At 72.2% G+C, this 57,671-nt stretch carries 38 protein-coding genes and 3 tRNA genes (2 of these 41 only partly in view); 27 read left to right on the forward strand and 14 right to left on the reverse strand.

The genetic code is table 11. The features are described 5' to 3' along the window. The 3 genes from ACFYYF_RS26840 to ACFYYF_RS26850 all read left to right on the forward strand — a co-directional run. A protein-coding gene (locus ACFYYF_RS26840; protein WP_388780032.1) for an aminotransferase class I/II-fold pyridoxal phosphate-dependent enzyme crosses the window boundary here: on the forward strand, positions 1-351 show its final stretch. Its footprint begins 1,356 nt before the window's first position; 351 of the gene's 1,707 nt are visible here — the last part of the coding sequence; its start codon lies off the left edge, out of view; it ends in the stop codon at positions 349-351. Positions 352-795: 444 nt separating this feature from the next. Further along, positions 796-1,566 (forward strand): intradiol ring-cleavage dioxygenase, encoded by a 771-nt coding sequence (locus ACFYYF_RS26845; protein ID WP_388780034.1) that lies wholly within the window; start codon positions 796-798, stop codon positions 1,564-1,566. 229 nt (positions 1,567-1,795) lie between these two features. After that, on the forward strand, positions 1,796-4,777 hold the full coding sequence (locus ACFYYF_RS26850) for a beta-galactosidase (RefSeq protein WP_388780035.1): 2,982 nt from the start codon (positions 1,796-1,798) through the stop codon (positions 4,775-4,777). 33 nt (positions 4,778-4,810) lie between these two features. On the opposite strand, the gene ACFYYF_RS26855 is transcribed toward ACFYYF_RS26850, so the two are convergent. From ACFYYF_RS26855 to ACFYYF_RS26865, 3 genes are all read right to left on the reverse strand, one after another. Next, complete coding sequence (locus tag ACFYYF_RS26855) at positions 4,811-6,313, reverse strand: alpha-N-arabinofuranosidase (RefSeq protein ID WP_388780037.1); 1,503 nt, start codon at positions 6,311-6,313, stop codon at positions 4,811-4,813. Between the two features lie 166 nt (positions 6,314-6,479). Next, positions 6,480-7,331, reverse strand: coding sequence for an SMP-30/gluconolactonase/LRE family protein (locus tag ACFYYF_RS26860; protein WP_388780039.1), 852 nt, complete (start codon positions 7,329-7,331; stop codon positions 6,480-6,482). Next, complete coding sequence (locus ACFYYF_RS26865) at positions 7,328-8,101, reverse strand: IclR family transcriptional regulator (RefSeq protein ID WP_355775284.1); 774 nt, start codon at positions 8,099-8,101, stop codon at positions 7,328-7,330. Before ACFYYF_RS26865 ends, ACFYYF_RS26860 begins: the two co-directional genes overlap by 4 nt. A gap of 111 nt (positions 8,102-8,212) precedes the next feature. Between ACFYYF_RS26865 and ACFYYF_RS26870 the strand changes: the two genes are divergently transcribed. Further along, on the forward strand, positions 8,213-8,842 hold the full coding sequence (locus ACFYYF_RS26870) for a hypothetical protein (protein WP_361677727.1): 630 nt from the start codon (positions 8,213-8,215) through the stop codon (positions 8,840-8,842). 81 nt (positions 8,843-8,923) lie between these two features. Here ACFYYF_RS26870 and ACFYYF_RS26875 read toward each other — a convergent pair whose 3' ends face one another. Next, the gene (locus ACFYYF_RS26875; RefSeq protein ID WP_388780041.1) at positions 8,924-9,799 is read right to left on the reverse strand and encodes a RimK family alpha-L-glutamate ligase; all 876 of its coding nucleotides are present in this window, start codon (positions 9,797-9,799) and stop codon (positions 8,924-8,926) included. A 268-nt stretch (positions 9,800-10,067) separates the two neighbouring features. Here ACFYYF_RS26875 and ACFYYF_RS26880 point away from each other — a divergent pair, with 268 nt between their 5' ends. Further along, the gene (locus tag ACFYYF_RS26880) at positions 10,068-11,159 is read left to right on the forward strand and encodes a MerR family transcriptional regulator (RefSeq protein WP_388780344.1); all 1,092 of its coding nucleotides are present in this window, start codon (positions 10,068-10,070) and stop codon (positions 11,157-11,159) included. A gap of 63 nt (positions 11,160-11,222) precedes the next feature. Here ACFYYF_RS26880 and ACFYYF_RS26885 read toward each other — a convergent pair whose 3' ends face one another. Further along, entirely contained in the window at positions 11,223-11,870 is a 648-nt protein-coding gene (locus ACFYYF_RS26885; RefSeq protein ID WP_388780043.1) for a toxin-antitoxin system, toxin component, read from the reverse strand. Between the two features lie 298 nt (positions 11,871-12,168). Here ACFYYF_RS26885 and ACFYYF_RS26890 point away from each other — a divergent pair, with 298 nt between their 5' ends. Beyond that, positions 12,169-13,734, forward strand: coding sequence for an acyl-CoA synthetase (locus ACFYYF_RS26890; RefSeq protein ID WP_388780045.1), 1,566 nt, complete (start codon positions 12,169-12,171; stop codon positions 13,732-13,734). Next, a complete protein-coding gene (locus ACFYYF_RS26895; RefSeq protein WP_388780047.1) occupies positions 13,727-15,112 on the forward strand; it encodes a carboxyl transferase domain-containing protein in 1,386 nt (461 codons plus the stop codon). The genes ACFYYF_RS26890 and ACFYYF_RS26895 overlap by 8 nt, the downstream gene beginning before the upstream one ends. Positions 15,113-15,328: 216 nt before the next feature. Here ACFYYF_RS26895 and ACFYYF_RS26900 read toward each other — a convergent pair whose 3' ends face one another. After that, positions 15,329-18,964 carry a S8 family serine peptidase gene (locus ACFYYF_RS26900; protein WP_388780049.1) on the reverse strand — a complete coding sequence of 1,212 codons (3,636 nt, stop codon included), beginning with the start codon at positions 18,962-18,964 and terminating at the stop codon, positions 15,329-15,331. 230 nt (positions 18,965-19,194) lie between these two features. Between ACFYYF_RS26900 and ACFYYF_RS26905 the strand changes: the two genes are divergently transcribed. The 9 genes from ACFYYF_RS26905 to fxsT all read left to right on the forward strand — a co-directional run bounded on the left by ACFYYF_RS26905 (position 19,195) and on the right by fxsT (position 37,655). Next, complete coding sequence (locus ACFYYF_RS26905; RefSeq protein WP_388780051.1) at positions 19,195-19,704, forward strand: CU044_2847 family protein; 510 nt, start codon at positions 19,195-19,197, stop codon at positions 19,702-19,704. Then, positions 19,701-21,470: a trypsin-like peptidase domain-containing protein gene (locus ACFYYF_RS26910; RefSeq protein WP_388780053.1), complete on the forward strand. Its 1,770-nt coding sequence runs from the start codon at positions 19,701-19,703 to the stop codon at positions 21,468-21,470. Before ACFYYF_RS26905 ends, ACFYYF_RS26910 begins: the two co-directional genes overlap by 4 nt. A 73-nt stretch (positions 21,471-21,543) precedes the next feature. Beyond that, positions 21,544-22,575: an AAA family ATPase gene (locus tag ACFYYF_RS26915; protein ID WP_388780055.1), complete on the forward strand. Its 1,032-nt coding sequence runs from the start codon at positions 21,544-21,546 to the stop codon at positions 22,573-22,575. Next, positions 22,565-26,638: an SAV_2336 N-terminal domain-related protein gene (locus ACFYYF_RS26920; protein WP_388780057.1), complete on the forward strand. Its 4,074-nt coding sequence runs from the start codon at positions 22,565-22,567 to the stop codon at positions 26,636-26,638. Before ACFYYF_RS26915 ends, ACFYYF_RS26920 begins: the two co-directional genes overlap by 11 nt. Positions 26,639-26,852: 214 nt before the next feature. After that, on the forward strand, positions 26,853-27,890 hold the full coding sequence (locus ACFYYF_RS26925) for a rod shape-determining protein (RefSeq protein WP_361677703.1): 1,038 nt from the start codon (positions 26,853-26,855) through the stop codon (positions 27,888-27,890). Positions 27,891-27,931: 41 nt separating this feature from the next. Beyond that, on the forward strand, positions 27,932-29,599 hold the full coding sequence (locus tag ACFYYF_RS26930; protein ID WP_388780058.1) for a GAF domain-containing protein: 1,668 nt from the start codon (positions 27,932-27,934) through the stop codon (positions 29,597-29,599). 518 nt (positions 29,600-30,117) lie between these two features. Continuing rightward, entirely contained in the window at positions 30,118-32,271 is a 2,154-nt protein-coding gene (gene fxsBH, locus ACFYYF_RS26935; protein ID WP_388780060.1) for a radical SAM/SPASM protein FxsBH, inactivated beta-hydroxylase extension form, read from the forward strand. Between the two features lie 147 nt (positions 32,272-32,418). Next, complete coding sequence (locus ACFYYF_RS26940) at positions 32,419-33,726, forward strand: TIR-like protein FxsC (RefSeq protein WP_388780062.1); 1,308 nt, start codon at positions 32,419-32,421, stop codon at positions 33,724-33,726. Beyond that, positions 33,723-37,655, forward strand: a complete 3,933-nt coding sequence (gene fxsT / locus ACFYYF_RS26945) for an FxSxx-COOH system tetratricopeptide repeat protein (RefSeq protein ID WP_388780064.1) — start codon at positions 33,723-33,725, stop codon at positions 37,653-37,655. Before ACFYYF_RS26940 ends, fxsT begins: the two co-directional genes overlap by 4 nt. A gap of 64 nt (positions 37,656-37,719) precedes the next feature. On the opposite strand, the gene ACFYYF_RS26950 is transcribed toward fxsT, so the two are convergent. Continuing rightward, positions 37,720-38,658: an alpha/beta fold hydrolase gene (locus ACFYYF_RS26950; protein WP_388780066.1), complete on the reverse strand. Its 939-nt coding sequence runs from the start codon at positions 38,656-38,658 to the stop codon at positions 37,720-37,722. 204 nt (positions 38,659-38,862) lie between these two features. Between ACFYYF_RS26950 and ACFYYF_RS26955 the strand changes: the two genes are divergently transcribed. From ACFYYF_RS26955 to ACFYYF_RS26985, 7 genes are all read left to right on the forward strand, one after another. Continuing rightward, on the forward strand, positions 38,863-39,612 hold the full coding sequence (locus ACFYYF_RS26955) for an SDR family NAD(P)-dependent oxidoreductase (protein ID WP_388780068.1): 750 nt from the start codon (positions 38,863-38,865) through the stop codon (positions 39,610-39,612). Positions 39,613-39,790: 178 nt separating this feature from the next. Next, on the forward strand, positions 39,791-41,092 hold the full coding sequence (locus ACFYYF_RS26960) for a hypothetical protein (protein ID WP_388780070.1): 1,302 nt from the start codon (positions 39,791-39,793) through the stop codon (positions 41,090-41,092). Positions 41,093-41,503: 411 nt separating this feature from the next. Next, a complete protein-coding gene (locus ACFYYF_RS26965) occupies positions 41,504-41,740 on the forward strand; it encodes a hypothetical protein (protein WP_361677690.1) in 237 nt (78 codons plus the stop codon). A gap of 272 nt (positions 41,741-42,012) precedes the next feature. Next, a complete protein-coding gene (locus tag ACFYYF_RS26970; RefSeq protein ID WP_388780072.1) occupies positions 42,013-43,353 on the forward strand; it encodes a GH25 family lysozyme in 1,341 nt (446 codons plus the stop codon). Positions 43,354-43,391: 38 nt separating this feature from the next. Then, positions 43,392-43,790 carry a hypothetical protein gene (locus ACFYYF_RS26975; protein WP_388780074.1) on the forward strand — a complete coding sequence of 133 codons (399 nt, stop codon included), beginning with the start codon at positions 43,392-43,394 and terminating at the stop codon, positions 43,788-43,790. 33 nt (positions 43,791-43,823) lie between these two features. Beyond that, the gene (locus ACFYYF_RS26980) at positions 43,824-44,237 is read left to right on the forward strand and encodes a hypothetical protein (RefSeq protein WP_361677681.1); all 414 of its coding nucleotides are present in this window, start codon (positions 43,824-43,826) and stop codon (positions 44,235-44,237) included. A 44-nt stretch (positions 44,238-44,281) separates the two neighbouring features. Continuing rightward, positions 44,282-45,061 carry a D-Ala-D-Ala carboxypeptidase family metallohydrolase gene (locus tag ACFYYF_RS26985; protein ID WP_388780076.1) on the forward strand — a complete coding sequence of 260 codons (780 nt, stop codon included), beginning with the start codon at positions 44,282-44,284 and terminating at the stop codon, positions 45,059-45,061. Between the two features lie 134 nt (positions 45,062-45,195). On the opposite strand, the gene ACFYYF_RS26990 is transcribed toward ACFYYF_RS26985, so the two are convergent. The 5 genes from ACFYYF_RS26990 to ACFYYF_RS27010 form a co-directional block, all read right to left on the reverse strand. Next, a complete protein-coding gene (locus tag ACFYYF_RS26990) occupies positions 45,196-46,344 on the reverse strand; it encodes a helix-turn-helix domain-containing protein (protein WP_388780078.1) in 1,149 nt (382 codons plus the stop codon). Positions 46,345-46,517: 173 nt separating this feature from the next. Beyond that, positions 46,518-47,558, reverse strand: a complete 1,041-nt coding sequence (locus ACFYYF_RS26995) for a WD40 repeat domain-containing protein (RefSeq protein WP_388780080.1) — start codon at positions 47,556-47,558, stop codon at positions 46,518-46,520. Between the two features lie 188 nt (positions 47,559-47,746). Next, positions 47,747-47,823: transfer RNA gene (locus ACFYYF_RS27000), tRNA-Ile, on the reverse strand. Between the two features lie 165 nt (positions 47,824-47,988). Then, positions 47,989-48,061, reverse strand: a tRNA-Asn gene (locus ACFYYF_RS27005). Positions 48,062-48,066: 5 nt separating this feature from the next. Then, positions 48,067-48,139 (reverse strand) — tRNA-Asn (locus ACFYYF_RS27010). A 144-nt stretch (positions 48,140-48,283) separates the two neighbouring features. Between ACFYYF_RS27010 and ACFYYF_RS27015 the strand changes: the two genes are divergently transcribed. The 4 genes from ACFYYF_RS27015 (at position 48,284) to ACFYYF_RS27030 (ending at position 54,345) form a co-directional block, all read left to right on the forward strand. After that, entirely contained in the window at positions 48,284-48,598 is a 315-nt protein-coding gene (locus ACFYYF_RS27015; protein ID WP_388780082.1) for a YtxH domain-containing protein, read from the forward strand. 461 nt (positions 48,599-49,059) lie between these two features. After that, positions 49,060-50,514 carry an FGGY family carbohydrate kinase gene (locus ACFYYF_RS27020; protein ID WP_361677382.1) on the forward strand — a complete coding sequence of 485 codons (1,455 nt, stop codon included), beginning with the start codon at positions 49,060-49,062 and terminating at the stop codon, positions 50,512-50,514. Positions 50,515-50,683: 169 nt separating this feature from the next. Beyond that, positions 50,684-52,417, forward strand: a complete 1,734-nt coding sequence (locus ACFYYF_RS27025) for an ABC transporter ATP-binding protein (RefSeq protein WP_388780084.1) — start codon at positions 50,684-50,686, stop codon at positions 52,415-52,417. Then, complete coding sequence (locus ACFYYF_RS27030; protein ID WP_388780086.1) at positions 52,417-54,345, forward strand: ABC transporter ATP-binding protein; 1,929 nt, start codon at positions 52,417-52,419, stop codon at positions 54,343-54,345. Before ACFYYF_RS27025 ends, ACFYYF_RS27030 begins: the two co-directional genes overlap by 1 nt. A 212-nt stretch (positions 54,346-54,557) precedes the next feature. On the opposite strand, the gene ACFYYF_RS27035 is transcribed toward ACFYYF_RS27030, so the two are convergent. Both ACFYYF_RS27035 and dnaG read right to left on the reverse strand, forming a co-directional pair. Then, positions 54,558-55,862 (reverse strand): RNA polymerase sigma factor, encoded by a 1,305-nt coding sequence (locus ACFYYF_RS27035; protein ID WP_361677373.1) that lies wholly within the window; start codon positions 55,860-55,862, stop codon positions 54,558-54,560. A 236-nt stretch (positions 55,863-56,098) separates the two neighbouring features. Further along, a protein-coding gene (gene dnaG / locus ACFYYF_RS27040; protein WP_365483752.1) for a DNA primase crosses the window boundary here: on the reverse strand, positions 56,099-57,671 show its 3' portion. The gene runs 335 nt beyond the window's last position; only the last 1,573 of its 1,908 coding nucleotides appear in the window; the start codon falls outside the window, past its right edge; its stop codon occupies positions 56,099-56,101.

Genomic DNA, 57,671 nt, shown 5'->3' on the forward strand with positions numbered 1-57,671 from the left:
CCCGCCGCAGCCCCCGGCTATCCGGCCCCGCAGCAGCCCGCGGCCGCCCAGGCCTACCCCGCCCCGGGGCCCGCCAGCTGGCCGGCCGCGGCCCAGGGCCCGGGTGCGATGCCGGCCCAGATGCCGCCCGCCGCGATGCAGGCCCAGGTCCCCTCCCCCGGCCTCCAGCCGGCCGCGCAGACCGGCATGCCCGGCATGGCGGGCGCCGCCTCCATGGGCGCGCAGGGCGGCCTGACGGCGGCCCAGGTCCGCGGCAGGACCCAGCCGGAACCACCTCCTCCACCCCAGTCGTCGAGCAGCGGCAGCGGCTGGGGCGCCGTGGGCGCCATGCTGTACAACCAGGCCGGTTAGGACCCCTCGTCCGGATCACGCGCCGGGACGCGCCCAGCCGCGCCCCGGCACCACCCGATCCGGACAACGGGCCCTCGGCCACGCATACCGCCGCGCGCCTACCCCGCGCGGCCGGCCTCCCCACAGGCCGGGCGGGACCCCCGCGGAGCCGGCCTCCCCACAGGCCGGCCGCGGGGCCCCGCCCACGACCCGAGGCCCACTGCGGGGCAGCGGCATCCCCTCCCCGGCACCCCGCAGCGGGACCTCGATCCCCTGGCGCCCTGAAGCCGGGTCTCCAGACGCCCGGTGCCGGCGCCGGGCCCACCCGTCCCGCCCTGCGGGAACGCCTGCCCACCTCGGCGCACCGCGCCGGGCCGTCGACGTGTCCGACAAGGAACTTGACGGCCTGTCACTTTGCGGAACCCACAGGAGTCCGACAGCATCCCTCCCTACTGTGCCGTGCCCATGACAGACACCCCCACGAACGGCACGCCGGAAGCCCCCCTCGGGCGCCGCACCGTACTCATCGCCGCGGGCGCCTCGGCCGCGGCACTGGCCGTGGCCGCCGCGGCCCCCGTCACCCCCTCCCCCTCCGCCGACACGGCCCCCGCCGCCGCGGCCGTCTGCACCCTCACCAAGGAGATGACCGAAGGCCCCTACTACCTCGACGGCCAGTTCGTCCGCGCCGACGTCACCGAGGGCAAGGCCGGCGCCCCCCTCAAGCTGGTCCTCACCGTCGTCGACGACTCCACCTGCGCTCCGATGGGCAACGCGCTCGTGGAGATCTGGCACTGCGACGCGCTCGGCGAGTACTCGGGCTTCGTCGGCAACAACGGCCACAGCGAGCCGGACGACGGCACGTTCCTGCGCGGCGGCGTACTGACGAACACCTCGGGCGTCGCGAACATCACCACCGTCTACCCCGGCTGGTACCGGGGCCGCTGCGTGCACATCCACGTCAAGGTGCACACCGGCGTCACCCTCACCTCCGACGGCTCCTTCACCGGCGGCCGGGAACTCCACACCGGCCAGCTCTTCTTCAGCGAGACGGTCACCACGGCGATGGCCAAGGTGTCCCCGTACTCCGCCAACAAGGTCACCCGCACCACCCTCGCCCAGGACTCCGTCTACGACGACGGAGGCGCCTCCTCGGGCCTCCTGACCCTGACGGCCCTCGGCAGCACCACCTCCGCCGGCTACACCGGCACCCTCACGCTCGGCGTCGGGACGAGCTGACCCCGGCGTTCCCGCACGAAGGCCGGGGGCGGTCCGTGACCCGAGCGGGCCGCCCCCGGCGGCGTCCGCCCGCTCCGGTCACGCCCATACCGCGTAATCCCCCGCGCCGGGATCGTCATACGACCATCGAATGACCTGCTCCTGTGGACAATGGCCGCAATTCCCCCGGTTCCCGGGAGCGGACCGGGACGGGGGGGAGCCCTCGTCGCCGTCCCCCGGGAGAACCCGCATGGTGTTGAGCAGACGTACCTTCAGCGCACTCGCCGGTACCGCCGCCCTCGGCCTCTCGCTGAGCGGCAGCGGGAGCGACGAGGCGAGCGCGGCCGGAAGGACACCGCTCGCGCCCACCGGACCCGCACCCGCACCGCCCACCGCCGACGGCAGGAAGCACACGGTCGGCTTCGACCGCTACTCGATGCTGATCGACGGCAGACGCCTGGTGATCTGGTCGGGCGAGTTCCACCCCTTCCGGCTGCCCAGCCCCTCCCTGTGGCGGGACGTCCTGCAGAAGATGCGCGCCCACGGCTACAACGCGGTCAGCATCTACGTCGCCTGGAACTACCACTCCCCCGCACCCGGGAAGCACGACTTCACCGGCGTCCGCGACCTGGACCTCTTCCTGCGCACCGCCGCCGAGACCGGGCTGTACGTCATCCTGCGCCCCGGCCCGTACATCAACGCCGAGGTCGACGCGGGCGGCTTCCCCGGCTGGCTGACGGCCGCCCCCGGCGTCGCCCGCACCTCCGACCCCGCCTACCTCCGGCACGTCGACGCGTGGCTGACCGCCGTCGACCGCATCGCCGCCCGGCACCTCCACACCGACGGCGGCGGCACGATCATCCTCTACCAGCTGGAGAACGAGTACGACAACCACGTGAGCGAGCCCGCCGGCCGCGACTACATGGCGCACCTGTACGCCAAGGTGCGGGCCGACGGCATCGACGTCCCCCTCTTCCACAACGACAAGGGCAGGAACGGCCACTGGGCCCCCGGCACCTTCGACACGGGCGGCGAGCGCGGGCGTTACCTGTACGGCTTCGACGGCTACCCCTCCCCCTTCAAGACACCGCCGGACTGGGGGTACTTCGGCCCCGGCGGCATGAAGGGCGGCTCGACGGCCAGCCCGGACACCCCCGGGTTCATCCCCGAGTTCGGCGGCGGCTGGTTCGACCCGTGGGGCGGCGCGGAGTTCGACGGCCGCGGATACGCCGAGTCCCGCCGCACCCGGGACGCGGCCTACGAACGGCGCTTCTACCTCACCAACCTCGCCAACGGCATCACGCTCCACAACGTCTACATGACCTTCGGCGGCACCTCCTGGGGCTGGCTGCCCGCGCCGATCGTCTACACGTCGTACGACTACGGGGCGGCCCTCGACGAGGCCCGGCAGCCGACCGACAAGCTCGTCCCGATGCACCAGATCGGCCGGCTGCTGCAGTCGGTGCCCGATCTGGCCAAGCTCGACCGCGCCGAACCGCTCCCCGGCGACGACATGGGGGCGGGCCCCGGCATCAAGGCCTACCACCTGGTCAATCCGGACACGAAGGCGCGCTTCCACGTGCTGCGCAACGACTCCTCCTCCGACGCCGTCGCGACCGTGGCGCTGGCCGGAGCGAGCGTCGAGGTGCCGGTGCCTGGCCTCGACGCGCGACTGCTCGCCGCCGGGATCGCCCTGGGGCGCCGGAGGCTGAACTGGTCCACCGCCCAGCCGATGCTGTGGCTGACCGCGGGACGCCAGGACATCGCCGTGTTCACCGGCCGGACGGGCGAATCGACGCGCACCCTCCTGGAGGCCACGAGCGAACCGAGGGTCACCGTGCTGGACGGGGACGCCTCGCACGGCTACGAGGACGGGATCCTGCGGATCGACGCCGTGCTCGGCGGCATCACCCGGGTCCGGGTGGAGGGCGGCGGGGTCACGGCTCCCCTCCTGCTGCTGTTCGCCGACGACCAGAGCTCCCGCCTGCTGTGGCGCCACGACACCCCGTCCGGTCCGGTGCTCGTGCGCGGCCCGGCGCTGCTGCGCACGGCCGTCCTGCGCGGCACGACCGCACGGCTCACCGGCGACACGGCGGGCACGGCCGACCTGGAGGTGTGGGGGCCGCGCGGGGTGACCGAACTCGTCTGGAACGACCGCCCGGTCAGGGCTCGCGCCACCTCCTCCGGGAGTCTGCGGGCCGAGCGGCCGCTGGCCGGCCCAGGCCGGGTGCGGCTGCCCGCCCTGACCGGCTGGCGCCGGGCCGAGGAGAACCCCGAGTCGGCCCCCGGCTACGACGACACCGCGTGGCGGCGGGCCGACCGGACGGCCTCCCACAGCGTCACCCCGGTACCCGCCGGGCAGCCCGTGCTGTTCGCCGACGACTACGGCTTCCACTACGGAGACGTCTGGTACCGGGGGCACTTCACGGGCGCGGACGACGCGGACTCCGTCTCCCTGGCCTATGTCGCCGGTACCCAGGGACTGCTGATGGCCTGGCTGGACGGTGAACCGCTCGGCACGCACCGGATGCCGGTGCCGGACAAGAAGACCGTGCGCAAGGGCACCTGGACGGCCACCGCCACCTTCCCCGTCCGGCCGCGGGAGCGGCGTTCCCATGTGCTGTCCGTCCTGGTCCGGCGGATGCAGCACGACGAGGACGGCAGGGCCGACGACACGCACAAGGCGGCCCGGGGCCTGACGGCCGTCACCTTCGCCGGGGCCTCCCCGGCGGTCCGCTGGCGCATTCAGGGCGAGGCGGCCCCCGACCCGGTGCGCGGACCGCTCAACACCGGGGGTCTGCACGGGGAGCGGCACGGCTGGCATCTGCCGGGCTTCGCCGACGGCCGCTGGAAGGCCGCCGGCTTCCCGCGTGCCGATCGCCGCCAGGGAGTCACCTGGTACCGCACCGGCTTCCGGCTCGGTGTCGACAGCGGGGTGGACGCGTCGATCGGGCTCACCCTCACGGACGATCCGGCCCGCGCCTACCGGGTCCAGATCTTCCTGAACGGCTGGAACATGGGCCAGTACATCAACGACGTGGGCCCGCAGCACACGTTCGTCCTGCCCAACGGGGTGCTGCGCACCCGGGGGCACAACACGCTGGCCCTCGCGGTGCTGTCCGACGGGACCACGCCCGCGGGGCCCGGCCGGGTCGAGCTGACCCTGCTGGGCAGCGTGGCCGGAGGAGTGCCGGTGACACCGGTCGCCTCCCCCGGCCCCGGGAGCGCGTAGGAAGGAGAGCCTCGCGCGCGGGGAGGCAGGGCCCTAGGCGAGCCTGATCACGTTCCAGGACAGCGGCTCCAGGAGTGCGCGGAGTGTGCCGTCCTGGAGCGTGGTCCCCTCGACCGGGTGGGGGGTGACCCGCTCCGGGTCGTGCAGGCTGTTGACGGCGTCCGGATCGGCGTCGGCGAGCGTGCTGTGCTCGACGACCGTCGTCAGGCCCGTGCGCCGGAGGGCGACTTCGAGCGGCAGCGGCTCGGTCCGGCTGCGGTTGACGGCGAAGACGGTGACCGAGCCGTCCTCGGCGCGCACCGCGGTGGCGTGCAGCAGGTCGGCCTCGCCGTACTTGCGGGTCTCGTACGTCGGTGAGTCCACCCGGACGTCCAGGACCTGTCCGCGCCCGTGGGCCGAGGCCTGCGCGAAGGGGTGGAACGTCGTCTGCCGCCAGGCCGGGCCGCCCGGTTCGGTCATGATCGGCGCGATGACGTTGACGAGCTGGGCGAGGCAGGCGACGGCCACCCGGTCCGCGTGCCGCAGCAGGGCGATGAGCAGCGAGCCGAGGACGACCGCGTCCGTGACGGTGTAGACGTCCTCCAGCAGGCGCGGAGCCTCCTGCCAGTCCTCGACGGGGTGCGGATTGGGCCGGCTCTGGTACCAGACGTTCCACTCGTCGAAGGAGAGACTGATCTTCTTCCTGGACTTCAGTCTGGCGCCCACGTGGTCGCAGGTCGCGATCACGTTCTCGATGAACGACTCGGTGTCGACGGCGGAGGCCAGGAACGAGTCCCGGTCGCCGTCGGTCTCCTCGTAGTAGGCGTGCAGGGAGATGTGGTCGACGAGGTCGTAGGTCTCGGCGAGGACCGTCGCCTCCCAGGCGGCGAAGGTCGCCATCCCCTGGCCGGAGGAGCCGCAGGCGACGAGTTCGAGGCCGGGCTCGATCTGCCGCATCGCGCGGGCGGTCTCGGCCGCGAGCCGGCCGTATTCCTCCGCGCTCTTGTGGCCGGTCTGCCAGGGGCCGTCCATCTCGTTGCCGAGGCACCAGAGCCGGATGCCGAAGGGGTCCTTGTCGCCGTGCGCGATCCGCAGGTCGGAACGGGCGGTCCCCGAGGGGTGGTTGGCGTACTCCTGGAGGGCCAGTGCCTCGGCGACCCCGCGGGTGCCGAGGTTGACGGCCATCATCGGCTCGGCCCGCGGGCCGATCTTCCGTACGAAGCGGATGAACTCGCCGAGTCCGAAGCGGTTGGTCTCGGTGGAGCGCCAGGCGAGGTCCAGCCGGCGGGGCCGTTCCTCGGCGGGGCCCACCGAGTCCTCCCATTCGTAGCCGGAGACGAAGTTGCCGCCGGGGTAGCGGACGGCCGTGACGCCGAGTTCGCGGACGAGTTCCAGCACGTCGGTGCGCAGGCCGTCGGCGTCGGCCGCCGGATGGTCCGGTTCGAAGACGCCGGTGTAGACGCAGCGGCCGAGGTGCTCGACGAAGGAACCGAAGAGACGGGGGTCGACCTGGCCGACGGTGAAGGCGGGGTCGAGGACGAAGCGGGCGGTGCGCATGGTGTCCTTTCGGGGCGCCTGAGGAGGGCCCCGCCCTCCGCCGTTCGGCATTCCGGATGCCGGTCGCGGCTTCGGACGGGACCGTCGGGACGCTAGACAGGAAGCGCTTACCCGTCAACGGTCCGCGCAGGAAACGCCGACCGGGCGGGAAAACGGATGCGCTCGGCTATCCGGCGAACTCCGGCTGCGGCAGGCCCTTGCCCGCGCCCGGGACGACGAGCAGGGAGCCGGACATCGGGTGCGGTGCGTCGAGGCCCGTCCGCGCGGTGGTGATGTACAGATCGGTCAGCTCGGGGCCGCCGAAGGCGCAGGCCGTGGGGCGGCGGACGGGGAGTTCGATCACCCGGTCGAGGACCCCGTCCGGCGTGTAGCGGCGGACCGCTCCGCCGTCCCACAGGGCCACCCACACGCAGCCGTCGGCATCGACCGTGAGCCCGTCGGGGAAACCGTCGTCGATGGTCGCCAACGGCCTTCTGCCGGCGGGCAGCCGGTCCTCCGCCACGTCGAAGACGTCGATCCGCCGGGTCGGGGAGTCGATGTAGTACATCAGCCGGCCGTCCGGGCTCCAGCCCGTGCCGTTGCTGACGGCGACGTCGTCGAGGACCGTCCGTACGGTTCCGTCCGAGGCGAGCCGGGACAGCGAACCGCCGCGCGGCGCCTCGTCGTAGCGCATGGTGCCGAACCACAGTGAGCCGTCGGGAGCGACGGCCGCGTCGTTCGCGCGGCGGCCCGGGACGGGGTCCCGGTGCAGCCACCGGAAGGGCTCCCCGGACCCGGGAGGCCCGTAAAGGCCCACGCCGTCACGGAGGTTGACGACCAGCCCACCGCCCGCGCGGGGCTTGGCCGCGCCCACGTGCTGCTCGGTGGTCAGCACCGTGCGGCGGCCGGAGGCGGGGTCGTAGGTGTGGATCCGGGAGCCGAGGATGTCGACCCAGATCAGCCGCCCCGCCCGGGCGTCCCAGGTCGGGCCCTCACCGAGCGCCGCGTGCGCCGCGACCGCGACCTCGACGGCGGTCACCGCGCGTTCCGGTGGCCGAGCCGCTCGGACAGCTCCTCGGCGCCCTTGACCGCGAGCTGCTCCAGTTCGGCGCGGCGCTCGTCGCTCCAGCGGATCATCGGTACGGAGATGGAGAGCGCGGCGACGACGTGTCCCGCCCGGTCGCGGACCGGGGCGGCGACACAGCTCACGTCCGGGTTGGACTCACGGCTCTCGACGGCGATCCCGCGCCGGCGGATCTCGGCGAGGGCCTCGCGCAGCGCGCCCGGCTCGGTGATGCTGTTCGGGGTCATCGCCACGAGGTCGGCGTCGTCCGGGACGCGCGAGGTGAGCTCCGGCTCGGAGAGGGAGGCCAGCAGCATCTTGCCGACGGAGGTGCAGTGCGCGGGAAGGCGACGGCCGGCGGCCGAGACCATGCGCACGGCGTGCGTGGAGTCGACCTTCGCGATGTAGATGACGTCGGTGCCTTCGAGGATCGCCACGTGGACGGTCTCGTCGCAGGTCTCGGCGACGGAACGGGCGACCTGCTGGCCCTCGGCCGCGAGGTCGAGCTGCTCGGCGTAGCGGCTGCCGAGCTGGTACGGGCGCACGCCGAGCCGGTAGCGTCCCGGCTGGCCGGGCACCTGCACGATGTACGACCGCGCGGCGAGCGTGGTCACCAGTTCGTGCACGGTCGTGCGCGGAAGCTGAAGCCTGCGCACGATGTCGGGGGCGGAGAGCGTCCCGTCCCCGTCGAGAAAGAGCTCCAGTATGTCCAGAGCCCGGGTCACGGCAGGTACGAGGCGTCCCACGGCCGACCCCTCCCTTTTGTTCGAAATTTCAACAGACGATCGGGATGACGAACACAGGCTAGTCATTCGCCCGGGGGCGGGCAATGGTTTGCGGGAGCCGGGTGCGCGACCATGGAACCCATGCCGGCCAGACGCCCCGCCACACCCTTCACCCCGCTCGAATTCCAGCTCGTCCTGCTGCGCCGCATGGCCGACCACAACCCCGGCCCGGTCGAGGACGCCCGTCACGAACTGGGCGTGTCCGTCGCGGACATGCGCGAGGCGAACCGGCGCTGGCAGGCGATGCTGCACGCCCCGCGGGCCCGCTCCGCGGCCTCGCGCTACCGCTCGGTCCTCGGCGCCCCCGAGTCCGCGTCCGTGCGCCGGATCGGCGATCTGACCTGCGAGGCCCTGCGGTGGCCGGTGCCGCTGTGGCCCGGTCTGCGCTTCGAGGTGCTGCTCGCCCCGAACGGCGTCGTCTGGAACGAATGGCTGGTACGGGCCCCGGGTGCCCCCGCCCCGGTGCTGGAGACCCTGGAGGACCTGACCCCCTGGTGCTGCACGGTGGACGAGGCGGCCCGCGCCTTCGCCCCCGCCCGGCCCCTGGAGGGCACCGCCCCGACCCGGTGGGGTCTGGCGTTCACGGCGCCCGACGCGTCGGGCGTGCCGCACGCGTGCGCGGCGGAGTTCACCTGGGGGCTGCTGCAACGGGTCGGAGTCAAAGGCCCCCTGCCGGACCGCTCGGAGGCTCCCGGCAGGTAGGCCGGGCCGGACACCGCCGGGCGGGACTTCGCGGACAAGGCCCGGAGCCCCCGGGAACCCCGGCCGGCGGTCCGTGGAGTCTCAGGGGGCGGCGGCCTCGATGATCCGGTCCACGACGACGGGCAGCGACCCGGGGTGCAGCCACAGGAAGAGGTTCGGCTCGACGAGTTCCAGCTCCATCAGCCGCGGCTCCCCGTCCTCGCCGTCGACGAGGTCGACGCGGGCGTAGAGCACGCTCTGCGCGCCTCCCGGGACGGCGGCCAACGCCTTCTCGGCGACCGCCAGTTCGGCGGCGGTCGGCTCCCAGACCTCGAGCCGCGGATGGGGCGTCTTGTCGGCGTCGTAAGGCGTCCCCGGCTCCAGCACGGCCCCCTTGCGGCTGGCGTGCAGCAGGCGGCCGCCGAAGAACTGGAGCGCCCGCTCGCCCCGGACGTCGATGCCCGTCACGTACGGCTGGACCATGGCGGTCAGCCCCTCGGCGTGCATCCGGGCCAGCTGCGCGAGGGCCGCCTCCCGCTCCTTCGGCGTGTACCGGGCGGCATAGCGCGCCCCCGCCCCCGCCGTGGGCTTCACCACGAACTCGTGCCCGCCGGGCAGGTCGGCCGGGTCCCCGGGCGCGAGATACCGGGTCGGTACGACCGGCACCCCCGCGTCCGCCAGGTCACCGAGGTACCGCTTGTCCGTGTTCCACCGCACGACCGGCGCCGGATTCATCAGCCGGGTGAGGCCCGCGCACCGCTCGGCCCACTCCACGAACTCGGCCACGCGCCGGCTGTAGTCCCAGGTCGACCGGATCAGCGCCATGTCGAACCGCGCCCAGTCGGTCGCGGGATCGTCCCAGTGCACGATCTCCGCCACCGCCCCGGCGTCCTCCAGGGCTCCCCTCAGCACGGGCAGGTCCCGGTCGGCGCCGGGCTCCTCGCCCGGGTCGTAGGTTACGAGCGCTATACGGACCACGGCGGACTCCATCCTCGTACGGCATCGGTGTGAGGCACCGGCGCACGGCCTCGGACGCACCCCGTCGGTACGCCGTCCCGGGACGATCCCGCCGCAGGGTAACAACCCTCCGCGCTCCCGTGCCGGGCCACACTTGACCTTCACCAAGGGGCAGGGCCCAGCATCGGTGACGGAACGAGGAACCGGGACAAGGACCGGGACCGGGACCGGGTGCGATACGGGACCGGATGCGGTCCCGGTACAGGAGCGACGGGGTGGACGCGTGGACATGCTGACGATCGGGGCCTTCGCGAAGGCCTCCCGGCTGTCGCCCAAGGCACTGCGGCTCTACGACGAACTGGAGCTGCTGCGCCCCGCCCGGGTGGACCCCGGGACCGGCTACCGCTACTACGCGGCCGAACAGCTGGGACGGGCCCGGCTGGTGGCGTGGCTGCGGCGGCTCGGCATGCCGCTCGCCGGGATCCGGCGGGTGTGCGCCCTGGAACCGGAGGAGGCCGCGCGGGAGATCGGCGCGTACTGGGCCGGGGTCGAGGCCGAGACGGCCGCCCGCCGGGATCTGGCCGCGTTCCTCGTGGACCAACTGTCACCGTCCCCAGGGAAGGACACCAGCATGCTGGAACTCCGTTGTTCCGCTCTCTCCGACACCGGTCTGGTCCGTGAGGCCAACCAGGACAGCGTCCACGCGGGTGCCCGCGTCCTCGCGGTCGCCGACGGCTGCGGGCCGGGCGGCGCGCCCGCGAGCACGGCGGCCGTACGGGCCCTCACGTTCCTGGACGACGAGCCGCTGTCGGCCGGCGGTGTGCTCAACCTGCTGGAGGACGCCGTCGAGGGCGCGGCACGGGCCGTGGCGGACCTGGTGCCGCGGGACACCGCGGCGGGGGCCATGGACGGCACCGGCAGCACGCTCACGGCCCTGGTGTGGACCGGCTCCCAGCTCGCGCTCGTCCACATAGGCGACTCCCGGGCCTATGTGCTCCGCGACGGCGGGCTGTTCCGGATCACCCACGACCACACGGTCGTCCAGTCGATGATCGACGAGGGCCGGCTCACCCCGGAGGAGGCCGCCACGCATCCGCAGCGCGCCCTGCTGCTCAGGGCGCTGGGCAGCGACGCCTCCGTACCGGATCTGAGGCTTCAGGACGTCCGGGCGGGCGACCGCTTCCTGCTGTGCTCGGACGGACTGTCGACCGTCGTGCCGGACGAGGGGATCACGCGGCTTCTCGCGTCGGCGCCCGATCCCGACGCCGCCGTCCGGGCCCTGATCGGGGCGGCGAACGACGCCAGCGGGCCGGACAACGTCAGTTGTGTGGTCGCGGACGTGGTCGAGACGGCCCGTCCGGCCGGACTCCGCTTCGGTTAGGGCCCGTCCGGCCGGGCTCCGGCCGGGCCCCGGTCCTGGCTCCGGTCCGGGATTGCCCGCGGGTCAGTCCTGGGGTCTGCGGTAGCCGAGGGAGGTCTCGATGGCGCGGCTCACCGGGTCGAGGGGAACGTTGTCGCCGGGGCCGGTCACCCAGGAACGGAAGACGCTCGCCAGCTGCAGACCGAAGGCCTCGGCCCGCGCCTCGTCCGCCTGACGCGAACCGTCGCGGGCGGCGACGGCGCGGGCGACCTCCTGCCGGGGCGGCGTCGCCCGCGGTCCGGGTCCGTGCCCGCCGGAACGGCCCGAGAGGGCGGCCCGCGCCACGGCGGCCGTCGCCCCGTCCACGTGGTGGTCGCGGTGGCCTTCCTTCATGTGCCACAACTCGTGCCCGAGGATGACGAGTTGCTGCACCGTCTCGGCGCGCTCCTCGACGACGACGAGGTCGAAGTCGCTGAACTCCATCCACAGACCGGTGACTTCGATCTCGTCGGGGAAGCGCTCGAAGCGGAGCTGGACCGGACGGCCGCCCCGGCGCCGGCTCATCTCCTCGCAGAGCGCCTCGGCCAGCCGCCTCATGTCGACGGGCGTATCGATCCTTCTCCGCAGCACCCGGCCGAGTTCCACCGCCAGCGCCCGCATCTCGGAGCGGGCTCCGCGCGGACGCAGCGCCGCCACGAACCTTCCGACGGAGCCGGCGGGCCTCGTCGTCATCGCTCCGCCTCCTCGCCGTCCGGCGGGACCGCGGGAAGGTGCGGCGGGGACTCACTCACCAAAGGGCTCCCGGCAGTTGACTCGTCAAGTTGTGACGCGAGCCCGACACTACGTGTCCGGGTCCGTCCACGCCACGGTTCCCCGGCGATCGTTCCGCGTTTCGCGGCGATCCTTACGGAGCCTGCGCTCCCCCTCCACGTCCTCGGCGCGATCGGGCGGCCGACCGCCCTGTCCCGGATTCCGATCGTGTAGGAAGAACGTGTCCCTCCCGGTGAAGTCCTCTCGGCAAGGAGTCCTCGTGTTCTCCCTCTTCCCGGCCCTGGTGGGCGGCTCGGTCGCGGACCGGTCCGCGCTGCGCTTCGGCGACCGCTCCCTGACGTACGCGGAACTGTCCGCCTGCGCGCATGCACTGGCCGCACGGCTCGACGGCGCCGGGAGGGTCGCCGTCTGGGCGACGCCCACCCTGGAGACGGCCGTGGGTGTCGTGGCCGCGCTGCTCGCCGGTGTGCCGGCCGTGCCGCTGAACCCGAGGTCGGGGGAGACGGAACTCGGTCACATCGTGGGCGACAGCGCGCCGTCCCTGGTGCTCGCCGCCCCGGGGGACCTGCTGCCCGCTCAGCTCCGGACGCTGGACCGCATCGATGTCGAGGTGAACGCGGAGGCGGCGGCGACACGGGCGCGGCCGGGGGGCGGCCCGGAGGCCGAGGTCCCCGGTGGCGCGGAGGCCGAGGCTCCCCGTGGCGCGGGGACCGCCGGCTCCGGCGTGGTCACCGACCCCGGCGCCCCCGCCCTGGTCGTCTACACCTCCGGCACCACGGGTCCGCCCAAGGGCGCGGTCGTCCCGCGCCGCGCGATCGCCGCGACCCTGGACGCCCTGGCCGACGCCTGGCAGTGGACCGGCGACGACGTGCTGGTGCACGGTCTGCCGCTGTTCCATGTGCACGGGCTGATCATCGGCGTCCTGGGCCCGCTGCGGCGCGGCGGGTCCGTACGGCATCTGGGCCGGTTCAGCGCCGAGGGCGTGGCGCGGGAGCTGGGCTCCGGGGCGACGATGCTGTTCGGCGTGCCGACGATGTACCACCGGCTCGCCGAGGCGCTCGGCGAGGACCCCGCTCTCGCGGCGGCGCTGGGCGGGGCACGGCTGCTCGTGTCGGGCTCCGCGGCGCTGCCCCTGCACGACCACGAGCGGATCAGGGCCGCGACCGGGCGCGGGGTCGTCGAGCGGTACGGCATGACGGAGACCCTGATGAACACGAGCGTGCGGGCCGACGGGGAGCCCCGCCCCGGCACGGTCGGCGTGCCGCTGCCCGGCGTCGGTCTGCGGCTCGTCGAGGAGGACGGGACGGCGATCGCCTGGTACGAGGCCGACGGCACCCCGGCCGGGGCGTACGACGGCGAGAGCGTCGGCGAGATCCAGGTGCGCGGGCCGAACCTCTTCACCGAGTACCTGAACCGGCCCGACGCCACCGCGGACGCGTACACCGCCGACGGCTGGTTCCGCACGGGCGACATGGCGGTCCTCGACCCCGACGGTTCGGTCCGTATCGTCGGCCGCAGGGCCACCGACCTGATCAAGAGCGGCGGTCACAAGATCGGCGCGGGCGAGATCGAGAACGCGCTGCTCGAACACCCGGGGGTGCGCGAGGCCGCCGTCGCCGGGGAGCCGGACGCCGACCTCGGCGAGCGCGTCGCGGCCTGGATCGTCCCGCTCGACCCCGAGGGGCCGCCGTCCGCCGACGAGCTGGCCGACCACGTGGCCCGCCGGCTCGCCCCGCACAAACGGCCCCGCACCGTGCGCTTCCTTCAGGCGTTGCCCCGCAACGACATGGGCAAGATCCTGAAGCGGGAGCTGCCGCGTGACTGAACGGATCTCGGCCCGCGAGGCCATCGCCCTGGTCACCGACAGCTTCGCCGAACTCCCCTGTCCCGAAGGTGACTTCCTGCCCGACGGTCCGCTCTCCTGGAAGGGGTACGGCGACGCGCGGACGCGTGCGGCGGAGCGCACCGGCGAGGCGGAGTCCGTCGTCTGCGGCACCGCGACCTTCGGGACGGCGAGTTTCGGCACCACGATCGACGGCAGGGCCCCGCTCGGTCCGGTCACCGCCGTCCTCGTCGCCTTCGAGTTCGGCTTCCTCGGCGGCTCCCTCGGCGAACGCACCGGGGACCGTCTGGAGGCGGCCTACGACTATGCCCGTACGCACCGGCTGCCCGTCGTCTCGCTGGTCGCCACGGGCGGCAGCCGGATGCAGGAGGGCATGCTCGCGCTCACCCAGCTCCAGCGGGTGGCACGGCAGTCCGCGCTCCTCAGGGAGGCGGGGCTGGCGCAGATCGCGGTCCTGCGGGACCCGACGACGGGCGGGGGCTGGGCCACGCTCGGCGCGGGCGCCGATGTGACCCTGGCGCTGCCCGGCGCCCAGGTCGCCTTCGCGGGCTCCCGGGTCCGCCCGCCAGACGCCGACCCGGCCGCGTACACCGCCGAGGCGCAGGTCGTGGCGGGCTCGGTCGACGCCCTCGTACCGAAGGACGGGCTGCGGGAGGCGCTCGCCCTGTGGCTGGACCTGCTCACCCGGCCCGCCGTCGGGGCGGCGCCCGTCCCGGCCGCGCTGGGCGAAGCCACCGACCTGCCCACGACGGGGTGGGAGGCGGTGCGGCGCGCCCGGGCGGCCGAACGCCCGCGCGCCGAGGCCTACCTGGACGCGTACTTCACCCGCAGGGCGGCGATCGGCGGCGACCGCTGCGGCGGCACCGACGACGGCGTGCTGTGCGGCTTCGGCCAGGCGCAGGACGGGCGGACCGTCGCGTACGCCGCCCAGCGCGGGACCCCGACCCGTCCCGCCGGATACCGCACGGCCGCCCGGCTGGTGCGGATGGCGGGGCGGCTCGGCATCCCGGTGCTGACGCTGGTGGACACCCCGGGCGCCGCGAACGACGCGCTCGCCGAGCGGCAGGGGGCCGGCTCGGCGATCGCGGACCTGTTCGCGGCGCTCGCCACCGCCCGGACCCCCGTCACCACGCTGGTGATCGGCGAGGGCGGTTCGGGCGGCGCGCTGGCTCTGGCCGCCCCCGGCAACACCTGGGCCACGCCGGACAGTTACTTCTCCGTCATCGCGCCCGAGTCGGCGGCCGCGATCCTCAAGCGGCCCGCCGACGAGGTCCGGGCGACGGCGGACCAGCTCCGGGTCCGGCCGCAGGACCTGCTGGACCTGGGCGTGATCCGGGGCATCGCGCCGCACCGCCCCTGAGGCCGGAAACGGGCGGCGGCCGCCGGCTCCTCACTCCCGGGAGGAACCGGCGGCCGCCTGCTTCACAGGGGCGCCAGGACGGTGGCCGCCCGCTTCGCGCGGGCGACACGAGCGTGGCCGCCCCCTCTCCGGACCGTCACCGTGGCGGCGGCCCTCCGGAGGGAAGGGACCGGGCGGCGGGCTCCCGCCCCGGGCGGCCCGCCACCCGGCGACCGGTCACCGGACACCCACCGCCCGGATGATCTCCTGGCTGACCGAACCGCCCCGGTCGTCGTGGGCCGACGCCCGCAGCGACACGAACGCGGCGCCGCGCGGAACGTTCAGCGTGCCCTTCCAGCGGGCCGTGCCGCCGCCGCTCAGCGGGACGCTCTTCCAGGTGGCCCCGTCGTCGTAGGACACCTCCAGCCTTCCGCCGCCGAGGGTGCCGGTGTCCGGCGCGCCCTTCACGTACTCGGCGTGGATGCTCACCGGAACCCGGCCGCCGCGCACGTTCCCCGCGAGGTCGGTGTCGACGTCGTAGCCGAGGTTGATGAGCGGGAGGAAGGTCCAGTGGTCCTCGGGAGTGGCCGCCGAGCGGACGGTCCACTCGCTGTGGCCCTTGGTGGAGAGCTTCCAGCGCCCGGGGTCGAGGGTCGTGTCCGTGACGACCTTGTAGGTGTGCTCGTCGGCGGGCGCGTCCCAGACGTATCCCGCGGAGCTCTGCCGCCGGGCGAGCAGGACACCGTCCTGGTGGACCTCGGTGAACTGCGTCATCCCGGTGTCGTCGCTCCACACGTCGCCGAAGCCGGTGTGGTCGGGCCCGGAGTCGCCCCAGCCGGGCGTGTTGAACTGGATGACGTTGCCCGCGCGCTGCTGCCCCCAGCCGAGTCCGGTGCCGAGCCAGGGGTGCCAGACGGGCTTGAACCAGTTCAGCGTCCGATGGGTGCCGCCCCGGTAGGCGACCAGGCCGCTGCGCTCCTCCAGCGCGCCCGTCCCGGCGTACACGGACTCCGACCAGGTCTGTCCGGTACCGCTGGAGACGTAGTCGGTGCGCTCGGCCGGGTAGTCGATCCGCTCCTGGAAGCCGAGCCCGATGGGGAAGGGATCGACGATCGAGTAGCGGTACTCGCTGCCCGACACCGGCTTCGCCGCATGGAACCTGGTTTCCAGCACGGCCAGTTCACCGCGGCCGGGCTCATAGGCGAGGCTCCGGTCCGGGACGGCTCCCTGGTGACCGTGCGAAAGGTCGTACACGTAGGGCGAGTTGCGGGTGCCGGTCATGTCGACGGTCCGCTGCGCGCGCAGCCGTGCCGCGTCCGCCGTGTCGACGGTGGCCACCTGCAGCGGCCGGTCCTCGTAGGCGTCGGTACCGAACCACGCGTTGAGGCGGCCCGGTGAGTCGTCGGTGACGAACAGCGCCTTGGCGCCGGCGTCCTGGGCGGCCTGGGCGAGCACGGTCGGTGAGACGCCGTCGGTGAGCCTCGCGAGCACGGCCTTGCCGCGCACGCCGGTGAACGGCCCGGTCCCGACGTCGGCCAGCGGCAGCCTGGTGCGGCCCTCGGTCAGCGTGGTGCCCGGCTGGACGACGGTCTCCTTGACGCCCGCGACCTCCAGGAGCGGCTTGCCCAGCCGCCACACGGTCCGGTAGTCGAAGGTGCCCTCGGTGACCTTCCTGGTCGGGGCGGCGAAGATGCTGTCGTACTTGACGGGCAGCTGGACCGCGTCGAACAGGTCGGAGCCGCCGCCGGCGCGGTCGTACTCCATGATCAGCTGCCGGGTCTCGGTGCGCCGGTCGACCTTGGCGCTGATCTCCCGCAACGTCCGTCCGTCCAGGGTGACTTCGCGGTCCCGGTCGAGGGCGATCTGGGGTGCGGCGAGGAAGCCGAGGCCGAGGGAGTCGGCGCCGTGACCGCCGCGCACGTCGAGGAACGAGGTGAGGCTGTACGTGCCGGGGCGCAGCCGCAGCTTCAGCGTGCCGGAGTCGTCGACGGCCGTCGCGTACGGGTCGACGTCCTGCGCCAGCTGCTGCACGACGAGGTAGGCGGCGGCCGCGGAGCCGTCCCGGTCCTTCACCTGGACGGTGAGCGTGTACCGCTCCTCCTCCTTGACCAGTCCGAAGGCGGTGTGCGCGACGGGGGTGCCGTCCACCGACGCCACGATCCGGCCCGAGGTCTGCCCGACGGGCGCCTTCCGGCCGTCGCCGGTGAGCGTGGTGGAGGCGGTGCCGTGCGCGGGCACGTCGAGCGTGGTGTCGGCGAGGGTGGCGACACCCTCGCCGGCCCCCTCCGCGGCGAGCGTCAACCGCACCGCCGCGTCGGAGGAGTTGGAGTAGGTGATCGTCCTGGTGACGGGCTTGTCGTCGTCGTAGGGCCAGCCGACGAAGCCGAGGTCGACGCTGCCCGTGGCGGTGACCTTCGCGTCGACGGCGTCCGGGACGCTCACCCGGCCCGCGCCCAACTGGTAGGCGGAGGCGTCGAGTTCCTTGGAGGTGGACATCAGCGCGTCCTTGAGCCGGGCGCCGGTCCAGTCGGGGTGTTCCTGGGCGAGCAGCGCGGCCACACCGGCGACGTGCGGGGTCGCCATCGACGTGCCGCTCATCGATGTGTAGTAGCCGCTGCCGCCCACGAGCTGGGAGCGGGCGGCGAGGATGTCGACACCGGGGGCGGAGAGGTCGGGCTTGAGCGCGTTGTCGCCGTGGCGGGGTCCGGCACTGGTGAAGTAGGCGGCCTCGTCGGAGGAGTCGACCGCGCCGATGGTCAGGGCGGAGTCGGCGGCGCCGGGCGAGCCGATGGAGGAGGGGGCGCCGGTGTTGCCCGCCGCGATGACGAAGAGGGCGCCGGTCTCCTTCGAGAGGGTGTCGACGGCCGCGGCCATGGGGTCGGTGCCGTCGCTCGGCTCGGTCGAACCGAGGCTCATCGAGACGATCCTGGCGTGCACGTCACGCGCGGCCCACTCCATGCCGGCGATGATCTGCGACTCGCTGCCCGAGCCCTCGTCGCTGAGCACCTTGCCGACGGCGAGCGTGGCCTCGGGGGCGACGCCCTTCTCCTGGCCGTCGGAGGCGGCGCCGCTGCCGCCGACGGTGGAGGTCACGTGCGTGCCGTGCCCGTTGCGGTCGGCGACCTCCTCCCCGTCGATGAAGCTCTTGGTCTGCGCGACCCGGCCGGCGAGGTCGGGGTGGCTCGTGTCGACACCGGTGTCGAGGACGGCGACGGTCACGCCCTTGCCGGTGAGCCCGGCCTCCCATGCCTTCGGGGTGCCGATCTGCGCGTTGCTCCCGGCCATGTCCGCCTTGACGCGTCCGTCGAGCCAGACCTTGCCGATCCCGGTCTGCCGGGTCATCGCCTTCCAGAAGGTCCGGCCCTTGTCCGCGTCGACGGCCGCGCCCCGGATGCTCGGCAGCGACCGCGTCCGCTCGGCCCCGCCCGGGACCGTGGTGCGCGCCTTCGGGTCGTACGTCACGATCAGCGGAAGCTCACCGGTCTGCTTGTCGGTGAGCCCCTGCCGGATCAGCTCGCTCACGTCGAACAGCCGGCGGTCGAGGGTGCCGGCCTTCAGGTAGGGCAGCGCCTCGTCCGGTACGACGGTGACGGTCCCGTTCGCCACCTGGGTGCGCACGGCTCCCGTGGCCCCTCGGGGCCGTACGACGGAGACGGTCCTCTTCCCGCCGCCGACGTCGGTGACGGTCACCTTGTCGCCGGTCACGAGGGTGACGGTGTGCGCGGTACCGGCGGCCTTCGCCGCGGCCGGGGCGGGGGTGGTGTCCGCGGTGCCCGCCGCGGCGAGCGCACCGGCCCGCCCCGAGGGCAGCAGCGCGAACACGAGCCCGGCCGACAGCAGCGCCGCCGGTCGTATCAGTGGTCCTCTGGTCATTCATGGCCTCTCTTCGTCGGCCGTGCGCGCACCGGGCAGGGGGTGGCGCCCGGTACTTGCGAAGAGTGTCGGGGGGCTTGTGTTGCGGTGGCATCGACGGAGCCTGGCGGGAAGGCGCCCTGGCGGCTTCCCGCCAGGACATGCCGGTAGGAGGCGCAGAAACCGGGACAGCCTCAAGTGCGGTCCGGAACAATGTCGTTGCTCGGACAGGTGGACAACGGGGGCGTGCCATGGACGGTTTGGTGGAGTTCAGGACCGAGGACGGCGCACGAGTCGTCGTGGAGGCCGTGGACGACGGGTCCGGTTCCCGGCTGGTGGCACGGGACGACGGGACGGTACAGGCGACCCGGACCTTCGAGGGCTCCCTGGAGGGGGTGCGGGCCGCGGCCGGTTCGGCGCTGCGGGTGTTCCGCGACGGGAGCCTGCGGCCCGACTCCGTCGAGATCGAGTTCGGGGTCAAACTCACCGCGGAGGCGGGCGCGTTGATCGCCAAGAGCGCGGTCGAGGGACACCTGGTGGTCAAGCTCTCGTGGGCGTCGGACGGGTCGGGGCACGCCGGCTCCGGTCCCGCCTCCGCGACGGCGTCGGAGACCGGGGCGACGGCGGCCAACGGGGCGGGGACGGGCAGCGGGGCGGGGACTGCACCCGGGCCGGGCACGGGAGCCGGGGCGGGGACTGCACCCGGACCGGGCACGGGAGCCGGGGCCGGTGTGCCGGAGACCGCCGCCGTCCGGTCATGAACACCAGCTCCTGGCAGGCCAGAATCACCTGTGGACGAGAGACCGGAGCGGGCTTCCTCGTCACCGAGCGGCACGTGCTGACCTGCGCGCACGTGGTGGCCCGCGGCGCGGCCGGGCAGCTGAGCGTCTCCTTCACCGGGGAGGAGGGCGCACTGCCGGCGAAGGTGGTGGCCCACGGCGGCTGGGACGGGCACGACACCGATCCCGGCGATGTCGCGGTCCTCGAACTCGACCGTTCCGTCGCGCGCAGGCCCGCGGAGTTCGCCGCTCCCTCGGACGCCTTCGGCGATCCGCCGCGCCGGCTGGTGGCGTACGGCTTCCCGCGGCGGTTCGAGGAGGGAACGCTCGCCGAATACCGGGCCACGGCGGCCCAGTTGATCGCGGACGAATGGGTCCAGCTGGAGGCGTGGGCGGCGCACGGACAGCCCCTCGCGCCCGGCTTCAGCGGCGCGGCGGTGACCCTCGCGGACACCGGACGGGTGGTGGGCATGGTCTCCTCCGCCGCGCGGGACGCGGGGATCCGCAACGGACGGATGCTGCCCGCGCACGTCATGGCCCGCTACTGGCCGCGGCTCGGCGAGCTGATCCCGACGCCGGAGTACGGGCGGGCGGAGAAGGAACGGCTGCGGCAACTGGTGCTGGCGCGGGGGCCGGAGCCCGACGGCAGACCCGAGTGCAGCCCCGAACGGCTGTACAGCGACGCCGTGGGCCCGTTCGGGCCGCCCCTGCCGGGCCGGCGGTTCCGGTCGCTGTGGGACGCGGCCTGGTACCTGCTCTCCGAGGTGCCCGACACCGGCGCGGTCGCCCGGTTCGCGGCGCGTCTGGCCGACTTCACCGAGGACGCGCCGACGCGGGGCGCGCTGCGGGCCTGGCCGTCACAGGCGTACGACCGGCGCCCCGGACCGCCCGCGAACCTCCCGGGCCGGCCGGCCGCGGGAGCGCAGCCCTGGTCGCCGATCCTGGTGGAGATCGCGCCCAGCGGCTCCGGCGAGCACCAGTTCCTCGTCGAGGTCTCCGCCTACAACGGCCGGCACCGCCGTGTCGTCGGTTCGCGCGCCCTGCCCGCCAACCGGGTGCGCGGCTACGCGCTGGAACGCATCGACGAGGCGTACCGGGAACTGGAGCCGGGCGCTCGCGAGTTGATCGCCTTCGTGCTGCCGCGCCGCTGGCTCAACACCGACGTGGCGCACTGGCAGCGCAGCGCCGACGACGACAGCCCGCTCGGCTCCTTCGCGCCGCTGGTGGTGATGGACCTGGAACGAAGACGCAGCGGGGGCCTCCAGCACAAGCTGCGGCAGAAGTGGCAGCGGCTCGAGGGGCAGTCCGCCGCGAGACTGCACCGCATCGGCTGCGAGGCACTCGGGCAGGACCCGGTGCGGCTGACCGTCGGTCTGCGGCGCGGCGCCGACATGGTGGGCTTCGCGGCCCCGCCCCGCGCGCCCGGCACCCGCCGCCTGCTCCAGGCGAGCCTGAACGCGGCGGTCCCGGTGATGCTCTGGCCGCGCAGCGGCTGCCGGGGGGAGCACCGGGTGGGCGAGGGAGCGGAGCACGAGGACTGCGCGGGCGCGGCGTTCCTGGACCGGCTCGCGGAGCACCTCGCGGATCTGCCGCCCTCGGAGATCCCCTCGCACATACACGAGTTGCGCGAGCTGGCGTACGCCCGTGAGGATCCCGACCCTCATTGGGCCCACGACCTGGTGCTGCTGTGGGAGGACCCCAGATACCTGCCTGACCCTGTGGGCTACGCGCACTCGCCCGTCGGCTGAGACTCGAAGACCGCACCGCGGTCGGCCGGTCGTCACGTCAGCCGCTACATCCCGTCTCACGAGGAGAGAAAGCATGCCGCTGTGGCCCGTCTACACCGGTGAGAGCGAACCCCACGACGGCATCGCAGACCTGCCCGCACCACCGCCGTGGCGGGATTTCGACGGTGGCCCCGAGCTGGCCACACCAGCCGAGAGCGACGACGCCTCCGCCGCTTCCCCGGACCGCCGGCACCGGGCTCGTACCTACCAGGCCACCGACCGCGCCGTGCAGCTGGTCAACGCGGCACTGTACCTGCGCAGGCCCCTGCTGGTGACGGGCCCGCCGGGCAGCGGGAAGTCGAGTCTGGCGTACGCGGTGGCCCGGGAACTGAGGCTCGGGCCGGTACTGCGCTGGAACATCACGAGCCGGACGACGCTGCACGACGGCCTCTACCAGTACGACCCCCTGTCCCGCCTGTACGCGGCCGGCCCCGCGGCGAACCGCAGTGCAGTCCCGCAGCGAGAAGTCTCCGCCGACGGCGGGATCCAGGACCACCTTCGTCTCGGCCCCCTGGGTACCGCTCTCCTCCCCTACGGCCGACCCCGCGCCCTGCTCATCGACGAGATCGACAAGAGCGACCTCGACCTGCCGAACGACCTGCTGAACATCCTGGAGGAGGGCGAGTACGAGATTCCCGAACTGGTTCGTACCGCCTGGCATGCGCCGGACGCCGAGGTGATGATCGCGGGTACCGACGATCGCGTCGCCATCTCCCGCGGCCGGATCCGCTGCCGGGCCTTCCCCTTCGTCGTGCTCACCAGCAACGGCGAGCGCGAGTTCCCGCCCGCCTTCCTGCGCCGGTGCGTCCGGCTCGAACTCCACCAGCCGCGCGACGGCCATCTGGAAGCCATCGTCAGCGCCCACCTAGGCGAGCCCGACGCCTACGCCCAGGAGCTGATCACCCGTTTCCTCTCCCGCGGGACCAGCGGCGAACTCGCCACAGACCAGCTCCTGAACGCCGTCTACCTCACCGGAGTTGCGGGGCTCGAGGCGACATCGCGGGACGACCTGGCTGAACAGCTGATGCCGTACCTGAGCAGCCCCCAGGACGACGATGAGTTCTGACCCGGCCGACACCGAGGGCCCTGCGGTGAACGACAGGAGACCGGCGGCCGGTCCCGCACTGCTGGCCCAAGTGCTGCGGAGAGCGTCCAACGGCGAGCCGCCCAACTCCGTCGAGCTGGCGGAAGCCTTGTGGCTTGCGAAACACGCCCTGCAGGCGGCGAAGCCCGGAAGTCCGACGGACCCAGCCCGCACCGAGCGGACGGCATCCGGCCCTGCGGCGCGCGAGCCAGCGCAGCCCGACGGTTCGCCGGATGCGCCGTCGGCCCGCAGCGCACCCCCGTCGGCACCGGAGGAGCGTGTCCCGCTCATGCTCCCCGGCCGGGACCGCGAGGACGGCGGCCCCGCAGGTCCGGGGGACGGCAGTGGCCCAGTACCCCACGCCGCGTTCCTTGCCCCGGCGCCGCCGATGCTGGCCCACCCGCTCACACTGCAGCGGACCCTGCGGCCCCTCAAACGCCATGTGCCCGCACCCGTGGGCCAGGAACTCGACGAGGAGGCGACCGCGCGCCGCATCGCCCGGCTCGGAGCGGCACCGCATGCGTGGGTACCCGTTCTCCGTCCGATGAGGGAACGCTGGCTGACCCTGCACCTCGTGCACGACACCGGACCGACGATGCCGGTCTGGCGCCCTCTCGTCCGGGAACTGCACGTCGCGCTGGCCCAGTCGGGCGTCTTCCGCACGGTGGAACTGCACCGGCTCACAGCCGATGGATCGGTACGGCGTTCCGGTTCCCCGGAGTTGCCTGCGGACGAGCGCACGATCGCCCTGCTCGTCAGTGACTGCATGGGCCCGCAATGGCGGGGAGGACCAGCGGGCGAGCGCTGGTACCGTGCGCTGCGCCGCTGGGCGAGCCGGATGCCCGTGGCCGTTCTCCAGCCGGTGCCCGAACGTCTGTGGCGCACCACGGCACTCCCGGCGACGGCCGCTCGGCTGGCCTCTCCTCACCCCGCGGCGCCCAACTCCTCCTACACGGTCGACTCCCGCGTCGTCAGGGGACCGCGAAGTCTCGCCGCGCTCCCGCTGCCTGTCCTGGAGCCCTCCGCGCGATGGCTGGCCAACTGGTCGCGTCTCGTGGCCGGAAGTCAGGGACCGCAGCCGGGATCGGTGGCACTGGTGGGCGCTGTTCCTCCGCCCGCCCCCCTGGATGTGTCGGGCCGTGGGGACGTCGAGCGTCTCTCGGCCGCGGAACTGGTCCTCAGGTTCCGTTCCATCGCGTCCCCTGAGGCCTTCCGTCTCGCCGGACATCTCGCCCTGGGACGGCCTGAACTCCCGGTCATGAGGCTGGTTCAGGCGGCGATCGACCCGAACCCTCAGCCACAGCACCTTGCCGAGGTGATTCTCAGCGGGGTGCTCATCAGCAGACCCGGAGCACCGGGAACGTACGCCTTCCGTCCTGGCGTCCGCGCTCTCCTGCTCGGCACGCTGCCCCGCACCTCGCGCGACCGAACGTCTCACCTCCTCCGTCGTGTGGGAGCCTTGATCGACGAGCGGGCCGGAATGGCCGCCGGGCAGTTCCCGGTACTCGCCCCCGGACGCGGAACGGAACGGGCCACTGGCAGCGAACCGTTCGCAGCAGTACGGCAGGAGAGTCTGCGGCGCCTCGGCGGAGCGCCCCCGGCACGGAACGACCGTGTCGTACTGGGTCGCTATCAGCTCGTGCGACGACTGGGGTCGGGCCGGGGCCACACACTGTGGCTCGCCAAGGACAGCCGCTCGGACCGGACGGTGACCGTGCAGGAGCTGGCCGCTGGCCCTGTGGCCCGCCAGGTCTTCCTGAGCGGCGCACACGCGCTCCAGTCGGTCGACCACCCGAACGTGATCTCGGTGCACGACTACGGCATGGATGCTGGAACTCCCTGCCTCGTCACCCAGTTCGTGGCGGGCCTTTCCGTCGCGGAGCTCACGGACGCGGGAACCTTCGGGCTGCCCTTCTCTCTCCTCGCACCACTGGCCCAGCAGATCGCGGCGGGTTTGAAAGCCGCACACAAGCAAGGGGTCGCGCACGGCAGGCTCGCCCCGAACGCCCTACTCGTTCTTCCGGACGGCACGGTGAAGATCACTCATTTCGCGCTCGACCGTGTGGTGGGGCGGGTCAAGGGTGATGATCTGCACCGGTTCGGCCGCCTGTTGAAGGACCTCGCGGGAGGAGACGGCGAAGACCAACCAGGTCGGATCCCGGCCGAGTTCACGAGTCTGTTCAACGAGGCCCTCGAAGCGCTCACCTCCGCGGACCTGCAGACCCAGCAACGCGGCCAGGACGTCTTCCTGTCCCCCGCGTTCACGGATGTCCTCGAAGCCGGAGCGGCGTCCCGATTCCGGTACCAGCTGCTCGGCCCCGTCCGTATCCGGCTGAGGGATACGGATCGAAGCGTCGGCGCTCCCCTGTGTCAGGCGCTGCTGTGCATGCTGCTGCTACGTCGCGCCGAAACGGTGACATTCGACGAACTGGCCCTGGGGCTCTGGGGAGCGGAAGTCCCGGAGCACTCGAGACGGATGCTGGCCGACTGCGCGAGGGGCCTGCGCGGCGCCCTCGGCCCCGGCGTCCTGGCCACCACTGCGGACGGTCATGCCCTTCTCGCGGGCCACGGGGATGTCGACATCGACCGGTTCGGTGATCTGATCGCCGCCTCGAAGGCCCGTCGCGACGAGGGCGACGCGGCCGGTGCCCGGGCCGCCGTCCACGAAGCCCTCAACTTGTGGCACGGCCGGCCCCTCGACGGCGTACCCGGGCCTGCGGCCGAGGCTGCTCGCGACCGACTGCACGCCCAGCACCTGACGCTCTGCGCCACCCGAGCCGAACTCGACCTGGAGACGGGCGACTTCGGGCGCGCGGCGAACGATCTGGACGAGCTTCTGCGGTCCCACCCCCGGCACCTGGAGTTCCGGCGGCTGCACATCCTCGCGCTCAAGGGCCAGGGCCGCGTCACCGCTGCCATCGAGTCCTACCGCGCGTACGACGCCCTGCGGGGGCCGGCCGAGCCGGACCCCCTTCTGCTGGGTCTGTACGAGGAGCTGCGGGCCGACCCGGACCGCGGCAGCCCCGTCATCGCCGTCGAGTACACGGCGGACTTCCCCGAGGATCCGCACACCCACAGCGTCCTCGGCCGGACGCTGACCTGGCTGCTCTCCCTGAGCGACCTGGCGCCGAACGAGTACGAGCTGCTCGGCCGCGACAACGGCTATGTCGTGATCACCGTGCCCGACGCCTCCGTTCTGACCGCGCTGAACGTGGTGCTGCGTGAACTGCCGGGCGCGCTGCTGGAACTGGACGATCCCCCGAGGCTGCGGGTGACGTTCTGGCACACCGCGCTGTTCGCCCGCGCGGGCAGCCCGACCGTGCCGCGCGACTGGCCGGGACCGGACCGCCTGGACGCGGACGTCGTGGTCGTGCTCTCCCGCCCCCTGTACGAGGAACTGACGCGCGGCGGCGGCGCCGTGTCCCCGGACGTCTTCCGCCCCCTGTACCGGCAGCCGGCGGCGGACGGACCGGCCGTCGCCTGGTACTGCACCCTGGACCTGCCCGAACGGCTCCCGGAACTCGAACCGGTCCGACGCGACCTGGTCCGGGGCCCGTTCACCACCCGCGACCTCACCCGGCTGCGGGGCAGCGAGCAGGGGCGCACGGCCGTCGTGCACCTGGACGCCGACACCCGGCCGACCCTGCTCGACCCCGGCCGGCCGCGGGGCAAGCGCCCGCCGCGCTCCCTCGTCACGTACTACGAGGTCGACCTCACCACCCACGGCTCCGCGCACGAACTGGCGCTGCCGAGCTCCGGACGCGGTTCGTTCGCGGCCTCGGTGGAGCTGTCCTGGCACGTGGACGATCCGGTCGCCTTCGTGGGCGCCGAGATCCACGACGTGTCGGGGCGGCTCCTCGACCACCTCGTGAAGGAGGCCGGACGCATCACCCGGCGTCACCCGCTGCGCCGCGCGGGCGCGGCCCAGCGCGCGGTGCACGAAGGGCTGCGCCGCTGGCCCGTGCCGGGACTCTCGGTGGCCTGCGCGGTACGGCTCCGCGACGGCGCCCCGGACGGGGACGCCGTGGAGCGGGACGGCCCCTGAGCGCGCCGGGCCGCTCGTCGAACGAGGGGCCGTACGCCGGGAGGAGCCGTGGGCCCGGAAGAACCGTAGGTCGGGGAGAGCCGTGGGACCACCCGTCCGGCGGCACCTCGCCCGGCGGCCCAAAAGGGGCGCCGGACCGGCCGCGACCGCAGGCTGGAGAAGAGGACCGCCGCCCGGCGGAGCCCTACGGTCTGCGCTCTCGGGAGGACCTGCCATGACCGCCAGTCTGGAGCAGCTTCGCCGCTGTCACTTCGCCGTCGACATGGGCGCGGCGCGGACCCGTGTATGGGTGCGGGGCGGGGGCCTGGTCGTCGACCAGCCGAGTGTCGCGGCCATCAACACGAAGACGGGCGCGCTGATCGCGGTCGGGGAGTTCGCGGAGCGCATGACGGGCCGCACCCCCGAGTACATCCGGGTGGTGCGCCCGGTGTCGGGCGGCACCGTCGTCGACATCGACATGGCCCAGCGGATGCTGCGTCAGCTGCTGGGCGACAAGGTCCGGCGCACGCTGCGCCGCAAGCCCCGGCTGCGGGCCGCGGCCTGCACGCCGCACGACGCGGGCCCGCTGGCCCAGCGCGCCACGATCGAGACGCTGGTCGGGCTCGGGGCGCGGCGGGTCGAGCTCGTCGACACGCTGATCGCCGCCGCGGTCGGCTGCGGGCTGCCCGTCGAACGGCCCGAGGCCACCATGATCATGGTGTGCGGGGCCGCCGCGACCCAGCTCGCCGTGCTGTCGCTGGGCTCGATCGTCACCGCCGAGCGCATCCCGGTCGGCGGGGAGGCCGTCGACCACGCGATCGTGCAGCATCTGCGCCACCAGCACGAGCTGATGCTGCCGAGCCAGGCCGTACGGCCCCTGCAGCTCGCCCTCTCGGGGAACGGGCTGACCCCGCACGGGCCGGCCCTGACCGAGATCCACGGACGGGACGTGGCGACCGGGCTGGCGCGTTCCGTGAAGGTCGACACCGCCGCCGTACGCATGGCGATCGAGACCCCGCTGACGGCCGTGCTGGACGGCATCGGCAAGGTGCTGCGGTCCTGCCCGCCCGATCTGGTGGCCGACGTCGCCGACCGCGGGATCATGATGGTCGGCGGCAGCGCGCTGTTGCCCGGGCTCGACCAGATGCTCCGGCAGGCGACCGGAGTGCCCGTCCACATCGCCGAGCGGCCCGAACTCTGCGCCGTCCAGGGCCTCGGCCACATGCTGGAGGGCAAGATCGAGCCGATGATCCTGAACCCGCTGGCCAACTGACGGACCGGCGGACCGGCGAACCGCCGTCCGAGGGGCCTCGCATGACCGACCCCGTACCCGGACTGACGCCCCTGCTGGAGGCGGTCCTCAGCGTCGGGACCGAACTCGAACTGCGCGCCACCCTCCAGCGGATCGTGGACGCCGCCGCCGAGCTGACCGGGGCCCGGTACGCGACGCTGGGGATGCGTGACCCGGCACGGGACGGGCTGGTACGGATCCGCACGGCGGGACCGTACCTCCCTCGGCCGGGCCTCGCGTCCGGGGAGCCGCGGCCGTCCGAGGAGCCCCCGCCGTCCGGGGAGTCCCCGGCGCCCGCGGGGTCCCGGGCATCGGGGGAGTCCCCGGCACCCGAGTCCCGGCCGTCCGGTCCGTCCCGCTCCCCCGGTCGCACCGAGCCGCACGAGGCCGACATCTGTCTGGACGTTCCCATCCGGGTCGACGACGAGGTGTTCGGCAACCTCTGCCTCGCGGACAAGTCCACCGGCCCCGTGACCCGCGAGGACGAGCAACTGGTGCGCCTGCTCGCCGCGCAGGCCGGCATCGCGATCGCCAACGCCCGGCTGTACGAGACGGCCCGGCAGCGGGAGCGCTGGATCGAGGGGGCCGCCGCCGTCACCACCACCCTGCTGAGCGGCGGGACCGGGGCCGAGGCGCTGACCACGGTCGCCGAACGCGCGAGGATGCTCGCGGATGCCGCGGCGGGGATCATCCTCAAGCCCACGGACGAGGGCGGCATGGAGATCGTGGTCGCCGCCACCCCGCGGGACCCCACCGGCCTCGTGGGCACCGTCATCGCGCCCGGCAGCCCCGTCCTCGGACAACTCCTGGGTGGCGAGCCGGTGTTCATCGAGGACTCGGCGACCGATCCGCGGATGACGACCCCCGTGCGGTTCCGGTTCGGGCCGAGCATGATGCTGCCCCTGCAGACCGAGGGCCGTCTCATCGGCACGCTGGCCCTGCCGCGCGGACGGGGCGACCGCCCTTACACGGAGGTGGAACGCCTGCTGGCCACCCAGTTCGCCTCGCAGGCCGCGCTCGCCCTGGTCCTCGCCGACGCCCGGCACAGCCGTGAACTCCTCGCGGTGTACGAGGACCGCGACCGCATCGCCCGTGACCTGCACGACCTGGTCGTCCAGCGCCTCTTCGCGACCGGCATGATGCTGGAGTCGACCCAGCGCAGGAACGCCGCGCACGGGGGCGACGCCGGTGACACGGAGGCTGCCGAGGTGTCGGCGGCCCTCGGCCGGGCGGTCGACGAACTCGAGGCCACGGTCCAGGAGGTGCGCACCGCCATCTTCGCCCTGCAGCAGCCGCCCGCCGACGCCCCCACCACGTTCCGCGGCAGGGTCCTGCGCGAGACGGCCGGCGCGGCGGCGGTGCTCGGCGTCCGGCCGTCCACCCGGTTCACGGGCCCGGTGGAGAACCGGATCACCGATGCGGTGGCCGGCCCGCTGCTGGCCGTACTGCGGCGCGCCCTGGCCGCCGCCTCGCGGCGCGCGGGCGTGTCGCGGATCGAGGTCGCCGTCGACGTGACGGTGACCCTGCCGGACGGCCGTCCCGGGGTCCGCCTGACCGTCCACGACGACGGCACCCCGAACGGCACCTCCGAGAACCCGGACACCGCGGCGACGAACGACGGGCCCGGCGACGGCACCAAGGACAAAGCGGGCGAAGGCGGTACGAGAATCGTCTGGCAGTCGCCGCTGTAGCCTGCGGGCGCCCGGGCGCCTCCTGCGTGCCGTCGCCCCGGCAGGTGCCCGCACGGCTCGACTGGGTGGTACCCGCACCACACGGTTCGCCCCCGCTAGGCACCGGGACCGATTCAAGACGAGTCCCCGGTACTTCCGGACAAGTACCGAAGATCGTCGCCACACGTTCCGCCACCTCCGGTACAGTCCGTCGCGAGCATCACCAGTCCCCTGCACAGGCCACATTCGACATTGCCCACAGGTGCCACCATCGCGGATAGAATAGATATTCCTCCCATGGATGATTCGGTGATGCCGGAGATACGCCGCTCCGCCACCCGTCGGCGGCACACTCGCCTTTCGGCCATCGACCCTCTAGGGACAGTCGCAACGCGAGCGACGGATCGATCCGTACTTGCATCTGCCGAAGCCTCTTCCTCGCAGAACCCCAAGAAACGGATCACCTTCGACTCTGCCCTCTGAGGCAGTAAAGGCATCGGGGGTCCGATCACCATGCCCGCACCGCTACCCTTCACCGGGTGAAGCTTCGGCAAATCGTCCTGAAGATCCACAGTCGATGCGATCTCGCTTGCGACCACTGCTACATGTACGAACACGCCGACCAGAGCTGGCGAAGTCGCCCCGCCTTCATGTCCGAGGCGACGGTCGAGAAGGTAGCCAGGAAACTCGCCGACTACGCGAAAGAGCAGCGACTCCCTTCCGTTTCCGTGATCCTCCACGGCGGCGAACCGCTTCTCGTGAGCCCCGCCCGCATGCGAGACATCTGCTCAGAGCTCACTCGCGCCGTCGAACCGGTCACCGAACTCGATCTGCGGATCCACACAAACGGAATCCGGCTGGATCGTCAATATCTCGATGTTTTCGCGGAATTCGGCGTCAGTGTCAGTGTCTCGCTCGACGGAGACCGAGCGGCGAACGACCGGCACCGGCGCGACCGGAAGGGGCGGAGCTCCTTCAACCGAGTCCTGCGGGCCCTCGACCTGTTACGCGGACCCGAGTACCGGCACCTCTACGGCGGGCTGTTGTGCACGGTGGACGTGACCAACGATCCCGTCATGGTGCACGACACCCTCGTTTCGCTGGACCCACCCCGCATCGACTACCTCCTTCCGCACTCGACGTGGGACAACCCGCCGCCGAGACCCGCCGGCTCGCCCACCGAGTACGCGCAGTGGCTGCTCAGGGTCTTCGAGCGCTGGGACGCGCAAGGGCGCGTAGTGCCGGTACGGACCTTCGAGTCGGTCCTCAGCACGCTGCGCGGCGGCCCGAGCCTGACGGAGGCGATGGGGCTGGCGCCGAGCGATCTCGCCGTGATCGAAACCGACGGAAGCTTCGAGCAGGCGGACTCGCTCAAGACGGCGTACCCCGGGGCCCCGGCGACCGGCTGCCACATAGCGACAAACAGCTTCGAGCAGTTCGCCCGCCATCCCGGCGTCCTCGCCCGCCAGTCGGGCCTCGACGGACTCAGCGCGACCTGCCGGAACTGCGCGGTAGTCGAATCGTGCGGCGGGGGACTGTACGCCCACCGGTACAGCACCTCGAACGGTTTCGTGAATCCGTCCGTCTTCTGCTCGGACCTGCGCGCACTAGTCGACGGGATCGCGGAACGGATCACCGACCGCGCCCTGAGCCCGGCTGTGCTCAGCACTGATGAACTGCGTTTCTGCGAGGGCGAGTCGATCCGCCACCTGCTGTCCCGCTCGATGAACCGCCACAGCGGGAAGGCCGCCTGGGACGAAATCCGGCGGGCCCTGCTGCGCCTGGACGGCGATCCGGAGACCGCAGACCACGTCGACGACGTCCTCGTGCACCCCTACCTGTTCACCGCGCTGAGGGAGCTTCCGCGCCACGCGCCGGCCGGCCCGGCACCGCTCGCCGCCGCGGCCACCGCAGTCGCCGTCCGTGCCCGCGTCGACCTCGAACTCACCTGGGAACAGCCCACCACCGAACTCCACCTGCCAACCCTGGGCACCCTCTCCCTTCCCGAACCGGGTCGCACCACGGCCACCGTCAGGGCGGGCCGGCTCCGGGTGCGGGCGCGCACTGGTGAGCAGTGCTCCATGAACGATCCGACCCTGTGGCGCGCGCTGCGGACCGTAACTCCGGCCGACAGAACCGTCTTGCTTCTCGACGACGCCGACCCATTCCGCGACTGCTACCCCGCACCCGTCGCCCCGCCCCTCGACGCCGCCGCTCTGGACGCGTTCACCGAACGGCTTCTCGCAGCCCTGCGCCTGATGGACGAGCGGGTACCGGAATGGCGCACCCGTCCGAACGCACCGCTCCTCACCACGGTCACTCCACTTCGGGCGGGCGCGGGCCTGCGCCTCGGAACGCATGGCCTTGGTGCGCTCGGTATGGCCGTAGATCTCGGTCCGGACGAGTTCGTCCGGGAACTGCCGCGCACCGGACACCGGGCACGGTTCCTCTCGCTGATTGCCACGACCGACTTGCACGTGCCCGGCACTCCGGCCGGGCGGCTGTTCGACATGGCCGATCTCGCACTCGCGGACGCCGTCTTTTTCACCGACGACACGCCCCGGCGAAGGGCGGCGCTGGAACGGGCCGATCAGGCGCTCACCCGGCTGACCGACCGGCCGGAGGGCGAACTCACAGATTCCGGAGCTGAGTTCGCACGACAACTGCGAAGCGAATGGGCAGACCTGGATTGACCGACCGCACACCGCCGGAGTCGGGATGTCCGGATATCGCCCGGGAATGACGTGAAATGAATGACTGGCTTGAGCCTCGATCCGGAAGATTGTGGTCTCGGCCAGGCAAACGTCCTGTGGAGGGCTCATCCATGGACAGGGGGATGCATGGACCCGGCTGAACCAGCGTCGACCAACCGGCCCTGCTTCTTTCTGAGTCACGCCCGCACGACGGGCTGGGGTCCAGCCGCGGGACATGCCGATCACTGGGTGCGCGTCCTGTTCACGGATCTGTGCGAACACATCAGAGCGCTCACGGATCTCCCCCGGGGTGCGCAGGCCGGGTACATGGACCTGGAGACGCGCTCGGGGGGCGGCTGGTCGGACCGGTCCGGCGAGAATCTCGCGCAATGCCCCGTCTTCGTGCCGCTGCTCTCCCCGCGGTACTTCAGCAGTGAGGTCTGCGGCCGGGAGTGGTTCGCGTTCAACGAGCGGGTCCTGCAGGCGCAAGCCGTCGGCTCCGGTGCCCCGCCCGCCATCGTCCCCGTGCTGTGGGCGCCTGTCGACCACACCATTCTGCCCGACTCGGTGAAGCCCGTCCCCATCGACCCGGCACTGCGTGGGGGGCGGTACGCGGCTGACGGGATCTACGGCCTGATCAAGCTCAGCAGACTCCGCGACGAGTACGAGGAAGTGGTTCTCCATCTGGCGGAGCGGATCGTTCGGGTCGCGCAGGCCTTTCCGCCGCCCGGCAGACCTCGCAGGTACGAGGACACACCGAGCGCGTTCAAACCACGCGGCTCGGCACGCCGGCGGATCCATCTGACGGTGGCGGCTCCCACCCTGCGGACCCTCCCCGAGCATCGCGACACCAGCCCGTACGGCGATGACGCGCGCGACTGGAACCCGTACCACTCGGAGTCCGCCCAGTCCCTTCCTGCACTCGCCGGAGAGCTGATCCGCTCCCTCGACTACCAGATATCCGTGTCGTCCTTCGACGCCGAGGGGACGGACGGGCCAGGCGACAAGGGCGCCGCCGGGAAGGCGCCCAGCCATCCCTGCATCCTGCTCGTCGACCGGTGGGCGCTCACCGACGAGGTACGCCGCCGCAGGCTCAAGGCGCTCGACGCCGACGCGCTGCCCTGGGTCAGCGCGATGGTCCCCTGGAGCAGGGCCGACCCCCAGTGCGACGGTGAGGAGGGCCGCAGGCTGGCCGCCGACCTGGAGCGGACACTGCCTCTGATCCTGGACCGAGGCAGGCGGGCCGACTGCCGGCTCGCCGTCGATGGTGTCCCCACCCTGAAAGCCTTCACCGACGCTCTGCCCGCCGTCGTGGCGCACGCGACCCGTCAGTACCTCAAGCACGCCGAGGCGCATCCGCCCGTCGGCCCGTCGATCCGCCGGCCACGCCTGCTGGGTCCTGCCCACCCCTCACTGCCCGCGGGTGGATCCGACCACGGAGGAGAAGAGACATGACTGTCGTGCGGGACGGACGGATCATCACCTTCTATTCGTACAAGGGAGGCACGGGCCGGACGATGGCCCTGGCCAACACCGCCTGGATCCTCGCTGCCAACGGCAAGCGTGTTCTCGCCGTCGACTGGGACCTGGAAGCCCCTGGTCTGCACCGCTTCTTCCACCCTTTCCTCGACACGAACGCGCTCGCGGCCACCACCGGGATCATCGACATAATCAACGAGTACGCCTGGGCGGCGACCTCCGCGGACCAGCGCTCCGGCTCGTGGCACCTCGACCATGCCCGCGTCGAACCGCACGCGATCTCGCTCACGCCCGAGCGGCTCGGGCTGGGTTTCCAGGACGGAGGTTCACTCGACCTCCTCGGCGCCGGCCGCGCGGACCGCTCGTACTCGGCAAGCGTGTCGTCCTTCGAATGGGACAACTTCTACGAACGGCTGGGCGGAGGGCTCTTCCTCGACGCGCTGCGCGACAACATGAAGGCCGCCTACGACTATGTCCTCATCGACAGCCGCACCGGGTTGTCCGACAACGCCGACATCTGCACCATTCACATGCCCGACGTCCTCGTGGATTGCTTCACGCTCAGCGATCAGTCACTCGACGGCGCGGCGGCCGTGGCCCGCGATGTCGGCGAAGGCTATCGCCGGCGCCACATCCGGGTGCTGCCCGTCCTGATGCGCGTCGACGAGAACGAGAAGGAGAAGGTGGACGCCGGACGCGCGCTCGCCCGCACACGGTTCGAGGGGTTTCCCAAGGCGGCCGACGGCCGAGACCTGAGCGGCGAGGAGCTGAGTTCGTACTGGGGAAGCGTCGAGATCCCCTACCGCCCGTACTACGCGTACGAGGAGACGCTCGCCACTGTCGGGGACGCGAGCGGGATCTCCAACTCACTGCTGTCCGCGTTCGAGCGGCTCACCGCGGTCGTGTCGGACGGCGAGGTCACCGCCCTGCCACCGGTGCCCGAACCTGTGCGGTTGCGCTGCCGGGACGCGTTCACGAGGCGGCGTCAGGTGTACGGCTTCGAGGTCGTGATCGTGCACGCTCCGGAGAATCGTGTCTGGGCCGACTGGATCGCCTCGCTCCTCGACCGGTCCGGTTGCAGGGTCGTCCGGCAGGACATCGCGGACGGGCCTGTCGAACGCCGGGATCCCGAAGTCCGCACCCTCGTGCTCCTGTCGAAGGCGTTCCACAGGTCCCGGCACGCCGAGCCCGTCTGGCGCGCCCTGACCGGGCCGGACGACCACGCGGGGCGCGGAGCCCTCGTACCGCTGCGGGTGGACGAGGTCCGTCTGCCCCGGTACTACCTCGACCACAACCCGGTCGACCTGCACCGGCTCGACGAAGCTCAATGTGTCGGTGTGCTCAGGGAAGCCTTGGAGCTGAGGGGCGGGCACGTCGAGGTCGGCTCGTCCATGCCGCGCTTCGCCGGCAGCACCCCCACGGTCTGGAACGCGCCCCAGCGCAACAGCTCCTTCACCGGCCGCGATGTCATTCTCGATTGGGTCCGCGACCAATTGGGCAGCGGAGTCTCGGTCCTCCTGCCGCAGCCGCAGGCCCTGTACGGGCTCGGTGGCGTCGGCAAGACCCAGGTGGCGCTGGAGTACGTGCACCGGTTCATGGCCGACTACGACCTGGTGTGGTGGATCTCCGCCGAGGACCCCGACGACGTAGTTTCCTCGCTCGCCGAACTCGCCGCCCGCATCGGCGCGTCCAGTGCGGAGGACATCAACGTGGCCAGTCAGGAAGCCGTACGGGCACTGGCCAGCGGGGAACCGACCAAGCGCTGGATCCTGGTCTTCGACAACGCCGACGACCCGGCGCAGATCCAGCGCTTCCTCCCGGAGGGAGGCGGCGGGCACGTCCTCGTAACCTCCCGCAACCAGGCTTGGGCACAGCGGGGCGTCTCGCTGGCCGTCGACGTGTTCCGGCGTGAGGAGAGCGTGGACCACCTCACCCGGCGCGCCTCGGGGCTGAGCACCGGGGAGGCGGACCGGGTGGCGACCGCGGTCGGCGATCTGCCGCTAGCCGTTGAACAGGCGGCAGCCTGGCTGGCGGAGACAGCCACTCCGATCGAGGAATATCTGCGTCAGCTCGCGGAACAGACCACCGAGGTAATGGACCTCAACCAGCCCTCCGACTATCCGACGACGGTGGCCGCGACCTGGAACGTCTCCATCGCCCGGCTGCGCGAACGCTCCCCGGCCTCCGTACGGCTGCTGCAGCTGTGCGCGTTCATGGGCGCCGAGCCGATCTCCTCTCACCTGCTCTACAGCAAGGAGATGATCGACGCGCTGAAACCCTACGACCCCGCGCTTCAGGAGAGCCTGCTGCTCGGCCGGGTGATCCGTGAGATCGGCCGGTTCGCGCTCGCGAAAGTCGACCAGGTCAGCAGCAGCATCCAGGTCCACCGGCTGGTGCAGGCCGTGATCCGCTCACAGCTCGACGAGGAGGAGCGGCGCGAGGCACGGCACGTGGTGCACACGGTCCTCGCGGGCTGCCGACCCGACGGCGACGAGCCGATCGACGACCCGGAGACCTGGCCACGGTTCGCGGTCATCTGGCCGCACCTGGCAGCTTCCAGAGCCCGTGACTGCAGCGAGGCCGGCACGCGCAGGCTATTCATCGACCGTGTCCGCTACCTGTGGAAGCGCGGTGACTTCTCCGGCGCCCACGAACTCGCCAAGGACCTCCTCGCCCACTGGGCACCGGTCCTCGGTGAGGACAACGTCCAGTATCTGTACCTGCGCGCCCAGCTCGGCAACGTCCTGCGTTCCCAGGGGCGCTATGTGGAAGCCCGTGAGATCAACACCGAACTACTGGAACGGCAGCGGCGTGTCCTCGGGCCCACGCACCCTCACACCTACGTCACCATGTCCGGTCTCGCCAGCGATCTGGCGGCACTCGGTCTGTACGATTCGGCGGTCGAATACGCCCGTGAGGCACACGACGGATTCCGGCAGATATTCCACGAGTCGCACCGGCGCACGCTCAGCGCCGCCAACAACCTCGCGCTGGCTCTGCGCATGGTCGGCCGGTACGGAGAGGCCCGGGTCCTCGACCAGGAGACCTACGACCGCCGTATCGAAGTCCTGGGCCCCGATCATCCGTACACGCTCGCCTCGGCGGCCCGCCTCGGCCGGGATCTGCGCGAGGTCGGCCGCTACGCCGAGTCGGTCTCCCTCCTCTCCCGTGCCTACGACGTCCACAAACGCGTCCTCGGCAAGACCTTCCCCGGCACGCTGACCTGCGCCAAGTCCCTGGCCGTGTCGCTGCGGCGGGCGGGCGAACTGGAGGACGCCCGCCGACTCACGACGGCCACGCGCGAGGAGTACCGGCAGCAGTACGAGACCCCGACACCCGACTCGCTCGCCTGCGAACTCAACATGGCGGCCGACCTGTTCGCCGCGGACGAGTGGGAGGCGGCGCGTGAGGTCGCCCTCGACGCCCTTGCGGAATACATGAAGGGACCGGGCGAAGGCCATCCGTACACCCAGGCAGCGCTCAACAACCTGGGGATCTTCCACTGGGGTTGCGGAGACGCCGAGAAGGCGGAAACGGTGTTCCGCGGCGTGCTGCGGCGCATGGGCGAGGTACTCGGCGAGCAGCATCCGCACACACTGTTCAGCGTCACCAACTACGCCAACGTCCTGGCCGACCAGGGTCGTTTCGCCGAGGCCCGTGAACTGGAGGAGAGAGCCGTCCGGGGACTTCGGCAGGCTCTTGGGTCCCATCACCCGGAAACCCTCGCCGTAGTGGCGAACTCCGGACTGACCCTGGCCGCGCTGGGCCGTCACGAGGAAGCTCTCCACATTCGCACCGCGGCCCTATCGGAGTTGCGCTCGCTCCTCGGAGACGAGATCGGAATGAGCCGCGATGGCACGGACGAGCGCCGGATGTACCGGGACCTGGAACCGCTGACCGTATGACGACGGTCAGGTCTTCGGGCAGAAGCTGGACGGATGGCGGGTACCGGGGTGTCCGCCGCTCGAGCTACGGCACCGGCACGGTCGGCGAAGGCGGTTCGGCAGACGCGGGGCTCCGCTGGGCCGCCGGCCAGGCCGGAGTTTCGGCGAGCAACCAGGCCAGCACGTGCGGCAGGGCCCGCAGCGCGGCAAAGTGCCCGGCCCCCGGTTCGAGAACGGCCGTTGCATGGGGGATCCGCTCGGCAAGCCACGAGGAGTGAGACGCGGGCGAGAACGCGTCCTCCGCTCCGTGCCACAGCAGTACTGGTACCTGGATGTCCGCGGGATCGAAGCCCCAGTCCCCGGTGAGCGCCAGCGCGTCGTCGACCCAGCCGTACGGCGACGTCCTCAGCGCCTCCCGGTAGTTACGGAGCAGCATCGATCGAATCGTTCTGTCGGAGACGATCTGTCGGTCGTCCTCGCTGAGTTCCTGCCGCAGCTCGTCCAGCAGCCGCACGGGATCGCTGCGGATCGCGTCGGACCTCGGGATCAGCCGGGCCACGAACCGATCCGGATCGGTGAACGCAGTCCGGAACTCATCGACGTTCGACGGTGCCATGCCCTTGAACCAGTCGAGCCCCTGCGCGTCGCGCGGCGCGAGGCCGACGAGCGCGGCCGCCCGGCTGACCCGGTCCGGCATGAGCGCGGCACAGGCCAGGGCATGCGGAGCCCCTCCGGAACGTCCGGCCACCGCGAACCGCTCGAGGCCCAGCGCGTCGGCGACGTCGGACACATCGCTCACGACGTCGATGACCCGCCGCCCCTGATGCCGGTCCGACCCTCCGTAACCGGGCCGGTCGTAACTGATCAGCCGGGTGCCTCGCTGGTAGAGGAACATGGCGCGGGGCCGAGGTCCGACCCTGCTGCCGGGCATTCCGTGCAGCAGGAACACGGGGCGGCCCCGTGGATCCCCCGTGACCTCGACGCGCAGCAGACGCCCGTCCACCGTCCGCACGTGATCGTGCACAGCGCCTCCTTCCTCAGCACGCGGACCTGGGACAAACGATGCCCGATCCCTGCCCTGCGAGCCATTCGACGAAACGAATCTGCAGGTCAACCGGGTGAACGGCAGCATCACTTGACGGCATCTCAGCCCGCCCGTAGCCTCCCCATCCGTACCAGTACGTGACCGAGATTCATATCCAGGAATACCGACAACGGGTGGGCAGACATGGGCGGACGGCGTGTGGTGGTGTCCGGCGGAGGTACGGGGATCGGGCTGGCGACGGCGGAGGTGTTCGCCGCGGACGGGGACCGGGTGGTGCTCCTGGGCCGCCGCGCGGACGTCCTGCGGAAGGCCGCCGACGGACTGAACGAGCGGTTCGGGCCCGCGGCCGCGTCCTGGCACGCGGCGGACCTGGCCGACCCCGAGCAGGTCGGCGCGGCCCGGGACGCCGTCGTCGCGGACGGCGCCCCGGTGGACGTCCTGGTCGCCAACGCGGGCGGGAACGTCGCCGTGTCGCACGACGGCAGCCTCGCCTCCGTCGCCGACAGCTACCGGCGCAACTTCGACGCCAACGTGCTCACCGCGGTCCTGCTCACCGAGGCGCTGCTCCCCCATGTGCGCCGCCCCGGCGGCCGCATCGTGCAGCTCTCCTCGATCGCCTCGCTGCGCGGCCCCGGCTCGTACGGCGGCTCCAAGGGCTGGATCAACACGTACACGTTCGATCTCGCCCAGCGCCTGGGCCCCGAGGGCATCACCGTGAACGCGATCGCCCCGGGCTTCGTCGGCGACACGGAGTTCTTCGGGGACCGCGCCACGCCGGAGTTCGTCGCCGCCCGCGTGGCCCAGTCCCTCACCGGGCAGCCGGGCCGTCCCGAGCAGATCGCGGCGGCCGTCCGGTACGTCGCGTCCCTGGAGGCGGCGTACGTGACGGGCCAGATCCTGCACATCAACGGGGGTGCGGCACTGGGCCGTTAAGGCTCGCCCCGGCCGGACGGCGGAGCCGGTGCCCCCGTGGCGGGCGGTGAGGGGCGGACCTCGGTGTACGCCGGAGCCGTACAACCGTCCGGCGGCGGGAGACGTCTGATGTTCGGGAACGGCCGTTCCCCTGCCGTTCGTCCGTACGTATCCGCCGATTCACTCCGAGGATCCCCCCATGCTCCGGACCGCACCCGACCGCCGCCCGCCGCGCAGGACCGCCGCGGTGACCGCCGCCGCGATCGGCGCCGTCGGCCTGATGGCCCTGGCCACCGTGCCCGCCTCCGCCGACGGCTCCCCGACCGGTCTGGCCCTCGCTCCCCTGACGTCGATCGACGGCGTGGATCCCGGCAGCAGCATCCAGGTGCCGGGCACGTTCGCCAACAAGGGCGCCACGGATCTCGACAAGGTCTACCTGTCCTACACCGTCACCCGCGGGCTGGCCCCCCAGGAACTGCCGTCCAACTGCACCCGCTACGAGATCGGCTCCTACGACGAGAACCCGAGCCACACCACCGCGGTGTGCGAGTTCGACCAGACGGTGAAGGCCGGTTCGGTCTACGCGCCCGAGAAGACGCTGAAGCTGAACGTCCTCGGCCACGCGCTGTACGAATCCCTCTACATGACGGTGGCCACGCACGACTCCGGCGGCGAGGACGGTACCCAGGAGACCGTCCGGGGCACCGGGCCCGCGGTGAAGCTGACCGAGCTGCCCTCGACCACGCCGGTGGGTGACGGCAACGTGGACCACCCGGACTGGGACGGGGCCCGCGTGCCGGTCACCGCGGACAACACGGCAGACTTCCGGGCGACGGGCGCCCGGCTGAAAGGCCGCGTCGGGGACACGGTCGACCTGGACACCGGGTTCACCAACGCGGGTCCGGCCTGGGTGAGGTCCGACCTGGGCAACCCTGTCGCCAAGGTCCGGGTCAAGATGCCCGCCGGTACGACGGTGACCAAGGCGTCCGGTGCCTGTTCGAAGGTGGCCGCCGGGAGCTACAACTGCGACCTCGCCAACTTCTGGATCAACGAGAAAGGCGCCGTCACCTACTCGTTCAGGCTGCGGATCGACAAGGCCGTCCCCGGGGCGGAGGGTTCGGTGACGCTGGGCGGCGACGAACGCCCGTACGACAGGAACAAGAAGAACGACTCGGCCCCGATCCTGCTCGACGTCGACGGCGCCGGCGGCTCGACGGGCGGTTCCGGCTCGACGGGCGGCTCCGGCTCCACCGGCGGCGGCTCCACGGGCGGTTCCGGTTCCACGTCCACCACGGGCGGTTCCGGTGGCGCCTCCACCGGCGGCCCGGACTCCACGGGTGGCTCGGCGGCGACCGGGTCCTCCGGCTCCTCGGCCACCGGCGGCGACCTCGCGAGCACCGGCTCCGGTTCCGCGCTCCCGCTCGCGGGCGCGGCCGCCGCGGCCCTCGCCGCCGGTGCGGGCGCGGTCCTCGCCGTACGCCGTCGCGCGGCCCGGGACTGACGCTCGGACACACCGTCCGGACAGGAACGGCCCGCCGGGAATCCACCCGGCGGGCCGTTCCTTTCGCACCGGCGGACGCGTCGGCGCGGGTGAGTCGGGGCGCGTGCGTCAGTACGGCAGCAGACGGCCCGACGGCGTCCTGCGGTCGATCGGCGTCTCGCGCGGGGCCGCGGGCCGACGGTTGACGCGAATCCGGATCTGACGGTTCATGACCCCTCCTCATGACTGATGAGACCGGCGTCCTCGTCGACGCGCATAGACGCATGGTGCCCACGGATGGGCCCCTCCTACCCTCCGAGCAGCATGTTCCGTCACGGCCCGGCCCTGGGGGGCACCGCCCTGCCCGGCCGGGTCCGACGCGAACGGCGTTCTCGGTTGTTCGCCGCCGTTCGTCCGTGTTCACCTGGGCATATGAACAGCACACACAGCGCGCGCCTCACGCAGTGGTGGGAAGCACTGGAGCCTTCGGCGCGGAAGGCACTCCTCGATCTCCACCTGACCGAGGGCGGCAGGCTGCCCGAGGAGTTCGTGCGGAGTCTCAAGGACCACGGCATCCACCCCGTCCAGTGGGAGGAGCCGGAGGCCGGGCACATCGTTCCCGGGGAGGTGGTGGGGTTCCTCGCCGGGAAGCGGTCCACGAGCGGCTGAGCCTCCTGTCCACGAGACGCTGGCCCTCCCGTCCATGAGCCGCTGAGCCTCCCCTCCACGAGCCGCTGACCCTCCCTCCCGCGGCGGGACCGGGCTCCGGCGTCACCGTCCGTGTCCCATACCCGTCCCAGAGGTGTCGCGTTCCCGCAGGTCAGGTGCGTGGGACTGTCCCGTCGTCCCGATCCGGACCGAGAGGATCCGCCGCGGGACAGGCGCTGCCAGCCTGATCAGCGGCCGGGGTTCCCGGCCACTGATCAGAGGGGGAACACCAGATGGGAACAAGGACGCTACTGCGGGGTCTGACCCTCGCCGTGGCAGCGGTCCTGCCCCTGTGGGGACCCGCGGCGGTGCAGGCGGCGCCGGCCGCCGCGGTCGCGGTCTGCGGGCACACGAGCGAACAGCCCACGCTGAAGCAGGGATCCACGGGGGACGCCACGGTCGAGGCGCAGTGCCAGCTCGACCTGGCGACGAAGCCGAGCCGGTACACGCCGATCGCGGCGGACGGCTCGTTCGGAGCGGCGACCGAGACGCGGGTCAAGGAGTTCCAGCGGTGCGCCGGGCTGAGTGCGGACGGCGTGCTCGGCCCGAACACCTGGGCCGCGCTGAACACCTGGGCCGCCCAGCCGCACACCTGCGCGACCCAGGGCACGGCGGGGACGGCCCAGGCGACCGTGTGCGGCCACACCGACGCGCGCCCGACCCTGAAGAAGGGCGCGAAGAGCGAGGAGGTCAAGGAGGTCCAGTGCCGGCTGAACCTGGCCATGGAGCCGTTCCACTACCCGCCGCTGACCATCGACGGCGACTTCGGGGGCGGCACCGAGGACCGGGTCGTCGAGCTCCAGCACTGCGCCAACCTCAGTGCCGACGGCACCGTGGGCCCCAACACCTGGGCGAAGCTGGTGGACTGGTCCAGCCGTAACGCGTACTGCACGCCGCCCCGTCCCGCCGGCCACCCGATCGACGGTCTGGACACGGCCAAGTACCAGCACCCCGGCGGCGCGCCGATCGACTGGAAGGCCGTACGGGCCTCGGGCGCCGAGTTCGCGACGGTCAAGGCCACCCGGGGGATGAACGTCACCGACGAATACCTCGCCACCGACCTCGAAGGGGCCAGGGCGGCGGGGCTGGCCGTGGCGCCGTACCACTTCTACACGGGCTCGGCCGCCGACACGGGTGCCACGCAGGCCGACCGGTTCATCGCCGCCGTGCGGGCGACCGGCTACACCGGGAAGCGGGCCGGCGACCTTCCGCCGATCTTCGACCTGGAGCGCATGGACGACGGCAGCGGGCGCTGTCCCACCTACGGCACGGTGGCCGACGCCAAGGCCTGGCTCGACCGGGTCGAGAACGCCTTCGGCCGCGTCCCGATGATCTACACCCAGAAGTCCTTCCTGGACGACTGCATGGGGTCGACCACCGCCTTCGCCCGGTATCCGCTGCAACTCGCGGACTACCGCCAGTCGATCACCCAGCCGCCGCTGCCGAACGGCTCGACGACCTGGACGATGTGGCAGTACACCGACGCCGCGGTCTTCCCGGGCGTCCGGGCGCCGGCGACCGGCGACGTGTTCAACGGCACCCAGGCCGATCTCGACCGGCTGGCCAACCGGTGAACCCCTTAACGACCGTCGCCGTACCGAGGAGAGTCCCCATGACCGCCCGGCTCGCCCGCGCTTGTCTCGTCGCCCTGCTCGTCACCCTGGGCTTCACCGTCCCGGCGCCCGCCTCGGCCGCCGGCACCACCGCCACTGCCACCGCCACGAGCTGTTACGGCGGAGCGGTCACGGTGCGCTACGGGGAGGTGCGCGACTTCGGCCCGTACGTGACCACGAGCCGCTGCACGGACATCAACATGCGGATGACCGGCGGCGACGCCGACTTCGGCTGGGCCTGCGTGCAGTTCGAGAGGACCGGCGCCTGCAACTACTGGACCAAGATCGGCCGGAGCTGGACGACCATCGCCACCGACGTCCTGAACGGAACCCGTTTCACCGTGCCCAACGGCGTGGACCTGGAAGGCAGTTCCGCCACCTTCCAGATCGCCTTCTGACGCTCTCACCCACTTCACCGAACGGAGACCACCATGATCAGGACCAGGGCGCTCGCCTCGGCTCTCCTCACCGTGGCCGCACTGCTGGGAGCGGGTGCCGCGCCCGCCGCCGCACAGTCCTCGGCCGCGGCGACCAGCTGCTACGGCGGCGCGAAGAACCTGAACTACCGCTACCAGGTGGGCCCCAGGGAGTACGGCCCCTTCACCACGTCCTCGCGGTGCGGTGACATCAACATGCGGCTCACCACGGACAACGGGGCGTTCCTCTACGCCTGTGTGGTGTTCGTCGACCACACCACCAAGTGCAACAACGACAACACGTACTCCCTCCACGGCACTCCGTGGGCGACCGTCGCCACCGACGTCAAGGACGGCACCAGCTTCGTTCTGCGCGTCGGCCCCTACGACACCGACGCGCAGAACGTGAACTTCCAGCTCGCCTACTGACCTCTCCCCGCTCCTTCTCGCACCACCGTTCCGAAAGGACGACGATGACCTTCCTGTTCCGCTCCACCGCCGGCCGCGACCTCGGCAGCCGCTCCCTCGACCGCCGCAGCATGCTGCGCGGCACGCTGGCCGTCGGCGCCGGCCTGGCGTTCGGCCCGCTGCTGCTCTCCGGCACCGCACAGGCCTACGCGTGGTCGCGCACCATGAAGCAGGGCGACAACGGCGCCGACGTGCTGGAGCTGCAGATCCGTGTCGCCGGCTGGGCGGCCGACAGCGCCAGTCACACCCGGGTCGGCCTCGACGGCGACTTCGGTCCCGGCACGGCCGCGGCCGTCAAGCGGTTCCAGGCGGCGTACGGTCTCGACGACGACGGGGTCGCCGGCCCGAACACCCAGGCGAAGCTCAACGCGCTGGAGCAGTCGGACGGCTCCACGGCCCACTTCAACTGGAGCGAGTTCGTCGACCAGGCGAGCGGCAACTTCAACGGCGGCAAGCTGAGCGCGGCGGCCACGAAGGAGAACGCCCGGCGCTGCATGTACAAGCTGGAGGCGCTGCGCAAGAAGCTCGGCGACAAGCCGATCACGGTCAACTCCGGCTTCCGCAGCATCCAGCACAACGCCGACATCGGCGGGGCCAGCGACAGCATGCACCTGTACGGCACCGCGGCCGACCTCGACGTTCCCGGCGTGGCCACCAAGACCGTCTACCAGAAGGCCGAGACCTGCGGGTTCTCCGGTCTGGAGCGGTACACCGTCGACCACCAGCACGTCGACAGCCGGGCCGACCTCGGCCGCGACTGGTGGTGGGAGAGCGGCACGATCTGACCCTCCCGGTGATCCGGAGCACGGAGGTCCCGGGTACCGCGGGGCCGTACCCGGGACCTCCGTGCTCCACCCCTTCGGGGCGCGCTCCCTGCGCCGGCCCCGGTGCGTGCCTCGCGTCCCGCGGCCCGCGCCCCTCAGCTCTTCGCCGCGTCCGTGGTTTCCTTCGAGTCCTTGGTGTCCTTGGTGTCCTTCGCGTCCTTCAGCGCCGCCTCGCAGGAGGGCCAGTCGTGGAAGTCGTGCCGGACGCTCCACAACCGGTGGGCCGCGCGGATGTTCCAGTCCGGGTCGAACGCCCGCCGCGGTGTGCCGCCGAGCTCCCGCAGGCGGACGTCGGAGATCTGGAACACGCCCCAGTTGCGGCTGCCGTTGGTGTTGGGCAGCACCCACAGCGGGTCGAGGAACGAGGCGCAGCGGGCGATGGCCACGGCGGTGCCGGGGTCCTCGGAGAACACCTCCCGGATTCGCTTCGCCACTCTGTCCGGCGACCAGGTGGCCATGCTCACCTTCCGCGCGTAGAGGGCCTTCTTCGTCCTCTCGTCGACCACGCTGCTGGCGGGCATGCCCGCCAGCACCTGGTACGCGGTGAGTCTGCGCAGGGTCTCGGGTCCGAAGTCGCCGTCGACGGCGAGCCTGCCGTCGGCCTTCACCAGGAGGGTCTGGACCTCCCGCACGCACTCGTCGTGCTGTCCCATGCTCACGGACTTGCACGCGGAGGAGTACAGCAGTCCCTCCTCGGACGACGACGGGGCGGCGCCCTCGGGCATCCAAACGAAACCCGCCACCAGCCCCGTCACGACCACGACGGCTCCGGCCAGGACCGCGAAACGCGAGGACAGCTTCTCGGGCACCCGGGGACGTCGCGGCTTCCCGGCCACGGCGGGGGCGTCCTCCCGCCGGACGGCGTCGCCCGGTCCGGGCTCCGTCCGGGAGGGCTCGGCCGCAGTGGCCTCCGCGGGCGCCGGCTCCGGGTCGCCCTCGGTGGTCCGGGCGGTCGTGAGGCTCGGTGCGGTCGCGGTGGCCGGAGCCACCACGTTGCGGTCGGTGTCCGCGAGCGCCCACAGCCGGTGGAGTTCGCGGAGTTCCTCCGGACTGGCGCCGCAGACCTTGCCGAAGGAGTGCACGACCCGGTAGTCCGCCGGGACGCTGAGGCCGGAGCAGTAGCGATGCAGGCTGGAGCCGCTGACACCGGCTTCCCTGCCGAGGCGGTCGTAGCCCCGGCCACTGCGGTCCTTCAGCATCCGAAGGCAGGCGGCGAACTTTTCGGTTTGCGAAGGGGCAGCCACGCATCCACCCTTGCTCAAGCCTCTACTGACGGGTAGAAGCTACACCGCGGAAACTGTGCGCGCTCTTTGAGTGCCGGAATGCGATCGTCAACACCCGTTCCCATGAAGGTATTTGAAGGGGTGCCATCAGAAGACCGGCCCTGGGCGGGATCTCCACCGCGGTGGAAAGCGCGTCAACTCGTGTCCCACAATCGCACCGTCCCGCCGGCGCCGCAGCCGGCCAGCAGCCGCCCGTCCGGACGGAAGGCGAGAGCCCGCACGGCGCCGCGGAGGCCGACGAGCGTGGCGGTCGCGGCCAGGTGCGCGGGGTCGGTGACGTCCCACAGGGTGACGGTCGCGTTCTCGCACCCGGAGGCCAGCGAGCGTCCGTCGGGGCTGAACGCCACCGCGTACACCTGCGCCGTGTCCCCACCGCGGGGCAGCGGGACGGTCCCGGTGCCCGTCCTCACGGGGTGCGCCGGGTCGCCGAGATCCCACAGCATGACGGCTCCGTGCCGCCACGACCCGTACGTTCCGGAGACCACGCCGAGATCCCCGCTCCCGGTGGCCAGCGACCGGCCGTCCGGGCTGAACGCCACCGAGTGGACGGCGGGCCCCCCGCCCGAGGTCAGCGCCTTCGCCCGGTCGCGGGCCTGCGGCCGGACGACGGCGGTGCGGACCGGACGCGCCGGGTCGCCGACGTCCCACAGGACTCCCGTGTTCCTGTCCCCGGAGGAACCCGTGGCCAGCAGTCGTCCGTCCGGGCCGAACGTCACCGCTTCGACCGGACCCGACCGCCAGAGGCGGCGGTTGTGGGTGACGACGGCGCACCGGACCGGACGCGCCGGGTCGCCGACGTCCCAGAGCACCACGGTCCGGTCGACACCGCAGGCGAGCCACCGCCCGTCCGGGCTGAACGCCACGGCGTGGACACCGCCTTGCCGCCAGCCGTCCCGCAACAGCAGACCGGGGCGCCGATGGACGAGTGGCGCCCACCGGGCCGGTCGGGCCGGGTCGCTGACGTCCCAGAGGACGACGGTCCAGTCGCCGGCCCCGGACGCCAGCAACCGCCCGTCCGGGCTGAACGCGACCGCGTTCACCGCCCCGCGATGGCCCGTGAGGACGGCGACCGGGGTCGGGTGGGCGGGGTCGGTGACGTCACGGAGGATCACGGTCCGGTCGCCCGCTCCGGATGCGAGCAGACGCCCGTCCGGGCTGAACGCGACCGTGTTCACCGCCCTGCGATGGCCGGTCAGATCGGCGGCCGGGCCGCGCGGAGGGGGCTGAGGCGGTCGTCCCGCTGATGCCATGGTGCAGTGTCGCGCGCTCTGGAGTCCCGGGGAAGGCGCCGGACGGACTCCGCGGGCCCGAGACGGCCGTCGGCGCCCTTGGCGGGCCTGACGGCGTCTCCTCGCGTGGCGAGTGGTGGGGCGGGTGGGACTCGAACCCACGGCCGACGGATTATGAGTCCGCTGCTCTAACCGGCTGAGCTACCGCCCCGTTTCGGCGCGCCGCGCACATTTGTGCGCGCCGTCTGCCGCAGCATAGCCGCTCATACGATCTCCTGCTCCGGCTGGTCGGCTTCGCGTGACCATGACGCCTTCGGCATGCCCTGGGCGGTCTCTGCGGACATGAAAAAGGACCCCGAAGGGCCCTCTTTCGTTGCTCTCCCGACTGGACTCGAACCAGTAACCTGCCGGTTAACAGCCGGCTGCTCTGCCAATTGAGCTACAGGAGATCGAGCTCCCCCGACTGGACTCGAACCAGTAACCTGCCGGTTAACAGCCGGCTGCTCTGCCAATTGAGCTACGGAGGATTGATCTTTGCATCGAACGCACCTACCTGGGTATTCGCCAGGGGGCGTGCGCTCGCTGCGACACATACATTAGCGCAAGCAGGGGGGTGCTCCGCCAATCGGTTCCCTCCGCACCGATGCCGACGCAAGGGAAGGGTGGCCGTCATGCGCTACCGGCTCACGTTCGTCGCCGGACTGGCCCTGGGTTACGTGCTCGGCACGCGGGCCGGGCGCGAGCGCTACGAACAGCTGAAGAAGTCCATGCGCCAGGTGGCGCAGAACCCCGCGGTGCGCAACACCGCCGAGACCGCGGCCCAGCAGAGCCGCGAGATCGCGGGCAAGGCGCTGCACACCGTGAGCGAGAAGGTCGGCGACCACGTCCCCGACTCCGTCACGGACCGGGTGCGGTCCCTGCGGGAGCGGAACGGGACCGGCTCCTCCGGCTCCGGCGAGGACGACTGGGGCACCAGCAACACCTAGGGCCCGGGGTGGCGCCGGTCACACCCCACGACCGGCGCCACCACTCCCCCGGTGCCGGGGCTCGCGCAAGGCCCCCGGGCCACGGGCTCCCCCGGCGAAGCAAGACCTTGCGTACGGGGGTTCCGGCCCCAGCGGCCCCGCGCGGCGGAGTCCCGCGTACGGACCGCCCGGCACCACCGACTCGCCGGGTAAGACCAGGCCCCACGCACGAGCCTCGGGCCACCGAATCTCCGGGCGCGGTGGAGTCTTCTGCACGAACCCCGGACCACCGGCCCCCCCCGGCGCGGCGAGACCCTGCGTACGGGTGCCGGCCCACCGCCTCCGCGCGCGACGGAATCCCGCGTACGACAGGCCCGGCACCACCGGCCCACCGGGTACGACCGGCCCCGCGCACCGGCCCGCGGAATCCCGCTGTACCGGCCCGGCGCCACCCGCTCGCGCCGTACGGCAGAATTTCCGCCATGGGGATAGTCGCCGGGCTGGACAGTGCGCCCGATTTCACTCGCATCGTCGTCTGCGACACGGACACGGGTGCCGTGCTGAGGCAGGGGTATGCGCCACATCCCGTCGACGGCGGCGAGGGCGGCGGCCGTCCCTCCGACGTGGATCCGCAGGCCTGGCTGCTGTCCCTGGGCGAGGCCGCGGGCGGCGGGCTCCTCGAAGGCGTCCAGGCCATCGGCGTCTCGGCCCAGCAGAACGGGCTGGTCCCGCTCGACCCGCAGGGCGGCACCGTACGCCCCGCGATGGTCGGCGGCGACAAGCGCGCGCAGGTCGCGGCGGCCGATCTGATCGACGCGCTCGGCGGGCGCGAGGCCTGGGCGCAGGCGGTGGGCAGCGTCCCCGGGGCCGCGCAGCCGGTGACCAAGCTGCGCTGGCTGAGCAAGACGGAGCCCGAGTCCGCCCGGCGCACCAGCATGCTGCTGCAGGCCCACGACTGGCTGGTGTGGCAGCTGCTCGGGCGCCCCGTGCGCAGGACCACGGACCGCGGCGGGGCCTCGGCGACGGGGTACTGGTCGGCGGCGACCGGCGCGTACCGGCAGGACCTGGTCGAGCTGGCGCTCGGTCACCAGGCCGGGCTGCCGGAGGTGCTCGGCCCCTCGGAGGCCGCGGGGACCACGCCCGAGGGCCTGCTGATATCCGCCGGGACCGGCGAGACCATGGCGGCCGCGTTCGGGCTCGGCATCGGGCTGGGCGACGCGGTGGTGTCGCTGGGCGCCTCCGGCTCCGTGATGGCGGTCCACCCCGAGGCGCTGGCGGACGCCACCGGCATGATCACCTCCCTGGCGGACGCGACCGGCATGCACCTTCCGGTGGTCACCACGCTCAACGCCGTACGGGCCCTGCGCGGGACGGCGGAGCTGCTCGGCGTGTCCGACCTGGAAGGACTGTCCGAGCTGGCGATGAAGTCGACGCCCGGCTCGCACGGGCTCGTCCTGCTGCCGTACCTGGAGGGCGAGCGCACCCCGAACCTGCCGCACACGGCGGGAACGCTGGCCGGTCTGCGCCGGGAGTCGATGAAGCCCGAGCACCTGGCGCGGGCGGCCTTCGAGGGCATGCTGTGCGGGCTCGCGGACGCGCTGGACGTGCTGCGCGGCCGGGGTGTCGACGTGCGCCGGGTCTTCCTGCTCGGGCAGGCGGCCGAGCTGCCCGCCGTCCAGGCCGTGGCGCCCGCGCTGTTCGGCGCGCAGGTCGTCGTACCGCAGCCCGCGGACTACGCGGCGCTCGGCGCGGCCCGCCAGGCGGCCTGGGCCCTCGGCGCCTCGCAGGGCACGCTCGACCCGCGGACCCCTCCGATGTGGCAGGGTCCGGTCGCCCAGGTGCTGGAGCCCGGCGACGAGCTCGCCGTGGGACAGGCCGTACGGCAGCAGTACGTCTCCGTACGCGAACAGACGCACCCCGGGGCATTCCGGGCGTAACGCGTTCACGGACGTACGTCCGAAGACGGAGGCGGGGTCCATTTTTGGACCGCACTTGGGTTAATCGGTTGAGGTAACGCGGGGGGAGTGTCCGACGATAGGGGGTGGTGCGTGCATCATGCACAACCCGTCGGTCACCTCCGCCGTCCACGATTCCGAGAGACCCCGCGTGCTCATACGACTCCTGCGGACCCACCTCAGTCCGTACAAGAAACCCATAGCCCTGCTGGTGCTGCTGCAGTTCCTGCAGACCTGCGCCACGCTCTACCTGCCGACCCTCAACGCGCACATCATCGACAACGGTGTCGTGAAGGGTGACACGGGTTACATCCTGTCCTTCGGCGCCCTGATGATCGGGATCTCGCTGGCCCAGGTCGTCTGCAACATCGGGGCCGTCTACTACGGCGCCCGCACGGCGTCCGCGGTGGGCCGGGACATCCGCGCGGCCGTCTTCGACCGGGTGCAGTCCTTCTCGGCGCGTGAGATCGGCCATTTCGGCGCGCCGTCGCTGATCACCCGCACGACGAACGACGTCCAGCAGGTGCAGATGCTCGCGCTGATGACGTTCACCCTGCTGGTGTCGGCGCCGATCATGTGCGTGGGCGGGATCATCCTGGCCCTCGGCCTGGACGTGCCGCTGTCCGCGGTGCTCGTCGCCGTGGTGCCGACCCTCGGCATCTGCGTGACGCTCATCGTGCGCCGGCTGCGCCCGCTGTTCCGCACCATGCAGGTCCGCCTGGACACCGTGAACCGGGTGCTGCGCGAGCAGATCACCGGCAACCGGGTGATCCGCGCGTTCGTGCGCGACGGTTACGAGAAGGACCGCTTCAAGGGCGCCAACACCGACCTCACGGAGACGTCGCTGGCCACCGGCCGGATGCTGGCCCTGATGTTCCCGATCGTCATGACGGTGGTGAACCTGTCGTCCATCGCGGTGGTCTGGTTCGGCGCCCACCGCATCGACAGCGGCGGCATGCAGATCGGCGATCTGACCGCGTTCCTCGCCTATCTGATGCAGATCGTCATGTCCGTGATGATGGCCACCTTCATGTTCATGATGGTGCCGCGCGCGGAGGTCTGCGCCGAGCGCATCCAGGAGGTCCTGGGCACCGAGAGCAGTGTCGTCCCGCCCGTCGCCCCGGTCCTGGAACTGCGCCGGCACGGCCATCTGGAGATCCGCGGGGCGGGATTCCGCTACCCGGGCGCCGAGGAGCCGGTCCTGAAGGCCGTCGACCTGGTCGCCCGCCCCGGTGAGGTCACCGCGGTCATCGGTTCGACCGGCAGCGGCAAGTCGACGCTGCTCGGCATGATCCCCCGCCTGTTCGACGCCACCGACGGCCAGGTGCTCGTCGACGGCGTGGACGTCTCGACCATCGACCCGAAGCTGCTGGCCAGGACGGTCGGACTGGTCCCGCAGAAGCCCTACCTGTTCGCGGGGACGGTCGCCACGAACCTGCGGTACGGCAACCCGGAGGCGAGTGACGAGGAGCTGTGGCACGCGCTGGAGGTGGCGCAGGCCAAGGGCTTCGTGGAAGAACTCGAGAACGGTCTCGACTCGCCGATCGCACAGGGCGGGACGAACGTGTCCGGCGGTCAGCGCCAGCGCCTGGCCATCGCCCGCACCCTCGTGCAGCGCCCCGAGATCTACCTGTTCGACGACTCCTTCTCGGCCCTCGACTACGCGACCGACGCGGCCCTGCGCGCGGCTCTCACCGAGGAGACCGCGGAGGCGACCGTGGTGATCGTCGCCCAGCGGGTGTCGACCATCAGGGAGGCCGACCGCATCGTGGTCCTCGACGAGGGCCGTGTCGTCGGCTCCGGACGGCACCACGAACTGATGGCGGACAACGAGACCTACCGGGAGATCGTGCTCTCCCAGCTCACGGAAGCGGAGGCCGCCTGATGGCCGGGCCTATGGGGCGCATGATGGCCGGGGGCGGCCCCGACCAGCGCTCGATGGATTTCAAGGGGTCGAGCCGACGGCTCCTGACCCAGTTCAAGCCCGAGCGCGCCACGCTGTACGTGATGCTGGTCGCCGTCGTGCTGAGCGTGGGCCTCTCGGTGATCGGCCCGAAGATCCTCGGCCGGGCCACCGACCTGGTGTTCGCGGGGATCGTCGGACGCCAGATGCCGGCCGGGGCCACCAAGGAGCAGGCCCTCGACTCGCTGCGCGCGGACGGCAAGGGCGGCATCGCCGACATGCTCTCGGGGACGGACTTCACCCCCGGCCAGGGCATCGACTTCACCGCCGTCGGCCACGTCCTGCTGTTCGCGCTCGGCACGTTCCTGCTGGCCGGCCTGCTGATGGCGGTGGCGACGCGGCTCGTGAACCGGGCCGTGAACAAGACCGTCTACCGCATGCGCGAGGACCTGCAGGCGAAGCTGTCGCGGCTGCCGCTGTCGTACTTCGACAAGCGCCGGCGCGGTGAGGTGCTCAGCCGCGCGACGAACGACATGGACAACATCCAGCAGACGCTCCAGCAGTCGATGGGCCAGCTGGTCAACTCGCTGCTGACCATCGTGGGCGTGCTCGCGATGATGTTCTGGGTGTCGCCGCTGCTCGCGCTCGTCGCGCTGGTCACGGTGCCGCTGTCGTTCGTGGTGGCCACCCGGGTCGGCAAGCGCTCGCAGCCGCACTTCGTGCAGCAGTGGCGCACCACCGGCAAGCTCAACGCCCACATCGAGGAGATGTACACCGGCCACACCCTGGTGAAGGTGTTCGGACGGGCGGACGAGTCGGCGGCGCAGTTCGCCGAGGAGAACGAGAGGCTGTACGAGGCCGGGTTCCGGGCGCAGTTCAACAGCGGCGTCATGCAGCCGCTCATGATGTTCGTGTCGAACCTGAACTACGTGCTGGTGGCGGTGGTCGGCGGGCTGCGGGTGGCCTCGGGCTCGCTGTCGATCGGTGACGTGCAGGCCTTCATCCAGTACTCCCGCCAGTTCTCGATGCCGCTGACGCAGGTCGCGTCGATGGCGAACCTGGTGCAGTCTGGTGTCGCGTCGGCGGAGCGGGTCTTCGAGGTCCTGGACGCGGACGAGCAGGAGGCGGACCCGACGGTGTCGGCCGGTCCCGAGGAACGCCGCGGGCGGGTGGCGCTGGAGCACGTCTCCTTCCGGTACGACCCGGAGAAGCCGCTCATCGAGGACCTCTCGCTGAAGGTGGAGCCGGGCCACACGGTGGCCATCGTCGGCCCCACCGGCGCCGGCAAGACGACCCTGGTGAACCTGCTCATGCGGTTCTACGACGTCACGGGCGGGCGGATCACCCTCGACGGGGTCGACGTGACCTCCATGTCCCGTGACGACCTGCGGTCGGGAATCGGCATGGTGCTCCAGGACACCTGGCTGTTCGGCGGCTCGATCGCCGACAACATCGCGTACGGGGCCTCGCGGGACGTCACGCGCGGGGAGATCGAGGAGGCGGCGCGCGCGGCGCACGCCGACCGGTTCATCCGCACCCTGCCCGAGGGCTACGACACGGTGATCGACGACGAGGGGACGGGGGTCAGCGCGGGCGAGAAGCAGCTCATCACGATCGCCCGGGCGTTCCTGTCGGACCCGGTGATCCTGGTGCTCGACGAGGCGACCAGCTCCGTGGACACCCGGACCGAGGTGCTGATCCAGAAGGCGATGGCGAAACTGGCGCACGGGCGGACGTCGTTCGTGATCGCCCACCGGCTGTCGACCATCCGGGACGCGGACACCATCCTCGTGATGGAGAACGGGTCCATCGTGGAACAGGGCGCCCACGCGGACCTGCTGGAGTCGGCCGGCGCCTACGCCCGCCTCTACCAGGCCCAGTTCGCCCAGGCGGTCGCCGAGGTCGACTAGAGCCCACGCTTCCGGGCCCCCGCTGAAGACGCCGGAGATTTCAGCCCCTCCGGCGTTTGAGGAGCGGGGGTCCGGGGGCAGCGCCCCCGGAAGATTTCAGCCCCTCCGGCGATTGAGGAGCGGGGGTCCGGGGGCAGCGCCCCCGCTACGGGACGGGAAGGGGCGGAGGGGGCGAAGAAGCCCTGCCTGCGGCGAGGGGGGTGAGCCCCGGCTCAGTCCAGATAACCCCGAAGCTGGTCGGCAAAGGCATGGTCCCGCAGCTTGTTGAGCGTCTTGGACTCGATCTGCCGGATGCGCTCACGCGTGACACCGAAGATCCGCCCGATCTCCTCCAGCGTCCGCGGCCGCCCGTCCGCGAGCCCGTACCGCAGCTGCACGACCTTCCGCTCCCGCTCCCCCAGCGTGGACAGCACGGCCTCCAGATGCTGCCGGAGCAGCAGGAACGCGGCGGACTCCACCGGAGAGGTCGCGTCGCCGTCCTCGATGAGGTCACCGAGCGCCACGTCGTCCTCCTCGCCCACGGGGGCGTGCAGCGACACCGGCTCCTGGGCCAGCCGCAGGACCTCGCTCACCCGCTCGCCGGGCAGGTCGAGCTGCGCGGCGACCTCGTCGGGCGTGGGTTCGTAGCCGCGCTCCTGGAGCATCCGCCGCTGGACGCGGACCACCCGGTTGATCAGCTCGACCACGTGCACGGGGACGCGGATGGTGCGCGCCTGGTCGGCGAGCGCGCGGGACATGGCCTGCCGGATCCACCAGGTGGCGTACGTGGAGAACTTGTAGCCGCGGGCGTAGTCGAACTTCTCGACGGCCCTGATCAGGCCGAGGTTGCCCTCCTGGACCAGGTCGAGCATGGTCAGGCCGCGGCCCACGTACCGCTTGGCGACGGAGACGACGAGCCGCAGGTTCGCCTCGATGAGCCGGCGCTTCGCCATCCGGCCCATGACCACGATCTTGTCGAGGTCCAGGGCGAGCTGGTTGTCCAGGTCGGGCGTGAGCCGGAGCTTCTCCTCGGCGAACAGCCCGGCCTCGACCCGACGGGCGAGTTCGACCTCCTCGGCCGCCGTGAGCAGCGGGATCCGCCCGATCTCGCGCAGATACTGGCGGAACAGGTCGGACGAGGGGCCGCCCGTGTCGGCGGCGCGGCTGCGGGCCGGCTCGGCGGGTTCGGGGGCCTCGGTCTCCACCTCCACCTCGACCTCCGCCCCGGGAGCCTCTTCGAGGGCTTCGGGAGGGCTCTCCGGCCCGCCCTCGGGGTGGTGCGCGGCACGCCGCTGCGCGGGGACCGCCCCGACGACGCCGGGATCCGCGTCCGTGTCGGTGGTGTTGTCGGTCTGGGCGAGGGTCTGGGTCTGCACGGGGGCGACCTCCAGGAATGTCGCTGCTGAGGCGTGCGGCAGCGGTGTGTCGGGGATGGGGTCGACGGTCTCGCCGCTGTCCATCCCGCAGTCGTTTGGCGGAACCGCGGGGATGGGGAACCCGTCGCGTGCGGGTCGGCCGCGCTCCGAGGACTCAGGCACCGGAACCCAGTGTGGAGTACGACACATCGCCGCCACGAGGGGCGTGCGGTGACTTTTTGCGTCCGGTCCGTGACCGCTTGGTTACTGCCGTGGACGAGTGCGCAGTTCAGCGAGGACGAAACCTTCGAAGGCGGATACCGGATTGGCATGTGCCGGGCCGCCGCGACCGCCCGTCCCGTCCCGCCGGCCCCGCGGGGTCCCTCGCGGAACGCCCCCGGAGGGCCCGCCGACGGGCCTCAGAGGGCCTCGGCGCCCCGCTCGCGCAGCGCCTGGCCGTACTGCTGGAGCACCCACAGCTCGTTCTGCACGGCGGCGAGCTGGGCCGGGTCGCCGCCCGCGCTGAGGCGGGACAGCGAGCCCTGGACGTCCCGGATGCGGCGGTCGACGGCGCGGCGGCGGACCATGACGAGCTGGTCGCCCGCGTACGTCTCGTCGACGGTCTTGCGCAGGATCGCCTCGACGGCCAGCTCGGTGACCATCGCGCGCACCGCGTCGTCCGGGGCGGCGTCGCGGACCCGGATCAGATACTCCTGGGGGTCCTGGACGCCGGAGTCGGCGCCGCCCGCGTCCATCACGGCCTGGCGCACGGCGGCGTACGGCGGGGCGGTGAACTCGTCCATGCCGTAGGCGTCGAACGCCGGCGAGACCAACTCGGGCCGCTGGAGGGCGAGTTTGAGCAGTTCGCGTTCGGTGGCGAAGACGGGGTTGCGCAGGGTGAGGGCGGGGCCGCCGCCGGTGGGTGCCTGGGGGCCGGCCGCGTAGGTCTGCTGGGGCCGGCCGGTGGCGGGCGCGGGGCCCGCGCCGCCGCGGTCGCGGGCCCAACGGGCGAGCTGGGCGACCCTCTTGACGACGAACTGGGTGTCGAGGATGCCGAGCATGCCGGCGAGCTGCACGGCGACCTCGTGCTGGGCGCCGCTGTTCTTGATGCGGGCGACGACCGGGGCGGCCTCGTCCAGCGCGGCCGCGCGCCCCGCGGGGGTCTCCAGGTCGTAGCGCAGGACGATCTGGCGCAGCGCGAACTCGAAGAGCGGGGTGCGGGGTTCGACCAGGTCGGCGACGGCCTCGTCGCCCTTGGCAAGGCGCAGTTCGCAGGGGTCCATGCCGTCGGGCGCGATGGCGATGTACGTCTCGGCGGCGAACTTCTGGTCGTCCTCGAAGGCGCGCAGGGCAGCCTTCTGGCCGGCCGCGTCGCCGTCGAAGGTGAAGATCACCCGGGCCGAGCCGTTGTCCATCAGCAGCCGGCGCAGGATCTTGATGTGGTCGCCGCCGAACGCCGTGCCGCAGGTGGCGATGGCCGTGGTGATCCCGGCGAGGTGGCAGGCCATGACGTCGGTGTAGCCCTCGACGACGACGGCCCGGCTGCTCTTGGCGATGTCCTTCTTGGCCAGGTCGATGCCGTACAGGACCTGGGACTTCCGGTAGATCGCGGTGTCGGGCGTGTTCAGGTACTTCGGTCCGTTGTCGGACTCGTACAGCTTGCGGGCGCCGAAGCCGACGACGTCGCCGCCGATGTCGCGGATCGGCCACATCAGGCGGCCGCGGAAGCGGTCGATGGGGCCGCGGCGGCCCTCCTGGGCGAGGCCGGAGAGGACCAGTTCCTTGTCCGTGAAGCCCTTGCCGCGCAGATGGCGGGTGAGGTGGTCCCAGCCCTGGGGGCTGTAGCCGACTCCGAAGTGGGCGGCGGCGGCCTGGTCGAAGCCGCGCTCGGCGAGGAACGCGCGGCCGGTGTCCGCCTCGGGGCTGGTGTCGAGCTGTTCGGTGTAGAAGCGGGCGGCCGCCTTGTGCGCCTCGACGAGACGGATGCGTTCG

Origin of the sequence: Streptomyces sp. NPDC001914, from assembly GCF_042891215.1 — a bacterium.
Classification (GTDB): Bacteria; Actinomycetota; Actinomycetes; order Streptomycetales; family Streptomycetaceae; genus Streptomyces.

Excerpts from the sequence above, each read along its gene's own strand:
- ACFYYF_RS26845 (WP_388780034.1), top strand. The coding sequence starts at position 796 with ATGACAGACACCCCCACGAACGGCACGCCGGAAGCCCCCCTCGGGCGC.
- ACFYYF_RS26850 (WP_388780035.1), top strand. The coding sequence starts at position 1,796 with ATGGTGTTGAGCAGACGTACCTTCAGCGCACTCGCCGGTACCGCCGCC.
- ACFYYF_RS26855 (WP_388780037.1), bottom strand. The coding sequence starts at position 6,313 with ATGCGCACCGCCCGCTTCGTCCTCGACCCCGCCTTCACCGTCGGCCAG.
- ACFYYF_RS26870 (WP_361677727.1), top strand. The coding sequence starts at position 8,213 with ATGGAACCCATGCCGGCCAGACGCCCCGCCACACCCTTCACCCCGCTC.
- ACFYYF_RS26880 (WP_388780344.1), top strand. The coding sequence starts at position 10,068 with ATGCTGACGATCGGGGCCTTCGCGAAGGCCTCCCGGCTGTCGCCCAAG.
- ACFYYF_RS26885 (WP_388780043.1), bottom strand. The coding sequence starts at position 11,870 with ATGACGACGAGGCCCGCCGGCTCCGTCGGAAGGTTCGTGGCGGCGCTG.
- ACFYYF_RS26900 (WP_388780049.1), bottom strand. The coding sequence starts at position 18,964 with ATGACCAGAGGACCACTGATACGACCGGCGGCGCTGCTGTCGGCCGGG.
- ACFYYF_RS26905 (WP_388780051.1), top strand. The coding sequence starts at position 19,195 with ATGGACGGTTTGGTGGAGTTCAGGACCGAGGACGGCGCACGAGTCGTC.
- ACFYYF_RS26910 (WP_388780053.1), top strand. The coding sequence starts at position 19,701 with ATGAACACCAGCTCCTGGCAGGCCAGAATCACCTGTGGACGAGAGACC.
- ACFYYF_RS26915 (WP_388780055.1), top strand. The coding sequence starts at position 21,544 with ATGCCGCTGTGGCCCGTCTACACCGGTGAGAGCGAACCCCACGACGGC.
- ACFYYF_RS26920 (WP_388780057.1), top strand. The coding sequence starts at position 22,565 with ATGAGTTCTGACCCGGCCGACACCGAGGGCCCTGCGGTGAACGACAGG.
- ACFYYF_RS26925 (WP_361677703.1), top strand. The coding sequence starts at position 26,853 with ATGACCGCCAGTCTGGAGCAGCTTCGCCGCTGTCACTTCGCCGTCGAC.
- ACFYYF_RS26930 (WP_388780058.1), top strand. The coding sequence starts at position 27,932 with ATGACCGACCCCGTACCCGGACTGACGCCCCTGCTGGAGGCGGTCCTC.
- ACFYYF_RS26940 (WP_388780062.1), top strand. The coding sequence starts at position 32,419 with ATGGACCCGGCTGAACCAGCGTCGACCAACCGGCCCTGCTTCTTTCTG.
- fxsT (WP_388780064.1), top strand. The coding sequence starts at position 33,723 with ATGACTGTCGTGCGGGACGGACGGATCATCACCTTCTATTCGTACAAG.
- ACFYYF_RS26955 (WP_388780068.1), top strand. The coding sequence starts at position 38,863 with ATGGGCGGACGGCGTGTGGTGGTGTCCGGCGGAGGTACGGGGATCGGG.
- ACFYYF_RS26960 (WP_388780070.1), top strand. The coding sequence starts at position 39,791 with ATGCTCCGGACCGCACCCGACCGCCGCCCGCCGCGCAGGACCGCCGCG.
- ACFYYF_RS26965 (WP_361677690.1), top strand. The coding sequence starts at position 41,504 with ATGAACAGCACACACAGCGCGCGCCTCACGCAGTGGTGGGAAGCACTG.
- ACFYYF_RS26970 (WP_388780072.1), top strand. The coding sequence starts at position 42,013 with ATGGGAACAAGGACGCTACTGCGGGGTCTGACCCTCGCCGTGGCAGCG.
- ACFYYF_RS26975 (WP_388780074.1), top strand. The coding sequence starts at position 43,392 with ATGACCGCCCGGCTCGCCCGCGCTTGTCTCGTCGCCCTGCTCGTCACC.
- ACFYYF_RS26980 (WP_361677681.1), top strand. The coding sequence starts at position 43,824 with ATGATCAGGACCAGGGCGCTCGCCTCGGCTCTCCTCACCGTGGCCGCA.
- ACFYYF_RS26985 (WP_388780076.1), top strand. The coding sequence starts at position 44,282 with ATGACCTTCCTGTTCCGCTCCACCGCCGGCCGCGACCTCGGCAGCCGC.
- ACFYYF_RS27015 (WP_388780082.1), top strand. The coding sequence starts at position 48,284 with ATGCGCTACCGGCTCACGTTCGTCGCCGGACTGGCCCTGGGTTACGTG.
- ACFYYF_RS27020 (WP_361677382.1), top strand. The coding sequence starts at position 49,060 with ATGGGGATAGTCGCCGGGCTGGACAGTGCGCCCGATTTCACTCGCATC.
- ACFYYF_RS27030 (WP_388780086.1), top strand. The coding sequence starts at position 52,417 with ATGGCCGGGCCTATGGGGCGCATGATGGCCGGGGGCGGCCCCGACCAG.